This is a genomic window from Falsihalocynthiibacter sp. CO-5D18, from assembly GCF_041205445.1.
GTDB lineage: Bacteria > Pseudomonadota > Alphaproteobacteria > Rhodobacterales > Rhodobacteraceae > Falsihalocynthiibacter > Falsihalocynthiibacter arcticus.
Window position 1 is genome coordinate 57672 of record NZ_JBGFCF010000016.1, and the last position, 56879, is coordinate 114550.

General features: G+C 53.5%; 55 protein-coding genes (1 of these 55 only partly in view). 30 read left to right on the forward strand and 25 right to left on the reverse strand.

The window, feature by feature from the left end; translation table 11 throughout:
- From cobU to AB9F27_RS18195, 4 genes are all read left to right on the forward strand, one after another.
- Nucleotides 1-152, forward strand: the 3' end of a protein-coding gene (cobU, locus tag AB9F27_RS18180) for a bifunctional adenosylcobinamide kinase/adenosylcobinamide-phosphate guanylyltransferase (RefSeq protein WP_335584086.1). It extends 379 nt beyond the left edge of the window; 152 of the gene's 531 nt are visible here — the last part of the coding sequence; its start codon lies off the left edge, out of view; its stop codon occupies nucleotides 150-152.
- On the forward strand, nucleotides 149-721 hold the full coding sequence (locus tag AB9F27_RS18185; protein ID WP_335584087.1) for a histidine phosphatase family protein: 573 nt from the start codon (nucleotides 149-151) through the stop codon (nucleotides 719-721). The genes cobU and AB9F27_RS18185 overlap by 4 nt, the downstream gene beginning before the upstream one ends.
- A gap of 58 nt (nucleotides 722-779) precedes the next feature.
- On the forward strand, nucleotides 780-1652 hold the full coding sequence (locus AB9F27_RS18190) for a glutathione S-transferase (RefSeq protein WP_335584088.1): 873 nt from the start codon (nucleotides 780-782) through the stop codon (nucleotides 1650-1652).
- 88 nt (nucleotides 1653-1740) lie between these two features.
- Nucleotides 1741-3255: a YifB family Mg chelatase-like AAA ATPase gene (locus AB9F27_RS18195; protein ID WP_335584089.1), complete on the forward strand. Its 1515-nt coding sequence runs from the start codon at nucleotides 1741-1743 to the stop codon at nucleotides 3253-3255.
- On the opposite strand, the gene gshB is transcribed toward AB9F27_RS18195, so the two are convergent.
- Genes gshB through rsmI form a run of 3 tightly spaced genes read right to left on the reverse strand, consistent with a single transcriptional unit; the run spans nucleotide 3252 to nucleotide 5471 of the window.
- Entirely contained in the window at nucleotides 3252-4193 is a 942-nt protein-coding gene (gene gshB, locus AB9F27_RS18200) for a glutathione synthase (RefSeq protein WP_335584090.1), read from the reverse strand. The genes AB9F27_RS18195 and gshB overlap by 4 nt on opposite strands.
- Before the next feature lie 58 nt (nucleotides 4194-4251).
- Nucleotides 4252-4608, reverse strand: a complete 357-nt coding sequence (locus tag AB9F27_RS18205; protein WP_335584091.1) for a YraN family protein — start codon at nucleotides 4606-4608, stop codon at nucleotides 4252-4254.
- Entirely contained in the window at nucleotides 4605-5471 is an 867-nt protein-coding gene (gene rsmI, locus AB9F27_RS18210) for a 16S rRNA (cytidine(1402)-2'-O)-methyltransferase (protein WP_335584092.1), read from the reverse strand. The genes AB9F27_RS18205 and rsmI overlap by 4 nt, the downstream gene beginning before the upstream one ends.
- A 107-nt stretch (nucleotides 5472-5578) precedes the next feature.
- On the opposite strand from rsmI, the gene AB9F27_RS18215 reads away from it, so the two are divergent.
- From AB9F27_RS18215 to murJ, 3 genes are read left to right on the forward strand one after another with little or no spacing between them, the layout of a single operon-like run.
- Complete coding sequence (locus tag AB9F27_RS18215) at nucleotides 5579-6754, forward strand: penicillin-binding protein activator (RefSeq protein ID WP_335584093.1); 1176 nt, start codon at nucleotides 5579-5581, stop codon at nucleotides 6752-6754.
- Nucleotides 6714-9536: a [protein-PII] uridylyltransferase gene (locus AB9F27_RS18220; protein WP_369757994.1), complete on the forward strand. Its 2823-nt coding sequence runs from the start codon at nucleotides 6714-6716 to the stop codon at nucleotides 9534-9536. Before AB9F27_RS18215 ends, AB9F27_RS18220 begins: the two co-directional genes overlap by 41 nt.
- Complete coding sequence (murJ, locus tag AB9F27_RS18225) at nucleotides 9533-11071, forward strand: murein biosynthesis integral membrane protein MurJ (RefSeq protein ID WP_335584094.1); 1539 nt, start codon at nucleotides 9533-9535, stop codon at nucleotides 11069-11071. The genes AB9F27_RS18220 and murJ overlap by 4 nt, the downstream gene beginning before the upstream one ends.
- 1 nt (nucleotide 11072) lies before the next feature.
- Here murJ and AB9F27_RS18230 read toward each other — a convergent pair whose 3' ends face one another.
- A complete protein-coding gene (locus tag AB9F27_RS18230) occupies nucleotides 11073-11780 on the reverse strand; it encodes a rhomboid family intramembrane serine protease (protein WP_369756423.1) in 708 nt (235 codons plus the stop codon).
- Nucleotides 11781-11870: 90 nt separating this feature from the next.
- Between AB9F27_RS18230 and trpS the strand changes: the two genes are divergently transcribed.
- The 12 genes from trpS to AB9F27_RS18290 all read left to right on the forward strand — a co-directional run bounded on the left by trpS (nucleotide 11871) and on the right by AB9F27_RS18290 (nucleotide 22598).
- Entirely contained in the window at nucleotides 11871-12914 is a 1044-nt protein-coding gene (gene trpS, locus AB9F27_RS18235; protein ID WP_335584096.1) for a tryptophan--tRNA ligase, read from the forward strand.
- A gap of 165 nt (nucleotides 12915-13079) precedes the next feature.
- The gene (locus AB9F27_RS18240) at nucleotides 13080-13589 is read left to right on the forward strand and encodes a VOC family protein (protein WP_335584097.1); all 510 of its coding nucleotides are present in this window, start codon (nucleotides 13080-13082) and stop codon (nucleotides 13587-13589) included.
- A 219-nt stretch (nucleotides 13590-13808) separates the two neighbouring features.
- Nucleotides 13809-14264, forward strand: a complete 456-nt coding sequence (locus AB9F27_RS18245) for a universal stress protein (RefSeq protein ID WP_335584098.1) — start codon at nucleotides 13809-13811, stop codon at nucleotides 14262-14264.
- Nucleotides 14265-14363: 99 nt separating this feature from the next.
- Nucleotides 14364-14927: a NifU family protein gene (locus AB9F27_RS18250; protein WP_335584099.1), complete on the forward strand. Its 564-nt coding sequence runs from the start codon at nucleotides 14364-14366 to the stop codon at nucleotides 14925-14927.
- The gene (tsaB, locus tag AB9F27_RS18255) at nucleotides 14917-15549 is read left to right on the forward strand and encodes a tRNA (adenosine(37)-N6)-threonylcarbamoyltransferase complex dimerization subunit type 1 TsaB (RefSeq protein ID WP_335584100.1); all 633 of its coding nucleotides are present in this window, start codon (nucleotides 14917-14919) and stop codon (nucleotides 15547-15549) included. Before AB9F27_RS18250 ends, tsaB begins: the two co-directional genes overlap by 11 nt.
- Nucleotides 15542-15970, forward strand: a complete 429-nt coding sequence (locus AB9F27_RS18260; RefSeq protein WP_335584101.1) for a GNAT family N-acetyltransferase — start codon at nucleotides 15542-15544, stop codon at nucleotides 15968-15970. The genes tsaB and AB9F27_RS18260 overlap by 8 nt, the downstream gene beginning before the upstream one ends.
- Before the next feature lie 186 nt (nucleotides 15971-16156).
- A complete protein-coding gene (locus AB9F27_RS18265; protein WP_335584102.1) occupies nucleotides 16157-17146 on the forward strand; it encodes a BMP family ABC transporter substrate-binding protein in 990 nt (329 codons plus the stop codon).
- A 6-nt stretch (nucleotides 17147-17152) separates the two neighbouring features.
- A complete protein-coding gene (locus AB9F27_RS18270) occupies nucleotides 17153-18748 on the forward strand; it encodes an ABC transporter ATP-binding protein (protein WP_335584103.1) in 1596 nt (531 codons plus the stop codon).
- Nucleotides 18745-19845 (forward strand): ABC transporter permease, encoded by a 1101-nt coding sequence (locus tag AB9F27_RS18275; protein WP_335584104.1) that lies wholly within the window; start codon nucleotides 18745-18747, stop codon nucleotides 19843-19845. The genes AB9F27_RS18270 and AB9F27_RS18275 overlap by 4 nt, the downstream gene beginning before the upstream one ends.
- A 3-nt stretch (nucleotides 19846-19848) precedes the next feature.
- Entirely contained in the window at nucleotides 19849-20814 is a 966-nt protein-coding gene (locus tag AB9F27_RS18280) for an ABC transporter permease (RefSeq protein ID WP_335584105.1), read from the forward strand.
- A 99-nt stretch (nucleotides 20815-20913) separates the two neighbouring features.
- On the forward strand, nucleotides 20914-21828 hold the full coding sequence (locus tag AB9F27_RS18285; RefSeq protein WP_335584106.1) for a sulfite exporter TauE/SafE family protein: 915 nt from the start codon (nucleotides 20914-20916) through the stop codon (nucleotides 21826-21828).
- Between the two features lie 2 nt (nucleotides 21829-21830).
- Nucleotides 21831-22598 carry a TIGR02186 family protein gene (locus tag AB9F27_RS18290; RefSeq protein ID WP_335584107.1) on the forward strand — a complete coding sequence of 256 codons (768 nt, stop codon included), beginning with the start codon at nucleotides 21831-21833 and terminating at the stop codon, nucleotides 22596-22598.
- Nucleotides 22599-22606: 8 nt separating this feature from the next.
- Here the strand turns inward: AB9F27_RS18290 and AB9F27_RS18295 are convergent, their stop codons facing one another.
- The 6 genes from AB9F27_RS18295 to AB9F27_RS18320 form a co-directional block, all read right to left on the reverse strand.
- Nucleotides 22607-23332 (reverse strand): SDR family oxidoreductase, encoded by a 726-nt coding sequence (locus tag AB9F27_RS18295; protein ID WP_369756428.1) that lies wholly within the window; start codon nucleotides 23330-23332, stop codon nucleotides 22607-22609.
- A complete protein-coding gene (locus AB9F27_RS18300; RefSeq protein ID WP_335584109.1) occupies nucleotides 23329-24867 on the reverse strand; it encodes an AAA family ATPase in 1539 nt (512 codons plus the stop codon). The genes AB9F27_RS18295 and AB9F27_RS18300 overlap by 4 nt, the downstream gene beginning before the upstream one ends.
- A 42-nt stretch (nucleotides 24868-24909) precedes the next feature.
- Nucleotides 24910-25566 (reverse strand): acyl-homoserine-lactone synthase, encoded by a 657-nt coding sequence (locus AB9F27_RS18305; RefSeq protein ID WP_335584110.1) that lies wholly within the window; start codon nucleotides 25564-25566, stop codon nucleotides 24910-24912.
- A 96-nt stretch (nucleotides 25567-25662) separates the two neighbouring features.
- Complete coding sequence (locus tag AB9F27_RS18310) at nucleotides 25663-26376, reverse strand: LuxR family transcriptional regulator (RefSeq protein ID WP_335584111.1); 714 nt, start codon at nucleotides 26374-26376, stop codon at nucleotides 25663-25665.
- Nucleotides 26377-26729: 353 nt separating this feature from the next.
- A complete protein-coding gene (gene ccrA, locus AB9F27_RS18315) occupies nucleotides 26730-28016 on the reverse strand; it encodes a crotonyl-CoA carboxylase/reductase (RefSeq protein WP_039001407.1) in 1287 nt (428 codons plus the stop codon).
- Nucleotides 28017-28149: 133 nt separating this feature from the next.
- Nucleotides 28150-29544: a 1-acyl-sn-glycerol-3-phosphate acyltransferase gene (locus AB9F27_RS18320; RefSeq protein ID WP_335584112.1), complete on the reverse strand. Its 1395-nt coding sequence runs from the start codon at nucleotides 29542-29544 to the stop codon at nucleotides 28150-28152.
- A gap of 125 nt (nucleotides 29545-29669) precedes the next feature.
- Here AB9F27_RS18320 and AB9F27_RS18325 point away from each other — a divergent pair, with 125 nt between their 5' ends.
- Nucleotides 29670-31637 carry a protein meaA gene (locus AB9F27_RS18325; RefSeq protein ID WP_335584113.1) on the forward strand — a complete coding sequence of 656 codons (1968 nt, stop codon included), beginning with the start codon at nucleotides 29670-29672 and terminating at the stop codon, nucleotides 31635-31637.
- Between the two features lie 68 nt (nucleotides 31638-31705).
- Entirely contained in the window at nucleotides 31706-32410 is a 705-nt protein-coding gene (gene deoD, locus AB9F27_RS18330; RefSeq protein ID WP_039001409.1) for a purine-nucleoside phosphorylase, read from the forward strand.
- A 72-nt stretch (nucleotides 32411-32482) separates the two neighbouring features.
- On the opposite strand, the gene AB9F27_RS18335 is transcribed toward deoD, so the two are convergent.
- From AB9F27_RS18335 to AB9F27_RS18375, 9 genes are all read right to left on the reverse strand, one after another.
- Nucleotides 32483-33262 (reverse strand): succinate dehydrogenase iron-sulfur subunit, encoded by a 780-nt coding sequence (locus AB9F27_RS18335; protein WP_039001410.1) that lies wholly within the window; start codon nucleotides 33260-33262, stop codon nucleotides 32483-32485.
- A gap of 94 nt (nucleotides 33263-33356) precedes the next feature.
- Nucleotides 33357-33896, reverse strand: a complete 540-nt coding sequence (locus AB9F27_RS18340) for a hypothetical protein (RefSeq protein WP_335584114.1) — start codon at nucleotides 33894-33896, stop codon at nucleotides 33357-33359.
- On the reverse strand, nucleotides 33896-35701 hold the full coding sequence (gene sdhA, locus AB9F27_RS18345; protein ID WP_335584115.1) for a succinate dehydrogenase flavoprotein subunit: 1806 nt from the start codon (nucleotides 35699-35701) through the stop codon (nucleotides 33896-33898). The genes AB9F27_RS18340 and sdhA overlap by 1 nt, the downstream gene beginning before the upstream one ends.
- Nucleotides 35702-35713: 12 nt before the next feature.
- Nucleotides 35714-36085, reverse strand: coding sequence for a succinate dehydrogenase, hydrophobic membrane anchor protein (gene sdhD, locus AB9F27_RS18350; RefSeq protein ID WP_335584116.1), 372 nt, complete (start codon nucleotides 36083-36085; stop codon nucleotides 35714-35716).
- Nucleotides 36086-36094: 9 nt separating this feature from the next.
- Entirely contained in the window at nucleotides 36095-36478 is a 384-nt protein-coding gene (sdhC, locus tag AB9F27_RS18355; RefSeq protein ID WP_039001414.1) for a succinate dehydrogenase, cytochrome b556 subunit, read from the reverse strand.
- Nucleotides 36479-36710: 232 nt separating this feature from the next.
- Complete coding sequence (locus AB9F27_RS18360; protein ID WP_335584117.1) at nucleotides 36711-37739, reverse strand: MaoC family dehydratase; 1029 nt, start codon at nucleotides 37737-37739, stop codon at nucleotides 36711-36713.
- Nucleotides 37736-37939, reverse strand: a complete 204-nt coding sequence (locus AB9F27_RS18365; protein ID WP_039001416.1) for a DUF1737 domain-containing protein — start codon at nucleotides 37937-37939, stop codon at nucleotides 37736-37738. Before AB9F27_RS18365 ends, AB9F27_RS18360 begins: the two co-directional genes overlap by 4 nt.
- Nucleotides 37936-38493: an NnrU family protein gene (locus AB9F27_RS18370; protein ID WP_335584118.1), complete on the reverse strand. Its 558-nt coding sequence runs from the start codon at nucleotides 38491-38493 to the stop codon at nucleotides 37936-37938. Before AB9F27_RS18370 ends, AB9F27_RS18365 begins: the two co-directional genes overlap by 4 nt.
- A gap of 54 nt (nucleotides 38494-38547) precedes the next feature.
- Complete coding sequence (locus tag AB9F27_RS18375) at nucleotides 38548-39402, reverse strand: CoA ester lyase (protein WP_335584119.1); 855 nt, start codon at nucleotides 39400-39402, stop codon at nucleotides 38548-38550.
- Between the two features lie 344 nt (nucleotides 39403-39746).
- Here AB9F27_RS18375 and AB9F27_RS18380 point away from each other — a divergent pair, with 344 nt between their 5' ends.
- Nucleotides 39747-40067, forward strand: a complete 321-nt coding sequence (locus AB9F27_RS18380; protein WP_335584120.1) for a hypothetical protein — start codon at nucleotides 39747-39749, stop codon at nucleotides 40065-40067.
- A gap of 4 nt (nucleotides 40068-40071) precedes the next feature.
- On the opposite strand, the gene AB9F27_RS18385 is transcribed toward AB9F27_RS18380, so the two are convergent.
- A complete protein-coding gene (locus AB9F27_RS18385) occupies nucleotides 40072-40824 on the reverse strand; it encodes a sulfite exporter TauE/SafE family protein (protein WP_335584121.1) in 753 nt (250 codons plus the stop codon).
- 171 nt (nucleotides 40825-40995) lie between these two features.
- Between AB9F27_RS18385 and mdh the strand changes: the two genes are divergently transcribed.
- Nucleotides 40996-41958: a malate dehydrogenase gene (mdh, locus tag AB9F27_RS18390; RefSeq protein ID WP_039001421.1), complete on the forward strand. Its 963-nt coding sequence runs from the start codon at nucleotides 40996-40998 to the stop codon at nucleotides 41956-41958.
- A gap of 51 nt (nucleotides 41959-42009) precedes the next feature.
- Here the strand turns inward: mdh and AB9F27_RS18395 are convergent, their stop codons facing one another.
- Nucleotides 42010-43038: a glycosyltransferase family 2 protein gene (locus AB9F27_RS18395; RefSeq protein ID WP_335584122.1), complete on the reverse strand. Its 1029-nt coding sequence runs from the start codon at nucleotides 43036-43038 to the stop codon at nucleotides 42010-42012.
- Between the two features lie 222 nt (nucleotides 43039-43260).
- Between AB9F27_RS18395 and sucC the strand changes: the two genes are divergently transcribed.
- The 7 genes from sucC (at nucleotide 43261) to lpdA (ending at nucleotide 52431) form a co-directional block, all read left to right on the forward strand.
- Nucleotides 43261-44454, forward strand: coding sequence for an ADP-forming succinate--CoA ligase subunit beta (sucC, locus tag AB9F27_RS18400; protein ID WP_335584123.1), 1194 nt, complete (start codon nucleotides 43261-43263; stop codon nucleotides 44452-44454).
- A gap of 4 nt (nucleotides 44455-44458) precedes the next feature.
- On the forward strand, nucleotides 44459-45340 hold the full coding sequence (gene sucD, locus AB9F27_RS18405) for a succinate--CoA ligase subunit alpha (RefSeq protein WP_039001423.1): 882 nt from the start codon (nucleotides 44459-44461) through the stop codon (nucleotides 45338-45340).
- Between the two features lie 4 nt (nucleotides 45341-45344).
- Nucleotides 45345-46037: a hypothetical protein gene (locus tag AB9F27_RS18410; protein WP_335584124.1), complete on the forward strand. Its 693-nt coding sequence runs from the start codon at nucleotides 45345-45347 to the stop codon at nucleotides 46035-46037.
- On the forward strand, nucleotides 46034-48985 hold the full coding sequence (locus tag AB9F27_RS18415) for a 2-oxoglutarate dehydrogenase E1 component (protein WP_369757995.1): 2952 nt from the start codon (nucleotides 46034-46036) through the stop codon (nucleotides 48983-48985). The genes AB9F27_RS18410 and AB9F27_RS18415 overlap by 4 nt, the downstream gene beginning before the upstream one ends.
- A 6-nt stretch (nucleotides 48986-48991) precedes the next feature.
- A complete protein-coding gene (gene odhB / locus AB9F27_RS18420; protein ID WP_335584125.1) occupies nucleotides 48992-50503 on the forward strand; it encodes a 2-oxoglutarate dehydrogenase complex dihydrolipoyllysine-residue succinyltransferase in 1512 nt (503 codons plus the stop codon).
- Nucleotides 50504-50565: 62 nt separating this feature from the next.
- A complete protein-coding gene (locus AB9F27_RS18425) occupies nucleotides 50566-50958 on the forward strand; it encodes an MAPEG family protein (protein ID WP_335584126.1) in 393 nt (130 codons plus the stop codon).
- Between the two features lie 84 nt (nucleotides 50959-51042).
- Complete coding sequence (gene lpdA / locus AB9F27_RS18430; protein ID WP_335584127.1) at nucleotides 51043-52431, forward strand: dihydrolipoyl dehydrogenase; 1389 nt, start codon at nucleotides 51043-51045, stop codon at nucleotides 52429-52431.
- A gap of 555 nt (nucleotides 52432-52986) precedes the next feature.
- Here the strand turns inward: lpdA and AB9F27_RS18435 are convergent.
- The 4 genes from AB9F27_RS18435 to AB9F27_RS18450 all read right to left on the reverse strand — a co-directional run bounded on the left by AB9F27_RS18435 (nucleotide 52987) and on the right by AB9F27_RS18450 (nucleotide 56868).
- Entirely contained in the window at nucleotides 52987-53190 is a 204-nt protein-coding gene (locus tag AB9F27_RS18435; RefSeq protein ID WP_335584128.1) for a hypothetical protein, read from the reverse strand.
- 128 nt (nucleotides 53191-53318) lie between these two features.
- Nucleotides 53319-54065: a glucose 1-dehydrogenase gene (locus tag AB9F27_RS18440; RefSeq protein ID WP_335584129.1), complete on the reverse strand. Its 747-nt coding sequence runs from the start codon at nucleotides 54063-54065 to the stop codon at nucleotides 53319-53321.
- A 38-nt stretch (nucleotides 54066-54103) separates the two neighbouring features.
- The gene (locus AB9F27_RS18445; RefSeq protein ID WP_335584130.1) at nucleotides 54104-56359 is read right to left on the reverse strand and encodes a hypothetical protein; all 2256 of its coding nucleotides are present in this window, start codon (nucleotides 56357-56359) and stop codon (nucleotides 54104-54106) included.
- A gap of 23 nt (nucleotides 56360-56382) precedes the next feature.
- Nucleotides 56383-56868, reverse strand: coding sequence for an ABC transporter permease subunit (locus tag AB9F27_RS18450; protein ID WP_335584131.1), 486 nt, complete (start codon nucleotides 56866-56868; stop codon nucleotides 56383-56385).
- Nucleotides 56869-56879 lie beyond the last annotated feature (11 nt).

Consider the following 56879-nt stretch of genomic DNA (forward strand, 5'->3'; position numbering starts at 1 on the left):
CAGGAATCGTGCCCGCTGAAGCGCTTTCAAGGAGGTTCCGCGAGGCCCAAGGGCGTTTAAATCAACAGCTAGCAGCGCAGTCGGATTACGCTGTTTTGGTCGTCGCGGGCCTGCCACTCACACTTAAAGGCACCATGCCGGAGGCCACATGAAGCGCCTATGGTGGGTGCGTCACGCGCCGACGCACGCGAAATCGATGGTTGGCTGGAGTGACATTCCAGCGGACCTGTCCGATCAAGCAGCCTTCGCACGACTTTCCACGGCCCTTCCCACACAAGCACCAATTATTTCATCCACGTTGCAGCGCGCAATTGGCACGGCCAAGATGCTTTCACAGACGCGGCCGCTCCTTGAGCCCGATCCAGACCTGCGCGAAATTCATTTCGGAGACTGGGAAAACCTCACGTTTGATCAGGCCAACGCGCGAGATCCTGACGCGCTCAAACTCTTTTGGGACCACCCCGGTGAAAGTACCGCCCCTGCGGGAGAAAGCTGGAATGATTTACGCCAACGTGTCGATGCTGCCGCAGACCGGCTTCTGGCGCGTCCAGAACCCGACATCATCATCGTCGCCCATTTTGGAGCCATCCTCTGTCAGGTCCAACGCGCTCTCGGCGTTAGCACGACCGAAGTTTTTGCGCAGAAAATAGACAACCTTTCCCTGAGTTGCCTTTCGTTTGACGAAGGCTGGCGGGCGACCAGCATCAATCAAATTATGTGATACCAATTATTCCATTAATTCGCTTCGTGAACCGCGGAATTCTAGCTACAGTTTTGGCATGACATATTTACTTGCATTGGGCGATCGCGCCTACTCCAGTTGGTCCCTCAGGGGATGGCTGCTCTTTGAAAAATTTAACATTCCTGTGCAAACTCGGTTCGCGCGTCTCTATTCAGACGCCTTCCCAAAGATGCTAAAAGAATTCGCGCCCGCGCGGCTAGTGCCAACGGTGAAAACGCCCGATGGCGTGGTTATTTCCGAGTCCCTCACCATTGCCGAAGAACTCGCTAGCCGCCACCCAGAAGCCAAGATATGGCCGAGCAACCCAACGCATCGCGCCATCGCGCGCAGTTTAGCCGCGGAAATGCACGCCGGATTTGGCGCGCTTCGCGACGCTTGCCCGATGAACATGCGTGTTTCCTATAGTGATTTTGTACCCTCCGAGGCCGTCGAAAAAGACCTTCGCCGACTTGAAGTCATCTGGGATCGCGCCCGCGAGGAAACCTTAAACGAAACACCATGGCTCTGTGGAGAATATAGCGCCGCCGACGCGTTCTATGCGCCAATTGCCGCGCGCATTGCGGGCTATGGCCTCAAAGTTTCGCCCTCGGCACAGGCCTATGTCGATGCACATTTGAGTGACCCTGCCTTTCGCCGCTGGCGAGCAATGGGCATGGTCGATGGCCCTGATCAACCCTTCTATAAGCGCGATTTTGCATTACAGGATTGGCCACATGCCTCATCGCTGGCCGTCGAAACCATTGAGCACGGCCCCTCAGAAAACGCCATGTGCCCCTATTCTGGAAAACCTGTAACCCATTTTGCAAAAATTGAGGGGCGTATCTTTGGGTTCTGCAATGCGTTATGCCGCGATAAAACGGTTATAGACCCCGCAGCATGGCCAGCATTTATGGCACTTTTGGCGGACTAAAAGGTCGCATCCGAACATGCGTTAACTCTTCGTAAACTATGATCATCGTAGTCCTAAAGGAGAGTTAACACTTGTTAAGGCGGATAAAATGGTCGCGCGCACTTACACAGTTGCATTTGAAGGTATCGACGCGCGACTGGTCGAGGTGCAATGCTCCCTTGCGCCTGGCCTGCCTGCTTTCTCAATTGTCGGCCTTCCGGGAAAGTCCGTGTCCGAAGCAGGAGAGCGGATTCGCGCGGCGCTTACGGCGATGTCTGTGGCCCTGCCATCCAAGCGGATCACCATTAATCTTACGCCTGCTGACCTGCCAAAATCAGGGCCGCATTACGATCTCCCGATTGCAATCGCCCTCCTCGCAGCGCTGGATATTATCCCCCAAGACACAGCACAAGACTATGTTTCGATTGGAGAACTTTCACTGGATGGCACCCTTGCCTATGTGAATGGTTCCCTGCCTGCGGCCCTAACAGCAGCGGCCGAAGACAAAGACCTTTTGTGTCCAATTTCATGTGCCTCCGAGGCGGCATGGGTCAGTACAACCCGCGCCCTTGGCGCGACAAACCTTACGGCTTTGGTTCAGCATTTCACGGGAAAAACACTCCTAACGGCCGCAGAACCCGGACAATCCACACATACCCCCGCTCTAAAAGACATGCGGGATGTCAAAGGCCAAGAACGCGCCAAACGCGCGCTGGAAATCGCAGCGGCAGGGCGTCACCACACGTTGCTTCTTGGCACGCCTGGATCGGGAAAATCGATGTTGGCGGCCCGTTTACCCGGAATTTTACCGCCTCTCACTCCGCGCGAAGTCCTCGAAACGTCAATGGTGCATTCCGTCGCGGGCTTGCTTTCGGGAGGTGGCCTTCATCGCGACCGCCCCTTCCGCGACCCGCATCATACAGCGTCAATGGCGGCGATTGTCGGCGGGGGCCGCACCGCTTTGCCCGGCGAAATTTCCCTCGCGCACAACGGGGTCCTGTTCATGGACGAATTCCCTGAGCATAATCGAAATGTTTTGGATTCTTTGCGCCAACCTCTCGAAGCGGGCGAAGTCATGGTGGCGCGGGCGAATGCACACGTGCGCTACCCATGTCGGTTCATGCTGATTGCCGCGGCGAACCCATGTAAATGTGGCTATCTTCCTGACCCCTCTCGAGCCTGCAGCCGCGCACCTATTTGTGGCCAAGACTATCTCGGGAAAATTTCTGGCCCGTTAATGGATCGGTTCGACTTGCAAATCGAAGTCCCGCCGGTTCCGTTTTCGGATTTTGATTTGCCACAAAATGGAGAGAGCAGCGCGGCCATTGCAGAACGTGTAAGTGCCGCACGGGAAATTCAAGCCGACCGGTTCAGCACAATTGACGGGATGTATCAAAATGCCGATGCCCAAGGCGACATCCTTGAGAAGATCGCCGCCCTAGATACCGAAAGCAAAGAGTTGCTATCCAGAGTTGCCGACAAATTTGGGCTTTCGGCGCGAGGGTACCACCGCGTATTACGTGTGGCGCGCACGATCGCAGATTTAGGCGAGCAGGAAAACGTTCAAAAACAACATGTTTCCGAAGCTGTCAGTTATCGTTTCCCTGCCCAACGGCGTCATTAAGAGCACTTAGCTTCAATAGCTTCCCAAACTTGCGCCGCAATATTTCCACCATCGAATTTCTCCAACTCGAGGATGCCCGTTGGGGAGGTCACGTTAATTTCGGTGAGATAGTCGCCGATAATATCGATTCCTACGAAAATCTGGCCTTTTTCACGCAACAACGGTCCGATGGCATCACAGATTTCCAAATCCCGCGCGGTCAGGCCGATTTTCTCGGGCCGCCCGCCAACATGCATATTTGAACGCGTTTCACCTGCAGCGGGAACACGATTAATGGCACCAACAGGTACCCCATCCACCAAAATCACGCGCTTATCGCCATTTGAAACATCCGGAAGGAACTTTTGAACGATCAAGGGTTCGCGGTTTATGCCCGAAAACAGCTCATGCAGAGAGGCTAAGTTTCGATCATTCGCATCCAGTCGAAAAACACCCGCCCCGCCATTTCCATAAAGCGGCTTAAGAATCACATCTTTGTGGCGCTCTTTAAAGGCGCGTATCGTGGCCAAGTCGCGCGCGATTGTGGTTGGCGGAGTCAAATCGGGAAAATCCAAAACCAATAGTTTTTCGGGATAATTCCGCACCCAAAACGGGTCATTTACCACAAGGGTGGTCTCTTTGAGGCGATCCAAAAGATGCGTTGTTGTGATGTAGCCCATGTCAAACGGAGGGTCCTGACGCAACCAGACCACATCGAAATCAGCAAGATCAACTTCTGTTTCTTCACCCAAAGAATAATGATCGCCAACGACACGCTGAACTGTGAGAGGCCAACCCCGCGCTGTGATTTTCCCCTCTTGGTAGGCGAGTTTGTCCGGCGTGTAGTAAAACAACTCATGCCCGCGCGCTTGCGCTTCTTCTGCAAGCCTAAAAGAACTGTCCCCAGAAATATCGAAATGCTCGATTGGGTCCATTTGAAACGCGATTTTAAGTGCCATGTGAAATCTCCTTGTTGGCCAATAGATGGCCTAGCAAGGGTGTATTTTCAATGGGAGATTACATCTGGCCGAATGCGTTTTCCAAGATGCGGATTTCCCCAACGCCATTCACCAAGGCCACGTCAAATCGCACATCCGTGTTTTGCCCGTTGGGTTCGCCTGCGAGAAATTCGGATGCAGTTTGGTAAATTCGCTGCATTTGCCGCCGTGAGAGACGTTCCGCCGCAGCGGAGAAACTCTTGCTCTTTTTCACTTCGATAAAGACGACGCCGTCACCATTTCGAGCAACAAGATCAATTTCGCCCGCGGCCCCTCGCCATCTTGTTTTATCAATCTGCATCCCTCGACGGACATATGACCGCGCGACAGCCTCTTCGGCGGCAAAGCCTGCGTGGTAATTCATTTGTCCATTCATTCAGAGCGACCTTTGTTCATGGCAAGCGCGGTTTGATACACATCCCGACGTGGGATATTCAAAGCTTCGGACACAATAGTTGCAGAATCTTTAACCGAATGAGACTCGAGGGCCTGTTTCAAGGCGTCTTCAATCGACGCCGTGGAAATTTCTTCCTGTGCACCACGATCGACCACGACGACAATCTCGCCCTTTACGCTTCGCTCGGAGAAGCTGGCGGCAAGTTCGTCGAGTGTTCCACGGGACACCTCTTCGAATTTCTTGGTGATTTCGCGACAAACCGCGGCTCTTCGCGCGCCCCCGAGGACTTGGGCAAGATCTGCCAGCGCTGCGGCAATCCGTTTGGGGGATTCATAAAAAACCAGCGTGGCGTCAATTTTCGCCAAAGACTGCATATAGGTTTGGCGCGCTTTTTGCGTATTCGGGGAAAAGCCCGCGAAGTGAAATTGATCGGTGGGAAGGCCCGCAATTGTGAGGGCAGCCACGACGGCACTAGGGCCTGGCGCTGAGGTTACCGTGTATCCCGCCTCAATCGCTGCCACCGACAGACCATATCCAGGGTCCGCAACAAGGGGGGTTCCGGCTTCTGAAGCATAAGCCACAGATTTCCCCTCCTCCAGATACCGCAACAGGCGAGGACGCGCTTGGGCACCGTTATGATCGTGGTAGGCAACAAGCTGCCGTTCGCCCAAGGGCACCCCGTGAATGTCCATCAACTTGCGCGCGGTACGGGTATCTTCTGCGGCGATCACATCCGCGTTCGCCAAGACATCCAACGCCCGCAACGTGATATCACGCGCAGTTCCAATCGGAGTCGCGACAAAATACAGCCCAGCAGCGAGCTTCTTTGTTTCAAAATTCATGATTTGGCGCCTTCCATGACGTTTACTAATGAGGCTCAAGCGCTTAAGTTCGTTCCAAACGTGGAAACTGCTTTGCGCACTTTTGCAATTTGGAGCGAGACCAACTTATGTTTGCTTTTTTAAAGAATGCCCGCAAGGGTTTTAGTCTTATTTTTCCCATATTTATTGTGCTTTTTGTGGCCGCGTGTCAGCCATCGTCGACAAGTTCGGGTCCGACGATCAATACGTCGAAGCCTGTGCGCGTTGCTCTGCTGATTCCCGGAGAATCAGCGAGTGCGGGCGACAACATCATTGCACGCTCCCTTGAAAATGCCGCGCGCCTCGCGATTTCGGACCTTGAAGGGGTTCAAATCGATCTGAGAGTTTATAGTACTTCGGGCAATGCCGAGAAGGCTGCCTCCGTGGCCGTGGCTGCAGTGGATGACGGCGCTCAGATCATTCTGGGGCCTCTATACGGTGAGTCTGCCAATGCTGTTGGCTTGGCTTTGTCCAACAAAAACATAAACATCCTCGCGTTTTCAAATAAACCTTCCATTGCAGGCGGAAACGTTTTTGTTTTGGGCAACACCTTCCAAAATACCGCCGAACGCATCGTTTCATATAGTGTAAATCAGGGCCGCCGGAACGTCATGATCGTTCACGGCGCCGACAATGTTTCAGAAGAAGCGGGCCGCGACGCCTTGGTGCAAGCCGCGAACCGCAATGGCGCAACGATCACCGGCGTGCCCTCCTTTGAGATGAGCCAGCAAGGCGTGATCAATGCGATTCCTAACATTGCCGCACAAGCGCGCAATTCGGGGACCGACGCAATTTTGTTCGCGTCAGGGACGGAAGGGGCACTCCCGCTTCTGACGCAACTTCTTCCTGAAAATGGCATAAACACGGAAACGACCCAATTTATCGGCCTCACGCGGTGGGATATTCCAACCGCGACGTTGTCCCTCCCTGGAGTTCAGGGAGCATGGTTTGCCTTGCCCGATCCAGGTCTTTCAAACCGTTATATCGCACGATATTCAGCCGCCTTTGGCGAGCCTCCCCATCCGATCTCGGGCCTTGCCTATGATGGAATCGCGGCTATTGGGGCGCTGGTTAAGAGCGGAAGTTCCAATGCCCTCACCTCGGCAGCCCTCACACAATCCTCCGGTTTTGTGGGTGTGAACGGTGTCTTCCGCCTTCTCCCCGATGGAACAAATCAACGTGGCCTCGCAATTGCGCAGGTCCAAGAAAATCAGGTAATCGTCATTGACCCCGCTCCAAGAAGCTTCTCCGGCTCTGGTTTCTAGTACCGCCGACAAAAACGCCTCAATCACATATCCTGCCAAAAAGCTGATCTGTGACCCTGCTGACATCTTCAATCTTGAGGAATCACGCAGGGCGCTTTTTAAACAACTTGAAGAGATCAGCGATAACTCTGAGAAACGCACCCTCACGGTTGCGTTTCTTTTGGAGGCTCGCTCCAAAGGAACGGCAGCAATTGAAGCCGCGTTTTTGGCTCGCCCATTTGACGCGAAGCCCGTCACCAGCGCCTATAGTTACCTAACCGATTGCATTGTGATTTTGACCCATGGGGTCGCTACGCAATTGCTTCATCCAAACCCGAACCCCACCGAGGGCGAACGCCTCGCCTTACTGGCGGTGGGCGGGTATGGACGCGCAGAAATGGCACCGCACTCGGACGTCGATCTGTTGTTTTTGACACCCTACAAGATAACACCTTGGGCCGAGAGCGTGATTGAAAGCATGCTCTATATTCTTTGGGATTTGCATTTCAAGGTCGGCCACGCCAGTCGAACGATCAAAGATTGTATCCGTCTGGGCCGCGAGGATTTCACCATTCGCACCGCTCTTTTGGAGCATCGCTTCATTGCAGGCTATGAACCCTTGCTTGGGGAGTTCGACGAAAGTTTAAAAAAGAACCTCTTCAAAGGAACTGCTCCGGAATTCACGGAGGCAAAACTTGATGAACGCGACCGGCGTCACAAAAAACAAGGCGGACAGCGCTATGTTGTTGAGCCGAACGTCAAAGAAGGCAAAGGGGGTCTTCGCGATCTTCAAACGCTATTTTGGGTGGCGAAATACCTACATGGAGTGGATTCCACCGCCGAACTCGTTGAACTGGGCATGTTCAACCAAGATGAATATGACAGCTTTGAACGTGCAGAATCTTTCCTTTGGGCCATTCGTTGCCACCTTCACTTGATCTCGCGGCGCGCGATGGACACGCTGAGTTTTGACATGCAAGTCGAGGTTGCCGCCCGCATGGGGTATGTCGACAAAGCCGGACGTCGGGCCGTTGAAATTTTCATGCAAGACTATTTCCGGCACGCAAACCGCGTGGGTGAATTGACACGTATTTTCCTCACGTCGCTCGAAGCTTCGCAGGTTAAAAAAGAACCTCGGCTCGTAGGCTTTTTCCGCCGCAAACGCAAAGTCCGCGATGGCTTCGAAATTGAGCAAAACCGGCTTACATTTTCCCCCGACATGGAACTCGCTGAAAACAAGCTTAATATCCTGCGGATATTTGAAGAAGCCCTGCGCACAGGGATGCTGCTCCACCCGCAAGCGATGCGGTTGATTGATGCAAACCTTGGTTTAATTGATGACGAGGTGCGCAACGACAAAGAAGCCCGCCGAATTTTCCTCGACCTTATGCTCAAACATGGCAATCCGGAACGCGCCCTGCGACGGATGAATGAAATTGGCGTTTTAGGGGCCTTTATCCCCGAGTTTCAAGTCATTGTCGCGATGATGCAATTCAATATGTATCATCACTACACAGTCGACGAACACACGATCCAATGTATCAAAACACTTGCAAAAATTGAGCGTGGAGAGTTGATCGAAGAATTGCCCGTGGCAAGCGGAATTCTGAAAGGGGGCGTGGATCGTAAAGTTCTTTATGTTGCCCTCCTCATGCATGACATCGGTAAAGGTCGCGACGAAGACCACTCGATTTTGGGGGCCAAGATCGCACGTAAAGTGGCCGAACGGCTTGGTCTCAAACCTGCCGATTGCAAAACCGTTGAATGGCTCGTGCGCAACCATCTGGTGATGTCAGACATCGCCCAAAAACGCGACATTTCCGATCCCCGTACTGTGCGTGGGTTCGCCAAATCGGTCCAAAGCAAGAAACGGCTCGACCTTCTCACCGTTTTGACGGTTTGTGATATTCGCGGTGTTGGGCCGAATACATGGAACAATTGGAAAGCCGTGCTCATTCGCGATCTCTATGCGCAAACCTCCATGGCGCTTGAGAACGGACTCGAAGAGGTGAATCGATCCACGCGAGAAGAGGTCGCCAAAAAAGCGCTCCGCATCGCGCTTTCGGACTGGGACAAAAAAGATATTCGCAAGGAAACCTCGCGCCATTACCAGCCCTATTGGCAAGGGGTGCAGTCTGCGGATCACATCGTATTCGCCAATCTTCTAAAGAACCACAACGATAGCGAAGTCGGTATCGACCTAAGCCTAGATGTAACTCGCGATGCCACGCGCGCGTGCTTCTGTATGGTCGATCATCCCGGAATTTTTTCCCGTCTCGTGGGAGCTTTGGCCCTTGTTGGGGCGAATGTTGTCGATGCGCGCAGTTACACCACCAAGGACGGTTATGTGACCGCGATTTTCTGGATTCAGGACGCCGAGGGGCACCCCTACGCGAGTAATCATATGACGCGGCTACGCAATATGATCCAGAAAACCCTCAAGGGCGAAGTGGTTGCTCGCGATGCACTCGCAGGGCGAGACAAGCTGAAGAAGCGGGAAAAAGCCTTCCGCGTGGCGACCAATATCACCTTCGACAACGAAGGCAGTGAAATTTACACAATTATCGAAGTCGACACCCGCGACCGCCCGGGATTGCTCTATGATTTGTCGCGCACGTTGGTGAATGCGAACGTGTATATTGCCTCGGCGATCATCGCGACCTTTGGGGAGCAGGTGGTCGACACCTTCTATGTAAAAGATATGTTTGGCATTAAATATCACACGGTCGCCAAGCAAAAAGCCCTTGAAGATAAAATTCGCGCCGCGATTTTGAGTGGCGCCGAGAGAGCAAACAAAGAATGAGATCCAGAGGGATGATGTCGGGCTTTATGACGGTCGGTTTTTGGACCCTCATGAGTCGTATTTTAGGCTTTGTACGCGATATACTTATTGCGAGCTATCTGGGAACGGGGCCCGTCGCAGAGGCGTTTCTGGTCGCTTTCTCGCTGCCCAATATGTTTCGTCGGTTCTTTGCCGAAGGGGCTTTCAACATGGCCTTTGTACCGATGTTCTCCAAGAAGCTGGAGGGCGGCGAAGGCGCACATACATTCGCGCGGGACGCGATGTCTGGGCTTGCGGGAATACTCATTGTTTTCACCATTATCGCCCAGTTTTTCATGCCTTGGCTGGTGCTTGCGATGGCCAGCGGTTTTGCCAATGATGCACGGTTTGACTTGGCTGTTTTCTATGGTCGGATCGTTTTCCCCTATATCCTGTTTATCTCCCTCGCGGCGCTGCTGTCCGGCGTTCTAAATTCGTCCGGACGGTTCGCCGCCGCCGCCGCCGCCCCCGTGTTGCTCAACATTCTTTTGGTCACCTCCATGCTGACGGCACATAGGGCGGGATGGGACATGGGGACGACCATTTCCATCACGGTGCCCATAGCAGGTATCGCGCAAATGGCCATCGTTTGGGTGGCCGCTTCGCGCGCGGGATATCGGTTGATCCCCCGCCGTCCACGCATGACGCCTGACCTTAAACGCCTAATGATTATCGCCGCCCCCGCCGCCCTCGCGGGGGGCGTCGTACAGATCAACTTGCTGGTGGGACGCCAAGTCGCGAGCCATTTTGAAGGCGCCGTTGCGTGGCTTTCCTATGCGGATCGCCTGTATCAGCTGCCCCTTGGCGTTGTCGGAATTGCCGTTGGAATTGTGCTTCTGCCGGAGCTTTCGCGCAGGTTACGCGCCGAAGACTTTGCGGGTAGCCGCGACGCGTTGAGCCGCGCGGGCGAGATTTCCCTCGCCCTCACCATTCCTTCCGCCGTGGCGCTAGTTGTGATCCCAATCCCCCTTGTGAGGGTATTGTTTGAACGCGGTGCATTCGGCACGGACGATACCGCAGCGACCGCCGTCGCCGTTGCGATCTACGGCCTTGGCCTGCCTGCGTTTGTCCTGCAAAAGCTGCTGCAACCCGTTTATTTCGCGCGGGAAAACACGAAAACACCGTTCTACTTCGCGCTGTTTGCGATGGTGTTAAATGCCGCCATTGCCATCGGTCTTGCGCCGTTCATTCAGTTTTGGGCCGCCGCCCTTGCGACAACAGTCGCGGGGTGGACCATGGTGCTTATGCTGGCGCTTGGTGCGCGTCGCTATGGCGAGACCGTGCGTTTTGACCGCCGGTTTTGGCGCCGCTTAATCCGCATTGTCATCGCCTCGCTGTTTATGGGCGTATGTCTTTGGGCAGCAAACCTTATGCTCGGGCAGCTTTTTGGCACGGGTGGATTTGAAGTCTTGGCGCTACTCTTGCTCATCACAGCCGGAATAGTCAGCTATTTCGGCTTCGGGCACCTGATTGGGGCCTTCCGCCTTGGCGATTTCAAAGCATCATTGCGCCGCTAGCTTAGCTGCGGCGCAACTTTACTAAAATCGCCTTCGCCCCTCCGGGCACCAAAACGAATGACAGGAAAAACCCCACAAAGAAGCCAATAAGCTCAGCAACCCAATCGTTGGATCCGCCAAAAAGCATGCCGAAAACCAGCCGCAGCCCCATAAACATGCCGATGAGATAGAAGGCTTGATACTGTTTGCTCCCCTTCAACGACAAGCTCACCCAACGCACAAAGGTAAAGGCTCCGATAAGGCCAAATGCCCCTACGTAGCCGCCGATCAACACGGCCTCTTCGCGGAAAATCATCCAATAGAGCACCGCACCAACGATGGCCGAGGCAAAGTAAATGAGCAGAAACGCGAAGTTACCAAAGGCTTCGGCGGTCATTTTCCCCAACGCCAAGATAAATACCGCGACGAAGGCCATGGACGTGAAGTTTTGGTGCACGAAAGAATAGGTTAGAAAACGACCAAGGACTTCTGGCTCATAGCGCCCCGTTTCAAGGTAGGGGGTGATGATTTGGCCAAGGACGCTATAATCCAAAATCGCGTCGCGACGCCATGCAATGGCCTCCGGTCCGCCAATCAAACCGCTACTTGCCAAGCTCAGGATGATTTCGACCGCGACAATCACCATCACAAGCCCCACAACCGCGATGGGCAGGGCATTGAACGGCGATGCATTGTGATCGAAATCGTTGTCGTTTTGGGGTGTGCTCATTTACTGACCTCATGAAACAGGCTTACATTGACGTGCCTTTGTCCTATCGGTAAGCGAAAGGACATTAAAAATCCAGATGGAGTATTCATTATGACCGAGGTGGTCCAAACACCCTCGCAGCCCGGCACTCAGTTTGTACCGCGCGTTTTTTCAGGTATCCAGCCAACAGGCGGACTGACCCTTGGCAACTATCTCGGGGCGATCAAACGCTTTGTGGATATGCAAGCAAGCGGCAGTGAGACGTTTTATTGCATGGTCGATTTGCACGCGATCACGACGCCGCAAAAACCGGATGACCTGCGACGCGCGACGCGCGAGTTGGCCGCAGGCTATCTTGCGGCTGGCCTTGATCCCGCCAAATCGTCGCTGTTCAATCAAAGCCAAGTCCCCGAGCACACTCAACTCGCGTGGGTTTTCAACTGTGTAGCACGCATGGGTTGGCTGAGCCGTATGACCCAGTTCAAGGACAAGGCTGGCAAAAACCGCGAGGCCGCTTCTGTGGGTCTGTTCGCCTATCCGAATTTGATGGCCGCCGATATTTTGGTGTACCACGCCACGCATGTTCCCGTGGGCGAAGACCAAAAACAACATATTGAATTGACCCGCGACATCGCGACCAAGTTCAATCACGACTACGGTGTCGACTTTTTCCCGATCCCCGAACCCGTTACTGAGGGGGCGGCGACACGCGTTATGAGTTTGCGCGATGGGTCCAAAAAGATGTCGAAATCTGATCCCTCTGCCGCCAGCCGGATTAACATGACGGACGATTCAGACATGATCGCCCAGAAAATTCGCAAAGCCAAGACGGATCCTGATGCGCTGCCAAGTGAAGCCTCTGGCCTGAATGAACGTCCAGAAGCGCGCAACCTCGTCAACATTTATGCCGGTCTTGCCGACATGACTGTGGATGATGTGCTTGCGGATGTTGGTGGCAAAGAGTTCTCGGTGTTCAAACCGATGTTGGCTGAACTTGCGGTCTCTAAATTGTCTCCGATTGCAGCCGAAATGGCGCGTTTGATGCAAGACACCGCCGAGATCGACAAAATCCTGCGTCAAGGCGCCCAAAACGCTCGTACTGTTGCGGGACCAATCCTTGAGAAAACCTACGATATCATTGGCATGGTGCGCTAAACCACGCCTTATACAATTTCCACAGATTACGGGGTGCCTTCGGGTGCCCCGTTTTTGTTTTCACATCCTACGCTATGTGCAAAGATGAACTAACCCTGCGCGCCAATCAGCATTTCGTTTCCCTGCGCACATCCCTAAATTGACATGTGAAAACAGGAGCAAGCCATGACATCGAACAAACACATCGAAAATAAGCCTGTCCATCCCCAGACTCGGATAGGCCACGTTCATCTAAAAGTTTCGGACCTTGACCGCGCCATTGCCTTTTACAGCGACATTTTGGGGTTTGGCATTGTGCAACGTTATGGCCCGCAAGCCGCGTTTCTCGCGGCGGGCTCCTACCATCATCATATCGGCCTCAATACATGGGAAAGCCTCGGTGCGACTCCGCCCCCTAAAGGGCATACGGGTCTGTATCATACGGCATTCCTCTATCCCTCCCGCGCAGAACTAGCCGATGCGCTGCACCGTTTGATCGCAGCCGACTGGCCCCTCACGGGGGCCGCAGATCATGGCGTCAGCCAAGCGATCTATCTTGACGATCCCGATGGAAACGGGGTCGAACTTTACTGGGACCGCGCCGAAAACGAGTGGCCACGGGATAAGGACGGCACGCTGACAATGAACAATACACCGTTCGACCTTGACGCATTGCTGGCCGAATTCCCCCGCTGAACTGTCACAAAAAAGATTCAGAAACGGCCTACCTTAAACCTGTGGGTTGGAAAACTTTGCCCAAGTCCCAACCAGCCCCACATCGCCCTACCGCCTCTGGTTCCCCGACCAGAGGCGGCTTTCCTTTCGCCAATGAGACTACGACGCAGTGGTATCTTTCATTGTGCTTGCAGCAGGCCCCCAAAATCGGCCATCATCACGCCGTTAAGGGAGAATTTTATGCGCAAGTTTTTGGTCGTACTCGATGATAGCCGCGAATGTTTAAACGCTATGCGTTTTGCGGCGATGCGGGCAGCCCATACTGGGGCCGGAGTGGAAATCCTATCTGTGATCCCGCCAGACGAGTTCAATCACTGGATTGGCGTGGCCGACATCATGCGTGCCGAGGCCCGCGAGCGGATTCAAGTTCATTTTGACGTTTTCGCAAAATGGATGCGCGACCGCCAAGGCATTGATCCATCGTTGATCATTCGCGAGGGCGAACCTATGCACGAAATATTGGCACAAATCCGCGACGACCCACAGATCGGTGTCTTGGTTCTTGGAGCAAGTACTGGGAAAAGTGGCCCCGGCCCCTTGGTCTCGGCGCTGTCAAAATCGGCGGGCAGTTTGCCCATTCCCGTGACTATTGTTCCTGGTGACTTGACTAAAGAGCAACTTGAAGCCATCACATAAGTACCGTAGTGTTTCTGTCAGAATAGGATGTTTAGAACAGTTCTAAACCTTGACACTTAGGACGCGCAGGCGCATATCTAGGTTCAAACGGAGGCCCCTATGTTTATTCAAACCGAGTCCACACCAAATCCCGCGACCTTAAAGTTCTTGCCCGGCCAGACCGTGCTTGAAGTTGGAACGGCGGATTTCCCAAGTGCTGAAACTGCAAATACCTCTCCTCTTGCCCAACGCATCTTTGCGGTTGGCGGCGTGACGGGTGTGTTTTTCGGCTCTGATTTTGTGACTGTCACAAAAGACGACGCAACTGAGTGGGATCATGTCAAACCTTCGATCCTCGGCGCGATCATGGAACACTACCAATCCGGCCAATCCGCGCTTAGTGGTGATGTGAAACCAGCGTCTGGACATGCCGAACATGAAGGCGAAGATGGCGAAATTGTTGAGCAAATCAAGGAGCTCCTCGACACGCGCGTCCGCCCTGCGGTTGCCCAAGATGGTGGCGATATTACGTTCCACGGGTTTGATCGTGGCATCGTTTATCTTCATATGCAAGGGGCCTGTGCGGGCTGTCCAAGTTCGACGCTGACGTTGAAAATGGGCATCGAAAACCTGCTGCGGCACTATATCCCCGAAGTTCTTGAGGTGCGGCCTGTTGCAGCCTGACCGACTGGTTTTAGCATTTGATACGTCGGCCGCCCATTGTGCGGCCGCGCTGCTGTTTGGCGACCAAGTTTTGGCGCAAGCCTATGTTCCGATGCAAAAAGGACAAGCCGAATACCTCGTGCCCATCCTTGAAGACGTCCTCGCGCAAGCGGGACACAAGTGGGCTGACCTTGCCGCGATTGGTGTGGGAACCGGCCCCGGAAATTTTACCGGCATTCGGATTTCCGTCGCCCTTGCCCGTGGGTTGGCGATGACCCTTGGTATTCCGGCGGTGGGCGTCACGGCGCTCGAAGCACAGGCCGATGGTCTAGAGCGCCCAATCTACTCCTTGATCCCTGCCCCGCGGGATACATATTACATCCAAAGTCTCGGTGCTGATGTGGACGTTATCGAGCAAATTCCCCTCGTTGAGGCTCAGGCGCGTGTCTTGGAAGGGCCGTCGGTCGGCCCCGTTGATACCACCGAATTTACACCCTCAAATGTCCCTCTCGCGGTCGCAATTGCCAAAATCGCGGCACGTCGTTTTGAGTTCCAATCCGAAGGTCAACGACCAACCCCGTTTTATGTACGCTCCGCCGATGCTGCTCCCGCAAAGGACGCGCCGCCGGTGCTCCTTGACTAGCCTCAAAACACCACAGGCCCTCGCGGCGCTGCACGCGCGCTCCTTCACGTCGCCGCGTCCATGGTCGGCGGACGAGTTTGCCTCGCTACTTTCTCAAAAATTGGTATTCCTCGTGACGGTCCCATCGGGCTTTGCTCTAGGGCGCGCCATCGCGGGAGAGGCCGAATTGCTTACGATTGCCGTCGAGCCAAATGCACGTCGAACAGGCGCGGGAAGCACCTTGATGGAACTCTTTGAAAACGAGGCCATCGCACGCGAATCCACAGAATCATTTCTTGAGGTCGCCGAAGATAACCTAGCGGCACTTTCCCTATATCGGGGAGTGGGTTACCGCGAATCTGGGCTTCGACGCGGATACTACCGTTCGCAAAGCGGTACTATTTTAGACGCTCTGGTTTTTCGAAAAACCATAGGAGCCTGAAAACACGGCACTTAACCCAATATTTTCACGGGTATTTCAAGTTTTATTACCAAATGGTAAAATTTTTGTTGACCAACGGTCGCCTCTCTCCCCTAAATACCCGATGATCTTCTTGTGATCTGCTCTTAACAAAGGGTAACGTCATCCATGGTATGACACCCTAAAAAACACAACTGGGAGAGTATAATGACCCTCATGAAATCCATTCTCGGCGCAACCGCGACTTTGGCCCTATCGGCTGGCGCTGTTTTGGCTGATCCCGCGATCATTTTTGATCTTGGCGGAAAATTTGACAAATCCTTCAACGAAGCGGCCTTTAATGGTGCTGAGCGTTGGGTAAAAGAAACAGGCGGCTCTTACGATGAGTTCGAACTTTCTGCTGATGCACAGCGCGAACAGGTTCTTCGTCGCTTCGCTGAAGGCGGCAACAACCCTGTTGTTATGGCCGGCTTCTCGTTTGCTTCTGCGCTTGAAACAGTTGCTCCCGACTTCCCAGATACAAAATTCGTTTTGATCGACATGGTTGTAGACCAGCCAAACGTGCGCAGCATTGTTTTTGACGAGCACACAGGCTCCTACCTTGTGGGTGTTCTGGCGGCCTTGGCGTCCGAAACTGGCACTGTTTCCTTCGTTGGTGGCATGGATATTCCATTGATCTCCAAATTTGCATGTGGCTATGCACAGGGCGTCAAAGCGACGAACCCTGACGCGAAAGTCATCGTCAACATGACAGGCACAACGCCTTCTGCTTGGAATGATCCCGTAAAAGGTGGCGAGCTTACACGCGGCCAAATCAGCCAAGGCTCCGACGTTGTGTTCGCAGCAGCTGGCGGCACCGGTCTTGGTGTGCTTCAAACGGCAGCTGACGAAGGCATCCTTTCGGTTGGTGTCGACAGCAACCAAAACTACCTTCAGCCAGGGTCGGTTTTGACCTCCATGATGAAACGCGTCGATAACGCTGTATACGAAAGCTTCCTCGCCGGCGAAGCCGTTGAGCCAGGTTTCAACGCAATGGGCCTTGCGAACGATGGCGTGAGCTATGCGATGGACGAGCACAATGCGGCACTCATCACAGAAGACATGATCGCGCAAGTTGAAGCGGCAAAAGCTGGCATCATTGCTGGCGACATCACGGTACATGACTACATGTCCGACGAAACTTGCCCAGCGTACTAAGCTAGAATGGCTTTGGCACCAGAAAAGGGGCGGCAGGAAACTGCCGCTCCAACATCCCCCGCTCCCGCTATCGAGCTGCGCGGCATTTCCAAGGCTTTCGGCCCTGTTCAAGCCAACAAAGACATCTCGATCACCGTCCAAAAGGGCACCGTCCACGGAATTATTGGCGAAAACGGCGCTGGTAAGTCAACGCTGATGTCGATCCTCTATGGGTTCTACAAGGCCGATGCGGGCGAGATTATTATTAGCGGAAAACGAACGGTCATTCCTGACAGTCAGGCCGCCATCAAGGCTGGCATTGGCATGGTGTTCCAGCACTTTAAACTGGTTGATAATTTCACGGTTCTTGAGAACGTGGTCCTTGGGGCCGAAGATGGTTGGCGCCTGACGCCGTCGTTGCGCAAGGCGCGCAAACTACTCACCGAATTGGCAGAAGAATACGAGTTGAATGTTGATCCGGACGCGTTGATTGAAGACCTCTCGGTGGGGCATCGTCAGCGGGTTGAGATCCTGAAAGCTCTGTATCGCAAGGCGGATATCCTTATTCTCGACGAGCCCACGGGGGTTTTGACACCCGATGAGGCTGACCACCTGTTCCGCATTCTCGAAGGCCTTCGCGCCTCTGGCAAAACCATTATTCTCATTACGCATAAGCTGCGCGAGATCATGGATATCACCGACACCGTGAGCGTCATGCGCCGTGGGGAAATGACTGCGACGGTGAAAACATCGGAAACGAGCCCTGAGCAGTTGGCCGAACTGATGGTCGGCCGCAAAGTGCTTCTGCATGTCGACAAAGCCCCCGTGCAACCGGGTGAGGAAATCCTCTCGGTCGAGAACCTTGTGGTCGTTGACGAAGATAAGGTCACCCGCGTCAAAGGCATTTCCTTCAATATTCGCGCAGGCGAGATTTTGGGAATTGCGGGAGTCTCGGGGAACGGCCAATCTGAACTTCTTGAAGTTCTTGGCGGCTACGCCAAGGCCACCGGAAGCATCCGCTTGCACGGCAAAGAACTCGACCTAACAGGCTCCAAAAGCGACGGCCAATCTCGCCGCGCCAATGGCATTGCGCACGTCCCCGAAGATCGCCACGAAGAGGGTCTTATCCTTGACTTTGAAGCGTGGGAAAACATGGCCTTTGGCTACCACAACGACGCAAAATACAACAAAAACAAGTTCTTGATGGACAACAAAGCCATCCTTGAAGACACTCAAGGCAAGATGGACCGCTTTGATGTTCGCCCCCCGAACCCGCATCTTCACGCGGCGAACTTCTCGGGTGGGAACCAACAGAAAATTGTTCTGGCACGCGAAATTGAGCGCAACCCTGATTTACTCCTCATTGGCCAACCGACCCGTGGTGTGGATATTGGAGCGATCGAATTCATCCACCAGCAAATCGTTGCGCTTCGGGATCAAGGCAAGGCGATTTTGCTGGTCTCGGTTGAACTTGAAGAAGTGCTCTCGCTTGCGGACCGGATTGTCGTCATGTTTGACGGGAAAATCATGGGCGAACGCCTTGCGAGCGAAACGAACGAGCGCGAATTGGGGATGATGATGGCGGGTATGACACCAGACAAGAGTGACGGAGCGGGCGCATGAACAAGATGCCAAGATGGGCGGATGTTGCCCTTATCCCCTTCATAAATTTGCTCATTGCATTTGTAATTTCTGGCATTGTTCTCGCTGCGATCGGAACTAACCCGTTTGACGCGCTCGCCACGATGATCGAAGGATCGTTCGGCAGTTCGCGCGGTGTGGGCTACACGCTTTATTACGCGACGAACTTCATATTTACAGGCCTCGCAATGGCCATCGCGTCACACGCTCGGATGTTCAACATCGGCGGCGAGGGCCAAGCGGCGGTTGGCGGCCTTGGAGTCGCCGTTATTTTATTAGCGGTTCCGTGGCCACATTGGACGCTCGCCCTTCCCGCAGCTATTGTTTTTGGTGGCCTGTTCGGCGCAGCATGGGCCTTTATTCCCGCTTATCTTCAGGCAAAACGGGGCAGCCATATCGTTATCACGACGATCATGTTCAACTTTATGGCGGCGGCCCTAACGGGATATCTGTTGACCGGCCCAATGAAAGTGAAAGGCAAAATGGCTGCCGAAACAGCCGCGTTCCCACCAGGCACGCATTTGCCAACCTTCCACGAGATGCTCGCTCCCTTTGGCATTGAGTTTTCAAAACACGCCCCCGCGAATATCAGCTTCCTCGTGGCGCTTTTGTGCTGTTTGTTTTTTTGGGTTTTGATGTGGCACACGCGCTTGGGTTATCAAATCCGCGCCCTCGGACACTCGGAGACTGCCTCCAAATATGCAGGAATTTCACCCGCCAAAATCATGATCATCACCATGTTGATCTCCGGCGCGTTTGCCGGACTTATGGCTGTAAATAACGTCATGGGCGAAGCCGAGCGCATGATCCACAACGCGGTCGAAGGGGCTGGTTTCATCGGCATCGCCGTGGCCTTGATGGGGCGCAATCATCCCATCGGTGTCATTCTTGCGGCGATTTTGTTTGGCTTCTTGTGGCAAGGCGGCGCGGAATTACAGTTTGTCTATGGCATCCCGCGCGAAATGGTCACCGTGATTCAAGCCATCGTCATTCTGCTAACCGGCGCCCTCGACTATATGGTCCGTGGCCCCGTCGAGCGGATTTTTCTCATGCGCGCAAATTCGAAGAAGAGGGCTTAGGACATGGAATTCTTTCACATCTTAATCCCGATTCTCGACTCAACTTTGCGCTATGCAACGCCACTCCTTTTGGCGTGCCTCGCGGGCCTCTACTCTGAGCGCGCGGGGATCGTGGACATTGGCCTTGAGGGTAAAATGCTCGGCGCAGCCTTCCTCACAGGGGGTGTTGCGTTTGTAACAGGCTCGATCTGGCTGGGCCTTTTGGCGGGAGTTGCGGGTTCCGTGGCGCTTTCGATGTTGCACGGAGTTGCATCGATTACCTTCCGTGGCGACCAGCTCATCTCAGGTGTTGCGATCAACTTCCTTGCGGCGGGCCTTTCGATTGTGATTGGCTCTGCGTGGTTTGGTCTTGGTGGGCGCACGCCCTCTCTGCCAAGCAGCGCCCGATTCCACGACATCACACTGCCCTTTGCGGATTCCGTTGCGAACGTGCCGATACTGGGGCCAATTTATTCGGATTTGCTCTCTGGGCACACCATATTGGTCTATGTAGCGTTAATCGCCGTGCCTGTTACATGGTTCGTTTTATTTCGCACACGCTTTGGGTTGCGCCTGCGCGCAGCGGGTGAAAATCCGGCGGCCGTGGATACAGCAGGGGTTTCTGTGGTTAAACTCCGGTATAGCGCGATCATTATTGCTGGCGTTTTGTGCGGGCTAGCAGGTGTATATCTGGCGAGTTTTGCCGCTAATTTCGTGAAGGATATGACGGCAGGTCGGGGGTATATTGCCCTTGCTGCGCTTATTTTTGCGAAATGGCGCCCTTGGCAGGCGATGGGAACGTGCATTTTGTTTGGCTTCCTCGCAGCCGCGGCGCCCTATCTAGAAAACAAATCGTTTATGGGGTTCGAAGTACCGTCCCAATTCATCGACGCTCTGCCCTATTTGCTCACAGTTATCATCCTCGCAGGGTTTGTTGGCAAAGCCATTCCGCCACGCGCTGGGGGGCAGCCCTACGTAAAAGAAAAATAAGTGCGGCTTTGAACAGAAGTGATCCGATTTGTCGCATGCGGGGGTCTACAACCGGCGTGGGACATCTTATACTGACTGTGCGACTAGCAGGGTAACCAAATGCAGATTTATCTCCCAATCGCCGAAGTATCGGTCAGCGTCTTCCTATTGTTAGGCCTTGGGGGATTGGTGGGAATCCTGTCGGGAATGTTTGGTGTGGGCGGTGGCTTCCTTCTCACGCCGCTGCTGTTTTTCATTGGTATCCCGCCCGCCGTGGCTGTGGCGACAGGGGCCAACCAAATCGTAGCGTCTTCGATTTCCGGCGTCCTTGCGCATTTTAAGCGCAAAACCGTCGACCTTCAGATGGGGACAGTTTTGCTCATCGGCGGCCTGCTCGGCGCGGCTTTTGGTATTTATCTTTTCAACCTGCTGAAATCTTTGGGGCAAGTAGATTTGCTTGTCACCCTCTGTTACGTGGTTTTCCTTGGCATCATCGGTGCGCTCATGTTTATCGAGAGCGTTCGTGCGATCCTTCGGTCCAGAAGACCCGGAGCAGTACCAATACGACGCAGACACAACTGGGTACACAACCTCCCGTTCAAAATGAAATTCCGCACGTCTGGCCTGTATATCAGTGTAATCCCCCCGATCCTTGTGGGTGTACTTGTTGGAATATTGGCGGCCATCATGGGCGTCGGCGGCGGCTTTATTATGGTGCCTGCCATGATCTATCTTCTGGGGATGCCCACCAAAGTTGTGATCGGAACCTCGCTGTTTCAGATCATTTTCGTAACCGGATTCACCACACTGTTGCACGCAACAACAAACCAAACCGTCGACATGCCCCTTGCGGTTCTCCTGCTTATTGGTGGGGTTGTTGGCGCCCAATTTGGCACTCACATTGGCCTCAAACTTAAGGCCGAACAATTGCGTGTGCTCCTGGCACTTCTGGTGTTGGTCGTTTGCGGAAAACTTGCGCTTGATTTGCTTCTCCAACCCAGCGAACTTTACTCTTTGGGCAAGGTGGGAAGCTAATAATGCGGTCACTTCTACTCGCTACCATCCTACTTTTGACAAGTGTTGTAACCGCTCCGGCGCGTGAAGAAGTCATCGCCGCTCTAAGCCATAATAACGTCGCCATCACAGCTAATTTTGACGGCTCTGAAATCCTCATTTTTGGCGCTATTAAACGCGACTCGCCGATTCCCGAGGGCGAGGAACTGGATATTATCATCACGGTATCAGGCCCGTCTTTGCCCGTCCTTGTCCGCCGTAAGTCGCGTGTTTTGGGAATTTGGGTGAATACTGATGCGGTCGAAGTTGATGCCGCACCCAGTTTCTATGCCGTAGCAACGACGTCTCCCCTACAGGATATTCTTTCTCAAACCTCTGACTTGCGCCACGATATAACGATCAACAACGCTGTGCGCTCGGTTGGCGCGCCGAGCAACATCACTGATTCCGAAACTTTCACGGAAGCTCTGATACGCATTCGCGACAAAGAAAAACTGTATCAACTCCTTGAAGGCGCGGTCGAACTTTCCTCGGACACCCTATTTCGCACCTCAATTGCCCTGCCCGCGAACCTTACAGAAGGCACATACAAAACGCGTTTTTTACTGGTGCGCAACGGAAGAGTTGTCAATCAAACGGAGGCCTCCATTGAGGTGCGTAAAGTGGGTGTCGAACGCTGGCTGTACAACCTCGCGCATCAACACTCTCTGATTTACGGGATTATGTCGCTCTTTATCGCAATTTTTGCGGGCTGGGGTGCCAGCGCAATCTTCCGCTATTTCCGCGCTTAAGGCCCACGCTAACCGCGACCAACAAACGGCATATCGGTCGCCATAACCGTTACGTTTAGAATGTTCGCATTGAGCGGTAGACTCGCCATGTGAAAAACCGTTTCCGCAACATTGCTCGCGTCCATTACAGGTTCCGGCCGAATTGAGCCATCAGCTTGTGGCACGCCACCCGACATTTTTTGCGTCATTGCACTGGCCGCATTGCCAATATCGATTTGGCCACAGGCAATGCCAAAAGGACGGCCATCGAGCGCCAGTGTTTTGGTGATCCCAGAAACCGCATGTTTGGACGCCGTATAGGAAATCGCCCCCGGACGCGGTGTTGTTGCAGAAATCGAACCGTTATTGATAATGCGCCCACCTTGTGGCGACTGCTTGCGCATCCGACCGAAAGCAGCACGTGCGCAGAGGAACATCCCTGTCACATTGACCTCCATAACCTGTTGCCAATCGGCAAGGCTAATCTCATCAATAAGACCCGTAGCGCCAAAGCTTCCGGCATTATTAAAGAGCGCATCAAGGGGGCCATCAAAGCTGTCGAAAGCCTGCGCCACTTGCACCTCGTTGGTTACATCACAGGGTAAAAGAACAGCGTTTTCAAAGCCATTGGCAACCTCGGCAAGTTTATCTGCGTTGCGCGCCATCAACCCAACGCGCCAACCACGTGACAGGAAAATACCCGCTGTCATTGCGCCCAAACCACCGCTGGCACCAGTAATAATTATCGACTTCATGCCTCTGTCCCTTCGTTTTCAATCGCCAATTTCAGCACCGATGGCTTTACCGTCAAGTCTGACGTTATCAGCGGACCACTTGGGCGGGCCAAACGATTACGCACTACCCAAAAAAGGCGTTTTTCCGCCCGTGTAATAGCGACATAAGCCAACCGTTTCCACAAAGGTTGCCCCGCCTCGACCCGTCCCATGCGCGCAGCGGCATAAATATCTGGTCCAAAAACCTGCACATCTTCCCATTGCGACCCTTGCGCCTTGTGCACGGTTACCGCGGCCCCGTGCAAAAACGCGGCCCCCATACGGGCAGCAAAGGGAATGAAGGGCTCTTCCTCGTCTGGGAATTCAATTTTGATGATCGAAGCCGCACTGACCTGCGGGTCTTCGGCACCCATTACGTGAATGCGCGAAAAACCCGGATTGCGACCTGGTCCCAGATAGACCACCTGCGCCCCTTTAATTAGGCCACGCGCCTCGAGATCAATGCGTTTTTTTCGGTGTTTCGCGGGCAGTTCAATCCCGTCACAAATTAGCGGCTCCCCCGGCAAAAGCGCATCCCCCGGAGCGCCAAAAGCACCGCGAAAGGCCTGAATAAGCCGCACGCGAGTCGCGTTTCGCCACACAAGGACAGGAGAGCGCGCCATCAAGTCGCTTTCGACACGCTGTGCCCAAACCACGCGCTCGTCCTTTTTTGACGCCTCTTCTATCATCCGCTCAAACCCCTCAAACGTGAGGTTTTCATCGGCAAGAGCATGCGCGAGATCCAGGATAGGATTATCTTGGGTTTGACGGTGAACGCGTGAAAGAACCATCTTCTGACGGCCTTTAAAACGGTCAAAAATCATCTCGCCCGACTGCCCTACGGGTGCGAGCTGGGCTGGATCTCCAAAAAGAACCAGCGTGGGGAAAATTTCACGCAGATCATTGTATTGTTTTTCATCCAGCATCGAACTTTCGTCGATGAACCCAATATCGAGCGGGTCATCGCGGCGCTTCCAGCCGGTAATAAAGTCCGATCCACGAAGCCCTGCGGCGGCTAATGCCCCCGGAACCGATTTATTATTCTGGAAAAAAGCGAAGGCGCGATCGAGGGCCGCATCGGTCAGCCCCTCGACTTGCGGCCTCTCCCCCTCGCCCGCCAACCATTCGGCGATTTTCTCGTATTCGGGATCATAAACGGGGGTATAAAGGATGCGGTGAATTGTTGTCGCTGGCACCCCACGATTGCGCAAAACGCTCGCGGCTTTGTTCGTGGGGGCAAGGATTGCAAGCGTGCGCCGCGATTTGCGTTTCTTGCCTTCGTAATCGCCTGAGACAACATCAACGCCTGCGGCCTCAAGCGCCTTATACAGTTCCGCCAATAAAAGGGTTTTGCCGGATCCGGCCTTCCCAATCACGGCCAAAGCCTTTTGTTTTCTATCACTTAACGGTGTCATTACTGAATTTTCAAGATCAACGCCTGCCTCCCGCAACACTTCGGTTACGCGGTCAAACGCTTCGGCCTGATCTTCGGAATAGGTAATGGTTGGCAGGGTCATGGGGCGACATTACAGGGCCGCCCCAGAGGTTGCCAGTCTATATCACATAGCGAAGGTTAGAGATTTTTCCGCATCGCCACCTTGTGCCGATGGGGTACCAAAGGCACGATTAAACCATTGCGCCGACTGTGCCGCTGATATGCCCGATTTCTCGTACATTTTTTCGCGAATTTCTTTGGAATATTCCCAAAAACCGAGACTAATAGCATCACGCCCCTCTCCTTGAGTTCCCATAATGACGGGGCCCCAGCCAAGGCGTGAATAGATGCGCACCATTCGTTCATCAAAAACCCCCACAGCGTGGCTGAGATGGAAATTCACCCCCACTTCGGAGCCCCCCAACATCAAAGCCGTAGCCGTACCAGCGGGCGCATTTGGGGCAAGGCAGAACCGCGTGCATTCCCAAATAAGCGGGCTTTCGATATGCACCCCATCAGACAGCTCGTTAAAATGATCGTTGACCATAGTCGGGCCTGTCGTTGGTAGAAACCGCATGGAGCCACCGTGGGTTCCGTCGGTATTTTCCCAAATCACATAAAGGGGGTTGAGGGCATCATAGTCATCACATTCTTTGCCATTTGCATCGACTTCGACCTCCCAACCAAGGCGGTTTTTAAACTGAAGAGCGCGATCGCGGAACATTCCGTCGCGCAGTTTTGGGTAGGTTGAGAGTTGGTCTGCATAAAGATAATGGATCATGGTGCCCTCCGTCGTTATTGGCACCTTGATGTCTATTTCGTAGGGCTAAAGATTCTCAAACATAGGCGAGCGCCCTGCCCGCGAATTGCGCAACACTCACACGACGAGCAACCCCTGCGCCATCGCGCGCGCCACGGCATGGGTTGTATTGGCGGCTCCGAGTTTGAACTGGGCGGCTTCGATGTAAACGCGCAAAGTATGGGGGGAAATGGAAAGGCTTTCGGCGGCCTGAGCACGACTATACCCGAGCGCAAGCATAGTTAGAGCATCTTTTTCGCGAGGAGACAGCGCGCGGGTCGCCATTTCATCTGTTCCACGTTCAATGCGCAGGGCAGTTTGGTTAAGGTAATGTGCAACCAGAATTAAATCTTGAATGCTGCGGTCTGTAAACTTCTCCCATTCCTCGTCGCCGCATTTCTGATTCACCGAAAAGAGAGCAAACTGCCCGTTTGGACCGCGTATTGGAACGGAAAACCCTTGGTTGCCGACGCCTTCAGCAACAGCTTCCCCCAAAAAGTCACGGGATTTTTTGGACGACCAATCCAATCGCTTCCAGTCGACGGGATGAAACCGCTGGAAACACCCTTTGACCACGGGATCAACCCGCGCCAAATCGGTCTCGATGTAGTGATCGACCCAGGCGTCCTCATAGGTGAGCGCAGCGTATTGCTGACCCGTAGAATTGACTGAATGATAAACCAAATGCTCGACCTCATAGAGGTCCCTGATCTGGAATACCTGATCCTGCAGAGCCTCAAGCGATTGCGCTTGGCCCAACTGATCGATAATACTCTCCAACTTCCGCTTCATACCCGTTAAACGCCCTTGTTGGGTTTTCCGGATTCTGAGAGAGCTCGGCGGCTGCCAATATTTTCGTCTCTATAAGCTGTAAGGCGAGCTGAGGCATATCGTTTGCATCAGCAAAAACTTGTAGGTCGGTGAGAACGCTCAGTATCCAGTCGTTTGTCATGACGAGTCTCTTTCACAGTGGTTAACAGAGTATTAACACAACCGTAGCACGAGTTAAATAATTGGGGTATTCGCATATTATTCCTCCCCTAAAATAGCGAGGCGGCGTCTTTTAACGTTTTGAAAGCTATGGGGGCCTGTTCGTCTTCTAGGTTTGTGCCCGCAACACAGGTGAGTCGCGGGCACAATCAGGATTAGAGATTCGCGTCTAAAGTGTCTTCGAGTGTACGCAACCCAGTACGAGGTGCCTGAACCAACACAGCCATATTCCCAGGCTGGTGCTGGTTTCGCAGCATCTTGAGATGCGCTTGTGGAATGTCGTTCCAACCAAAGACTTCACTCATGCATGGATCAATACGCCGCTCACACATCAATTTGTTCGCCGCGGCTGCTTGTTTTAAATGCGCGAAATGGCTGCCTTGAATGCGTTTTTGGTTCATCCATACATAACGCGCGTCCATCGTCAGATTAAAGCCGCTCGTTCCTGCGCAAATAACGATCATACCGCCCTTCTTGCAAACAAAGGTTGAAACTGGGAACGTCGCTTCGCCCGGATGCTCGAAAACCATGTCAACATTCACGCCTTTACCCGTGATATCCCAAATGGCCTTGCCGAATTTGCGCGCCTCATTGAACCAGTCTTTGTATTCGGGGCTATTTACCGTCGGGAGTTGCCCCCAACAGTTGAAGTCTTTGCGATTAATGACCCCTTTTGCCCCCAGCCCGAGCACAAATGCGCGTTTTTCTTCATCGGAAATGACCCCAATTGCATTCGCCCCAGCGGTATTAATGAGCTGAATAGCAAAGCTGCCCAACCCACCAGAGGCCCCCCAAACCAAAACATTTTGGCCCGGTTTCAACTCATGTGGATGATGCCCAAACAGCATCCGGTAGGCGGTGGCGAGGGTGAGTGTGTAGCACGCACTTTCTTCCCACGTCAGGTGCTTGGGGCGTGGCATCAATTGCTGCGCTTGCACGCGTGTGAACTGCGCGAAACTCCCATCGGGTGTCTCGTATCCCCAAATCCGCTGGCTCGATGAGAACATAGGATCGCCACCATTGCATTCCTCGTCGTCGCCGTCGTCTTGGTTGCAATGGATCACTACTTCGTCGCCAACTTTCCAGCGCGTAACTTTATCCCCAACCGCCCAAACAACGCCTGAAGCGTCGGAACCGGCAATGTGGAAGTCCTGTTTGTGAATATCAAACGGGCTGATCGGAACGCCAAGCCCCGCCCAGATACCATTGTAATTAACACCTGCGGCCATCACCAAAACCAAAACTTCATAGCTGTCAATTTCGGGAACAGCCACAGTTTCAAGTTGGAAAGATTTATCCGGTTCACCGTGCCGCTCGCGCCGGATCGCCCAAGCATACATCTGTTTTGGGACATGCCCTAGAGGCGGCATTTGACCGACCTCATATAGGTCAAGCTTAGCACCGTCGTTGCTAGGAAATTTGCTTTCTGTATCTAGAGCCATGGCGGCCTCCATCGGTTTCTGCGGCGCAGAATCACGCGCCTTAAAGAAAGGATTACCGACCTCAAAGCAATATTACAACCATTCAGGCATCATTTTTGAAACTTTATAACCGAGCAGATGCGGCACATTCCCATCAAATAACAAGCTCGCCGTCCACCAAATGCTCAATTGAGGCCGCATAATACGCCGTAAACTCTTTGGAATCCTCTGTAATTGTATAGGTTCCAGATGCCTCACGGATAAATTGCCTTAGCAACAGGATGCGCAAACCAACGTCGGTAGCATAGGAAATATTTTCCCGTGGGATATGCACATGCGCACCAATCTCTTTAAGGCCCTGAATGATCTCCCCCATTTGCGCTTCTATTTGTTCGCGACTCAACGGCTTGGTTGATCTGGTTAAAATCAGAGCAACCAAGGGAACAGGAAGAACCGGCACAACCTCGCGCACACGTTTCATCATTTCCCGCCCCACAGTTTTCGTAAGCTCATCATGGGTTGCCTTTGGTACTTCGGCTGCAAACTCCCGCAAAGACAATGGCTGCCCAAAACTCACTGCGGCATAGCCAAAGCGGTGGAACCGACCCGTCAGGAAAAAGCGGAATTGGCGAAGAACAAACCCGAGCATCTTAAAAAAGCTGAACCCAAATTTGCGCGACCCCGTGGTCGCAGCTTCAATTAAAACACGATCTTCCAAAACACGATCATAGTTCAAAGCGATGGGAACAAACACAACATCGCGGCCATCATCACCGTGAAAACCAGAGATCACATAACTGAGGATTCCGAGCTTTGGTGGCCCCACTTTTCCCGAGAGAGAAAGCCCCCCTTCGGGGAACACGGCCTGTGCAACACCAGCTTCAGTCGCCATCTGAACATACCGTCCAAGAACGCGACGATAGAGTAAGTTATGCGACTTTCGCCTAATAAAATAGGCTCCCATAAAGCGGAGAAACCCCTGTAGAGGCCATACGCACGCCCACTCTCCAACGGCATATGACAAGGCGCTTCGCTCGGCCGCGAGATATGTCACGAGGAAATAGTCCATGTTCGAGCGGTGGTTCATAACGAAAACCACCGTTGCCGTAGGCGCAATCTGAGCGATACTTTCCTCATCAGAATATCCAAGACGGACACGATAAAAGCTACGGGAAAGCCAACGTGTGATTTTTATCGCGAAGCCAAAATAGGCTGTCGCCGAGAATGACGGTACGATCTCGCGCGCATATCTATGCGCCGCTTCAAAGGCGACATTTTCGGGTATACCTTCGGCCTCCGCATGCTCTTGAATTGCCTCTGCGACCTTAGGGTCATAAATCAACCTTTGGATCATATCGTGACGTCTCGCGAGCTTGAATGGCTCAATTGGACGCTGGAGCCTGAGATTTATCCGCGCGACGACCCGCTCCATACGACGGCGAAAAAACCAGCGCACGGAGGGTACTAGAATGCGATCAAGCGTCGATATCGCAGCCAAGAGGGCAACGAGAACAACTAGCCAAATTGGAAATTCAACGGTTTGAAACATTGTGCCAATGTTTCAGTCGCGGCCCCCTAGGTAAAGCCCAAGATGCCGCAACGCAGCGATTGACAGTGAAACTATATATCAATTATAAGTAAGTTTACGCATCAAAATTACGCTAAGGTTTAACCATGCAAATTTCCGAGAAATCCAAGCCATGGCTTTTCCGCACCTACGCAGGACATTCCACGGCTCAGGCCTCCAACGCGCTCTACCACTCGAACCTTTCCAAAGGGCAAACTGGATTGTCTGTGGCTTTTGATCTGCCGACGCAAACTGGCTACGACAGCGACCACGAACTTGCCCGTGGCGAAGTGGGAAAAGTTGGCGTTCCAATCAACCACCTCGGTGACATGCGCGCCCTCTTTGATGCAATCCCGCTTGAGAAAATGAACACGTCCATGACGATCAACGCCACGGCCCCATGGCTTTTGGCGTTGTATATCGCCGCAGCGGAGGAGCAAGGGGCGGATGTGTCGGCCTTACAAGGGACCGTCCAAAACGACATTATCAAGGAATACCTCAGTCGCGGCACATATATCTGCCCGCCCGAGCCATCCCTTCGTATGCTCACGGATGTCGCGGCCTATACGCGCGAATTCCTACCGAAATGGAACCCAACGAACGTGTGCTCCTATCACCTTCAGGAAGCCGGAGCGACGCCCGAAGAAGAACTGGCTTTTGCCCTTGCAACGGCGGTCGCGGTTTTGGATGATTTACGCACAAAAGTCCCAGCCGAGCATTTCCCCGCAATGGTTGGGCGCATCAGCTTCTTTGTTAACGCCGGTATCCGGTTTGTGACCGAACTTTGCAAAATGCGCGCCTTTGTGGACCTATGGGACGAGATCACCCGCGAGAGATATGGCATTGAGGAGCCAAAATTTCGACGTTTCCGCTATGGCGTGCAAGTCAACAGCCTCGGGTTGACCGAGCAGCAGCCGGAAAACAATGTCTATCGCGTTCTTATCGAAATGCTCGCGGTGACCCTTTCCAAGAACGCGCGCGCCCGTGCGGTGCAACTCCCTGCGTGGAACGAAGCGCTCGGTCTGCCGCGCCCCTTCGATCAACAATGGTCCCTCCGGATGCAGCAAATTTTGGCTTATGAAACCGATCTTTTGGAATTCGACGACTTGTTTGACGAAAACCCAGCCGTCACACGCAAAGTGGAGTCCCTAAAAGAAGGCACTCGCGCCGAATTGGCCCAGATCGACAAAATGGGCGGGGCAATCGCGGCGATTGAATACATGAAATCCCGCCTTGTGACGAGCAACGCGAACCGTTTGAGAAAAATAGAAACGGGGGAAACCACGGTCGTCGGGGTAAACCGATGGACCGAAACGGAAGAAAGCCCCCTTACCGCGGGGGAACGCGCGATTATGGCTGCCGATCCCGCCGCAGAAGCGGACCAAATCGCCCGTCTTGTGGCCTTCAAGGAAGCGCGCGATGACACCGCAGTACAAGCCGCAATCGCGGCTCTTCGCGCGGCAGCAAAATCCGGTGCCAATATCATGCCACCCTCCATCGCCTGCGCAAAAGCCGGCGTTACGACGGGCGAGTGGGGCGACGTTGTGCGCACTGCCTTCGGGCAATATCGCGCCCCCACAGGTGTGCGCAAAACCGTCTCGAACCAAACGGAAGGCCTTGAAGAAATTCGCGCTGCCGTTGAAGGCGTAAGCGCGTCCCTTGGTCGTCGCCTCAAGTTCCTCGTCGGCAAACCGGGGCTTGATGGCCACTCAAACGGGGCCGAACAAATCGCAACCCGCGCACGTGATTGTGGCATGGAAATATGCTACGAAGGCATCCGCCTCACGCCAGAGGAAATCGTTGCAGCAGCCCTGCGCGAGGAGCCGCATATTGTCGGATTGTCGATTCTATCCGGCAGCCACATTCCCCTATTGGGGGAACTCGTTGAGCGCATGCGGAATGCTGGTCTTGGGCATATCCCCATCGTCGCTGGCGGCATTATTCCCGAAGACGATGCAAAAACTCTGCTCGCAATGGGACTTACCCGAATTTATACGCCGAAAGACTTCGAAATGAACAAAATCATGTTTGATATTGTCGCCCTTGTTACGCCTGTAACGATCGCGGCACAGTAAGACACTACTTGCGCTCGCTCCAAGCTTTGTGCAGAGATTGACCATCCAGTCAAACTTAAGAGGTCCGAATGACAGTCCATATTGGCGCAGCCCCCGGTGACATTGCAGAAACCGTTTTATTACCGGGCGATCCCTATCGTGCAAAATGGGCCGCTGAAACCTTTCTGACCGACGTTAAACTGGTCAATGAAGTGCGTGGCATGCTTGGATATACTGGCATGTGGAATGGTAACCGCGTGACCATCCATGGCACCGGAATGGGCATGCCCAGCCTTTCAATTTACGTTAACGAGTTGATCACAACTTATGGCGCAAAAACCCTCATCCGTATTGGATCCTGTGGTGGCATGCAAGAATCCATCAAGGTCCGTGACGTTATCATCGGCATGACGGCAACGACCCTCTCGACCCCGTCACGCGGGATTTTCAAAGAGATGAATTTTGCGCCCTGCGCCGATTACGGCCTGTTGCGCGCGGCCGCCGATGCGGCGCAATCCCGCGGCACGCCCACCCATGTTGGCGGCATATATTCCAGCGACGTTTTCTATGACGAGCGCCCCGATTTGAATGAACAGATGATCCGTCACGGCATTCTGGGCGTGGAAATGGAAGCGGCCGAACTTTATAATCTGGCTGCGCGCCACAGTTGCCGTGCCTTGGCGATCCTGACGGTCTCTGACCATCTTTTGACAGGGGAAGCCCTTCCGAGCGATCAACGTGAAAAAAGCTTCGGTGACATGGTAGAAATCGCCCTTGAAGCCGCATTTGCATAAATCGGCTTAGAAGCCAGAACACAAAAGGGGCCGACAGATTGTCCGGCCCCTTTTTTAAACATTTTGTATTTTTTAAACTGCGCGTTCGACCATCATCTGTTTGATGTGGCTAATTGATTTTGCGGGGTTAAGGCCCTTGGGACAAGTTTTCGCGCAATTCATAATCGTGTGGCAACGGTACAGTTTGAACGGATCTTCAAGATCATCCAAACGCTCACCTGTGGCTTCGTCGCGGCTATCTACAATCCAGCGATAGGCATGCAGCAACGCCGCCGGTCCAAGATATTCATCACTGTTCCACCAATAGCTTGGGCAGGATGTTGAGCAACAAGCACACATCACACATTCGTATAAGCCATCTAGCTTTTTGCGGTCGTCAATCGACTGTTTCCACTCTTTGGCGGGGCGGTTAGATTTGGTTTCCAACCACGGCATAATGCTCGCGTGCTGTGCGTAGAAGTGTGTCAGGTCTGGAATAAGGTCTTTGACCACTTCCATATGTGGCAACGGATAAATCTTCACGTCGCCCTTCACTTCGTCCATGCCATAGATACAGGCGAGCGTATTGATCCCGCCGACGTTCATCGCACATGATCCACAGATGCCCTCGCGACAGGAGCGACGGAACGTGAGACTTGGATCGATCTCATTCTTGATTTGAATAAGCCCGTCCAAAATCATCGGACCACAAGTATCCAAATTGACAAAATAGGTGTCAACTTGGGGGTTTTTGCCATCGTCTGGATTCCAGCGGTAAATCTGAAATTTCCGCAAATTCGTCGCACCAGCAGGTTTGGGCCAAGTTTTGCCCACTTTGATTTTGGAGTTCTTTGGAAGTGTAAACTCTACCATTATAGCACCCGTTTCTTTGTGGCTCGCTCGACCATATCAACACCAAGCTTGCTGTAATTCGGAGCGATTTTTGCGCTCATATGACTGTTCCGCATTATAGGCCTCCTTGAAGGGAAGGCATAAATGCGCCCCCCGAAGACAAGTAAGACTGCACGCGTTTTTGTTGTGATTGTGACAAGGTGGACCAAAGGTCCGCTCCACCAGAAATTCCGGCATACTCAAGCGGGAGCGGCTCTGTTCCCGTGGCCGAAGCGCTCGCGATCATGCCAGGGCCCTCAGATCGAAAGGAGACGATCTTGTAGCCAGCTCCGCCCGACATCACGTCACTGCGGTTTCCAGTGCGCTCGCCAATAGGAATAGACCCCGATTGGCCCACAGAGTTCACTCCTTCTGGAAGCGCGCCAATTTGGTCCAAGCAGCCAAGGTATGTGGAGCGTACCGTTTTGTTGTCGCCATGTGTATCGGTCACAACTTTACTAAAATACGCCTGTTTTGCCCCAACCGATGAAAAACTCAGCCCAGCGCGGCTTGCAGCATAGGACTGGCATTCATCCGTGTTTTTCGGTGTCTTCAATGGAGTGGGACCGCAAGCGGCAACCCCCAAAAGTCCCAAGACGGCCCAAGACAAACGCATTAGAACGTCCTCTCTTTGGGAGCGATTCTCGCGAGGTTAATCCCGCCCTCGGCTTCCGTGGAGAGTGGAGTCGTAACAACGGGGCGATATGTCAGGTCAACTTTGTTGCCGTCAACCCGACTGATGGTGTGAACCCGCCATTTTTCGTCGTCCCGCTTGGGGTAATCTTCGTGTGCGTGCGCGCCACGGCTCTCTTTGCGAGCTTCGGCGCCGACAATTGTGGCCATCGCATTGGGAAGGAGGTTGGTCAATTCCAACGTCTCCATCAAGTCGCTGTTCCAAACAAGGCTACGGTCGGTGACTTTGAGGTCATCCACTTTACCTGCGATGGCGGTCATTTTCTCAACACCCTCGGCCAAGGTTTTGTCCGTACGGAATACGGCGGCATCGGCCTGCATTGTTTTCTGCATTTCGAGGCGCAACTCGGCGGTGGAAACGTTGCCTTTTGCGTAGCGCAAGCCGTCAAAACGATCCAAGGCCGCATCGACGGACGCTTGGTTCAGGACAGGATTGGAAGCTTCTGGATCAACAATTTTGCCAGCTTTGATTGCCGCCGCGCGGCCAAAGACGACAAGGTCAATCAGGGAGTTCGACCCCAAACGGTTGGCCCCATGCACAGACGCACAGCCAGCTTCACCAACGGCCATCAGGCCCGGCAAAATAGCGTTAGGATCTTTGGCAGTTGGGTTCAGCACTTCGCCGAAATAATTCGTTGGAATTCCGCCCATGTTGTAATGCACCGTTGGCAAAACGGGGATCGGTTCCTTGGTCACGTCAACACCCGCAAAAATTCGCGCACTTTCCGAAATACCAGGGAGGCGTTCGGCCAGCGCTTCTTTGGGCAGGTGGCTTAGATTAAGGTGGATGTGATCTCCATCTTTGCCAACACCGCGCCCTTCCCGAATTTCCATCGTCATCGAGCGCGAAACATAATCGCGCGGCGCGAGGTCTTTGTAGGTGGGCGCATAGCGCTCCATGAAGCGTTCGCCTTCGGAGTTGGTCAAATAACCGCCCTCTCCGCGTGCGCCCTCAGTGATCAAACAACCAGAGCCGTAAATGCCAGTTGGGTGGAACTGAACGAATTCCATATCCTGCAAAGCAAGCCCAGCGCGGGCAACCATGCCGCCACCATCGCCCGTACAAGTGTGCGCGGAGGTCGCACTAAAGAAGGCACGTCCATAGCCGCCCGTCGCAAGAACAGTCATTTTGGCGTTGAAGACGTGGATTGTACCATCGTCTAGCTTCCAACAGACAACGCCTTGGCATTGACCATCTTCGGACATGATCAAATCAATCGCGAAGTATTCAATAAAGAATTCCGCGTTATGCTTGAGCGATTGCCCGTAAAGTGTGTGGAGAATAGCGTGGCCGGTCCGGTCAGCGGCGGCACAGGTCCGTTGCACGGGAGGGCCTTCGCCGAATTCTGTGGTGTGGCCACCAAAGGGACGCTGATAAATCTTGCCCTCTTCGGTGCGCGAAAACGGCACGCCGTAATGCTCAAGCTCGTACACGGCCTTGGGAGCTTCGCGGGCGAGGTATTCCATCGCGTCGGTGTCACCAAGCCAGTCGGAGCCTTTAACGGTGTCAAACATGTGCCACTGCCAGTTATCCGGCCCCATATTTGAAAGCGACGCGGCAATGCCGCCCTGCGCCGCAACAGTATGGCTTCGTGTTGGGAAAACTTTGGTTACGCAAGCGGTACGGAGGCCCTGTTCGGCCATCCCAAGGGTTGCGCGCAAACCTGCGCCACCGGCACCAATAACAACCACATCATAGTCGTGGGTTTCATATTCATATGCAGACATGGAGCCAGCTCCTTAAAGCGCGATTTTAGCGAGGGCGAAAAGGCCAGTGGCCATCAACCCGTAGGAAAAGAGGATCACCGCGATAATCGCGATTTTGCGGCTTGAACCGCGCATGTAATCTTCGATCATCATCTGCGCACCTTTGCGGAAATGCAGAAGACCAAAAACCAACACAAGGGCGGAAAGGATCGCAGGGACGGGGCGCGCGAAGGTGGCGAGCACCTCTTCATAGCTGCCACCGAAAGCGCGACCAAAAATGAACAAGAACGTGGGCACCAACACGGCGAGGCCAACGGCGCTGACTTGCATGAACCAATGGTCTAGGGTGCCTGTGCCCGAAGCGCCTTTGCCTTCTGCACGTTTACGATCAGTAATAAAACTCATAGCGGCCTCCTAAACGATGACACAGGTTAACAGGGTAAGAACGACGGAGCCAATGATACAGCCCCAGCCCAATTTATCCGCAGTCACAGGATCAAGCCCGCGCCCAGAGTCAAAATACAAATGACGCAAGCCTGCAAGATAGTGATACCAAATGCCCCAAAGCGAAATCACCATTACGAATTGTCCCAGCCAAGACGTCAGAACGCCGTTAGCTACCGCAAAATATTCTTCGCCTGTTGATGCCGCAAAGAGCCACCACACAACGAGGACAAAACTCACAAGGAGCGCGTTGCCCGTGATCCGCGAAAGGATCGACGTAATCGAGTTAAGTTGGGGGCGGTAGATTTGGAGATGCGGAGAGAGCGGGCGCTTGCTCTGCTTCATGTCAGCCATGGGTTCACCCTTTCAGGATAAGATGCCTTTGGATCGGTTTCACAACTAATACCGCATTTTTCACACATGTCACTCTTTCAGAGTCGTAAATATGCTTGAAACATAAACAAACGGTATAAATTTGAGTTTTGTGATCACGCATCCAATTGCCGTGATCACAAATCGAGTAACAATTGCCGCGCAGATTTATGATCTGCCCCGACTCCCACAATGATCCTACGGCATGCCAAAATCAGCGTGGCACAAGCACCCAATAGTCAAGATCCAGCAGAATATCAGAAAGATATTTGCCGTCTGCGCCGCGCAATTCCCCGGCGACCCCTTTTGTTGCGACCAATCGCAACCGTAGGGCACCGACGTTGGGCGCGGTGGTTTCTGCTTTGTCCAAAACCTCGCTCCACGCACGGATCGTATCGCCTGCATAACACGGATTTACATGTGCGCCGCCGTTGATGGCCCCGATGAGTTGTGCATTGGCAAGGCCGTTGAAAGACAGCGCCCGCGCCATTGAAATCACGTGTCCGCCATAAATCAACCGCCGCCCCTCGGGGCGCGCCGTGGTATCAAAATGAACTTTGGCGGTATTTTGCCACAGCCGCGTTGCCAGCATGTGTTCAGCTTCTTCGATGGTTACGCCGTCGACGTGATCGATGACTTCACCGACGGCATAATCCGCCCAGCGATGCGGCTCCCCTGCCAGCGCGAAGTCGTATCCTGTAAAATCCAACCCTTCTGGAATGGGTAAATCAACCGGCGCGACATGATCCACAAGGTCGGGGATCACCGTTTGTGGAGGGGCCGATGCAAGGTCGCGTTTACGCACCATAACCCAGCGCACATAGCTCAACACGGTCTCACCGCGCTGATTTTCGCCGCGAGTACGCACATAAACGACGCCGGATTTCCCGTTGCTATTCTGCTTTACGCCAATGACTTCTGAGGTCGCCGTTAAAGTGTCGCCAGCAAATACTGGCCGCAAGAAACGCCCCTCCGCATAGCCCAAATTGGCGACAGCATTGAGTGAGATGTCAGGCACTGTTTTGCCGAAAACCGAGTGGAACGCGATCAAATCGTCCATCGGCGCTTCACTATACCCAACGCTGCGCGCAAATTCATCCGAGGATTGCACCGCATGGCGGGCGGGATAAAGCGCGTGATAAAGCGCGCGCTCCCCTCCCGAAAGCGTGCGTGGCACCGCGTGGACAATCTCTTGGCCCACGGCATAATCCTCAAAAAAGCGCCCAGCGTTGGTTTTGCTCATTGCTGGCCGAGTTTCATGTCGGGAGTATAGGGCGTATCGACCTCTTTTGTGACCCCTTGACCACAACGCATAACACCGTTTGCCGCATCAAATGCATAGGTTGGGCTGCCGTAAAGCTCCCATCCTTTGCTCAGCGCCAGCGAGACTTTGTGACAAAAGGCCGAAGTGTCTTCTTCGGTTAGGAGGCGATAAATTTTCATCCGTAGGTTCCTAGAAACGGGCTGTATCCAAGCCAAATGTGAATGCCAGAAATGATGCCATAGAGGATCAGTGTGATAAAGACGGTGCGGATATCTTTGTTAATTGGGCCAGCCATTGGCCGTGCCCAGACACCCTCGGCGCGGTTGATGAGAATCATTTGCACCAACGCCCAAATCCCCATTCCGCCGAATAAAACAACTGATGCATAGTCGCCGTTGACCAATAGATGGGCAAAACTCCAGACAACAACGCCCCACAACATTGGGTGACGGATTTTACTAGCGGTAACGCCCTTGGCGCTCCCAGCCCCAAATAGGAAAATGGAAACAAGCATCAGAAGGTTATTCGCGTGCCCCATACCCGCCATCGGCGTGTAAACTGGGATAATTGACGCGCTGCGATAGCCAATAACCATGGCAACAATGCCAAGCAATGCGGCCACCGCAACGCCGCCTTTGGCCTTGTCGCCCAATTTGGCGCGCAGAGCGGGATGTAAGCGTTTAAAAAAGTGGGCAATGATCCAGAGCGCGAGGCCAAGGTAAAGTAAAGTCATGAAAATCTCCAAAAGCTGCGCCGACACGCAATGTAAATCCGCTTCACATTGCCTTTATTCTTGGGCCTCTGCAATGGCCTTCGCTTGAGAAATAATTTGGCGTGCAGTAACCACATGGAGGTTCTCCACAATTTTCCCATCTACGACCGCAACGCCCTGCCCCACTGCCTCGGCGGTCTCATAGGCCTCAATTTGGCGATTTGCCAAGTCGACCTCCGCAGCGCTAGGCGAGAAAACCCTGTTCGCGGTGGCGAGTTGTGCAGGATGTATGAGAGTCTTTCCGTCAAATCCAAGATCGCGCCCCTGCTCACACTCAAGTGCAAGACCGGCGTCATCCTTGAAAGCGTTATAGACGCCATCAATGGCGATCACCCCATGCGCGCGCGCCGCCAGAAGGGCCGATTGAAGGGCCCCCATGAGTGGCAATCGGTCCGCCCGAAAACGACATCGAAGTTCCTTGGCGAGATCGTTTGTGCCCATGACAAACCCTTCAAGGGCGGGGTGCGCCGCAATTTCTTCGGCGTTCAAAATGCCCTTCGGCGTCTCGATCATGGCCCACACTGGGATGTCTGGCAACGCGAAATTCACGTTCGAAATATCCGCCGCATTTTCGACTTTTGGCAATAAAACCGCATCGAAATCCATTGTTTTAAGAGCTTCAATATCAGCTTTACCCCACTCCGTTTCCGCTCCGTTAATGCGCACGATGCGCAATCGGCTCCCATACCCGCCTTGTGTCAAAGCTTTGCGTAGGACGGCCCTTGCCGTTTCTTTCTCGTCAGGAGCCACGGCATCTTCAAGGTCAAAGATAATGGCATCGGTCTCCAGTCCTCGCGCTTTTTCCAAGGCGCGTTCCTTGGAAGCTGGGATATATAAAACGGAGCGGGTAAGAGAGGTTTCTACTGGCATGCTATAATTGTCCTCGCAATATTGTTGCGCAATCAATCCCCATACCGCATCAAATGACAAGGGAAAAATTGCCGCGGTGCAGAATTTTACCCATCGAGACTTCACAGCAGACGAAATTAACCTTTTAAAAAGGATCACAGTACGGCGGCTTAACCACTTATTTGCTAAGCTAATGCAAGCTGTTTCCAACGTTGGGCATTAGGAGGTCCGTCAGGCATGGCCGCCAAAACGACGGAACGAAACGACCCGACCCCTGCAACCACACGGGCAAAGCCCCTGCCGCCAGAACCTCTCTGGATTGGCCCGGCATAGGGTTTAGCACCTTTTGAAAAAGGAAGAGAAACATGAAGAATCAGTTTTTAACACTTACTCTTGCCGTTGGTGCGATGTTGATCGTTGCACAAGGCGCACAGGCACAACAACGCGTAAATTGCGGCGACCGGATAGCAATTGTTGACCGGCTTGCAAATAAGTACGGCGAGACCCGCCAAAGCATAGGATTGGGCGCAAATAACGCAGTTGTCGAAGTTTTCGCCAGCCAGACGTCCGGCACTTGGACCATTACGGTGACGATGGCCAACGGAAAGACATGCCTTGTCGCGTCCGGCCAAGCCTTCGAAACCATGAACGAAGATCTCGCGTCCCTCACTGGTGACGAAGTTTGATAATCTAAACCAAACTGTCCCAAATGAGTTTGCCGCCAGTAATGAGCAAAAAGACATAAGTCACGCGGAAGAATAGTGTTTCGGGCATCTTGCGGTGGCCGATGACACCCAAATACACGCCCAAAAATGCAACGGGTGCCAGATAGGCAACCGCAACCGCCGTTTCCTTGGTAAACATCCCAAGCATGTAGTACGGCGGAAATTTCATCAAGTTTATAGCCCAAAATACAATGACGGTCGTCGCTTGAAATTCTGTTTTGTTCATATTTTTGGACAACAGATAAACAGCTGCGGGAGGTCCGCCTGCATGACTGATGAAACTTGTAAAACCCGAGACAGCGCCAGCGAGATACCCCTTCCATTTAGGCATCTCTTTCGTGGAAATTCGCAACAACCCGGTCGAGCGCGACACTTGATAAACGACGAATCCGACGGCAACCATTCCAATCAAAAACTTAAACACATTTGGGTTCGCCACACCAAACAAGGCCCCACCAATCGCGATTCCAGGGAGTGATCCGAGGATCATAATCTTGGCCGTGGCCCAATTCCATTTCCCCCAAAATGCTTTCAAAGCTCCCAAGTCCATCAACATCAAAAGAGGCAACATAAGCCCGACCGCTTGCCCAGGCGTGAGAATCAGCGCCAGTAATGGAGTCGCAGCAAAGGCCGCCCCACTGCCGAATCCCCCCTTGGAAATCCCCGCAAACAACACCGCAGGTACCGCAAATGCGAAAAATGTTGGGTCCAGTTCCATGTTGTCTCCGAATGAAATGCGCATGTTTTAGCACGGTTACCTGCACCTTTATATGGTTGTTAGCGCTATCTAAACCCTCAAAGTTCCCCCCTGCCGCAGTGCTGCACCCTTGCGTGATGCTCCGCAAATGGATAGGCAAATGGCGGATTAAACAGACCAAGGATCAATTTCATGGCTAGACCCAAAATCGCACTTATCGGCTCAGGGCAAATCGGCGGCACGCTCGCTCACCTTGCTGCAATGAAAGAACTGGGCGACGTCGTCCTTTTCGACATCGCAGACGGAACGCCCCAAGGCAAAGCTCTCGACATCGCAGAATCCGGCCCCTCCGAGGGTTTTGATGCGGCCATGTCTGGCACCACAGATTACGCAGATATCGCAGGCGCGGACGTTTGCATCGTCACCGCTGGTGTCGCACGCAAACCCGGCATGAGCCGTGACGACCTTTTGGGCATCAACCTCAAGGTTATGAAATCCGTCGGCGAAGGCATTGCAAAACACGCGCCAAACGCATTCGTCATCTGTATCACAAACCCGCTTGATGCGATGGTTTGGGCACTGCGCGAATTCTCTGGTCTTCCGCACCACAAAGTTTGCGGCATGGCGGGCGTTCTTGACTCCGCACGTTTCCGCCACTTCCTTTCAGCGGAGTTCAACGTCTCCATGCGCGACGTGACAGCTTTTGTTTTGGGTGGACACGGCGATACAATGGTTCCGCTCATTCGGTATTCAACCGTTGCTGGCATCCCTTTGCCCGACCTCATCAAAATGGGTTGGACAACACAAGAAAAGCTCGACGCGATCGTCCAACGCACCCGTGATGGTGGCGCCGAAATCGTCGGTCTTTTGAAAACTGGCTCCGCGTTCTACGCGCCAGCAACTTCCGCAATTGAAATGGCTGAAGCCTACCTCAAGGACCAAAAACGTCTACTGCCTTGCGCGGCCTACGTTGATGGCGCGTTTGGCCTCAATGGTTTCTATGTTGGGGTTCCGACCGTGATCGGCGCGGGCGGCATTGAACGCATTGCCGACATTCAGTTGACCAAAGAAGAGCAAGAAATGTTCGACAGCTCAGTCAATGCGGTCAAAGGTTTGGTTGCAGCATGTAAAGAGATCGACCCTTCCCTCGCTTAAGACTTTAAGGGAAATGAATGCGAAAAGGGCTGGGGAGACTCAGCCCTTTTTCTATTTTCTCACTCCCCATACATCTCCGCGCGCCGCGACACGCGCACGCAATTGATCTAGAAGTGGTGCGATTTTTTTGTCGAAATGCTGGGTGGTAAGATCAACAACCTCATTCGAAAACTGCGTATTTAGCGCCTGCGGAATCTGCAGATCTAACATGCGCAGCATTCCCTCGCCCGTTAAAACCTCTGCGCGTTCGGGCGAAATATACGTCACTTCGTTTTGAAGCTTAGCAAGGTTTGCTGGATCGCCGCATGTTTGCGCCGCCAAGTAAATCTGCCGCAACCTTTTCCCACGATAGTTATTCCGCACGTATTCTGGGCCTTTTTCTGCACGCCGAAGCAGTTTGCTCGCCCAATGCAACGGCGTCAAACCATCAAAATGAAGCAGGTAGGCGTTGTCGTCCTCGAAGGATTTTGGAATACTTCTTTCCTTGACGGGGCCGATCCTTGGGTTGTGAAGCGTTAGGGCATACCCTCGGCCGGTTCTCACACAAGCTTTACCGACCAAATGCCCCGTGAAACCACCCTCGGTGAGTGGCCTTTCGGACGGAAGCACATGTAGTCCCAGAAATCGCCCGTCAAAAAGCCCTTCAGCACGACCAGCAAAACGCCGCCTTTCCCATGGCCGGAGTTTTATCCAGCCCGCAGACTCGGGGACTGTGGTCAAAATGTCCGCGAATCGACCCTCACACCACAAAAACTCATCGGCATCGATATTTAGCAACCATGCGGCGCGAGTCGTCTTGGCTGCCAGATCGGCATTCAGGGTTTGGCGGCGCGTATGTCGCGCAGGAGGTTTTTTCATCCCGTGTTGGACTTGCCAATAGGCGGCGTCACACAAGGCGACATGACAAGCCGGATGCGCAGCCAAAACCGCTTCAAGCTCCGCGTCCGGCGTATCCAAATAGACGAAAATCTCACTTGCCCCATGCGTGAGATGATGGGCGACATTCGCCAAAACCAATTCACTCGGCTCGCTCACGGTTATTACAACGGCCCATTTAGACGCGAAATCTTCTGTTTTCATTCATCAATCCTTCTGGCGACCCTTAAATTACACATTTACCACCTCTCGAATCCACCACAAGCATTCTCGGCTTCCGCATTTTGTGATCACACCAATTATTGGTGTGATCACAAAATGGCGAAAATTCCCTATATTGCATCCAAATGTAATGAAAACCGTTTATTTACACCTTACATGCGTGTTTAGGTACTTAGGAACGTAGCATTAAGATTGGATTCTTTCATGAATATTCATGAGTATCAGGCCAAAGCCCTTCTTCGCAGCTTTGGCGCACCTGTGTCAGATGGGCGTGTCGTCCTCAAAGCTGAAGATGCGAAAACCGCCGCAGGCGAACTCGACGGCCCTCTTTGGGTAGTAAAAGCGCAAATCCACGCAGGTGGACGCGGCAAAGGTAAATTCAAAGAAGAGTCCGCAGGCCCCGCTGGCGGTGTACGTCTCACCAAATCTGTGGCCGAGGCCGCTGCAGAAGCCGCAAAAATGCTTGGACGCACTTTGGTCACGCACCAAACTGGCCCAGCCGGCAAACAAGTCAACCGTATCTACATCGAAGATGGCTCTGGCATTGAAACTGAGCTGTACCTTGCGTTGCTCGTTGATCGCCAAACATCGCGTATCTCCTTCGTTTGCTCCACCGAAGGCGGCATGGACATCGAAGAAGTCGCTGCAGCGACCCCTGAAAAAATCCTCTCCTTCTCGGTTGATCCGGCAACGGGTTACCAAAGCTTCCACGGCCGCCGTGTTGCTTTCACCCTCGGCCTTAAGGGCGCGCAGGTTAAGCAATGTGTCGGTCTGATGGGGCTGCTCTATAAAGCTTTCGTTGAGAAAGACATGGAGATGCTGGAAATCAACCCGCTGATCGTTACCGACAGCGGCGACCTTAAAGTGCTCGATGCGAAAGTCTCGTTTGACGGCAATGCTTTGTATCGCCACGCCGATATCATCGCATTGCGCGACGAAAGCGAAGAAGACGCCAAAGAGCTTGAAGCCTCGAAATACGATCTCAACTACATCGCCCTCGACGGCGAAATCGGCTGTATGGTCAACGGCGCGGGTCTGGCGATGGCGACAATGGACATCATCAAACTCTACGGTGCTGAGCCTGCAAACTTCCTTGATGTTGGCGGCGGCGCGACCAAAGAGAAAGTCACCGAAGCCTTCAAAATCATCACGTCCGATCCCAACGTCAAAGGCATCCTTGTGAACATCTTTGGCGGTATCATGCGCTGTGATGTGATCGCTGAGGGCGTGATTGCTGCCGTGAAAGAAGTGGGCCTCAAGGTTCCATTGGTTGTTCGCCTCGAAGGCACAAACGTGGCCGAAGGCAAAGCAATCATCAACAACTCCGACGTGGACGTAATAGCCGCCGACGACCTCAAAGATGGCGCACAGAAAATCGTCAAAGCGGTGAAGGGCTAAAATCATGGCAGTACTCGTAAACGAAAATACCAAAGTCATCTGTCAGGGTCTTACTGGCTCGCAGGGCACTTTTCACACCGAACAAGCCATCGCATATGGCACGAAAATGGTTGGCGGCGTCACTCCGGGCAAGGGTGGGCAATCCCACTTGAACCTGCCTGTGTTCAACTCCGTCCACGAAGCGCGTCACATCACTGGGGCCAACGCCTCCGTGATCTATGTGCCGCCCCCCTTCGCGGCAGATTCGATCCTAGAGGCGATCGACGCCGAGATGGAACTCATCATTTGTATCACTGAGGGCATCCCTGTTCTCGATATGATGCGTGTGAAACGGGCGCTTGAAGGTTCCAAATCGCGTCTCATCGGCCCTAACTGCCCGGGCGTGATTACACCAGATGCGTGTAAAATCGGCATTATGCCCGGTTCGATCCACAAACGTGGTTCCGTCGGTGTTGTTTCCCGCTCAGGCACACTTACATATGAAGCCGTGAAACAAACTTCTGACATCGGCCTCGGCCAATCCACAGCTGTTGGCATCGGTGGTGACCCCATCAAAGGCACAGAGCACATTGACGTGCTGGAAATGTTCCTTGCCGATCCCGAAACGCATTCGATCATCATGATCGGTGAAATCGGTGGTTCCGCAGAAGAAGAAGCGGCGCAATTCCTTGCGGATGAGCGCAAAAAAGGCCGTTGGAAACCAACAGCTGGCTTCATCGCGGGTCGCACAGCCCCTCCCGGCCGCCGTATGGGCCACGCAGGCGCGATTGTTGCCGGTGGTAAAGGCGACGCAGAGAGTAAAATCGAAGCGATGAAAGCCGCTGGAATCATCGTCGCAGATAGCCCCGCCACACTCGGCGAAGCTGTTCTCAAGGCGATCGGCTAACAAAATGGGCCTGCGCGCACCCCTTGCACATTGGGTTGTTCCCGTAGCATTTGCTGCGGGACTTTCCCTAGTTGCGGGTAGCGCGCCGGCCGCCCCCCTCACCGCCCAAGAGGCCGCCGCCACCGCAATTTCGCGCTGCGCAGCCCTCCCAGAAGTGAAGCTCCTCTATTCCACTACCTTGTTGGACGAAGGCTGGCAGCGTGTCGAAAACACAAAAACACTGCCGGATATACTTACTGCAAGCAATCTTATCGCCACGCTTGACCCCGCCGCGACAAAGGCTTCGGTGCAAACAGCGCAATTCCTCACAATGTCGGTGCTCGGTGGGTCCAACTTAGCCCCAAACCAGCCCGTCTATCAGCACGGCGATGTCTTCTTTGCCCCTCTAGGTCTGGAAACAAAAAAACCGTGGTGCGTCCTCGCAGGTCCAAGCTGGCTTGCCATCCTCGCCGAAGAAACCCTTACCCAAACGCTCGTCCCATGGACTGGCTTGCCCGATGTTCCTAGCCGCCACCTTCTGCGCGAAGCCACGGAACGCAGCCGTATCCTGCTGAGCGAAATTGACGTACAAACTGTCACCGATCTTTTAACGCCCATCGAGGAAACCGATGGCGCACCCGCCAAAACTCCCGCGCTCTATGCGGTAAATATCACGATTACAACAACCCCCATGTCACTCGGAAAGCTATCAGAATGACCGACCAAAGCTCTAACGACCAGTTCCACGCGTCCTCCTTCCTTCAAGGCCATAACGCGGAATACATTGAGCAACTTTACGCGCAATTTGCCAAAGACCCGACGGCTGTTGATACGGCTTGGCAGGCGTTTTTTGCGGGTTTAGGCGACAACGGCGATGATGTCGTTGCAGAAGCTTCTGGCCCGAGCTGGGCACGTGCCGATTGGCCTCCGATCCCACATGATGACCTCACGCAAGCACTCGACGGTCAATGGGCCGCTGAACCCGAAGCTGCGGGTGCGAAAATCAAAAGTAAGGCCGCCGAAAAGGGTGTGGAAGTCTCCGACGATCAACTAAAACAAGCCGTTCTCGATAGTATCCGCGCGTTGATGGTTATCCGCGCTTATCGCATCCGTGGCCACCTTGCGGCGGACCTAGACCCCCTTGGCATGACCGACACCACGACCCATCCTGAACTCGATCCAAAAACCTATGGCTTCCTTGAGGCCGACATGGACCGCCCGATCTTTATCGACAATGTTCTCGGACTTGAGATCGCGTCGATGCGCCAGATCATCGATATCGTCAAACGGACATATTGCGGCACGTTTGCGCTGCAATACATGCACATTTCCAACCCCGAAGAAGCAGGCTGGCTCAAGGAACGGATCGAAGGCTACGGCAAAGAAATCCAGTTCACCCGCGAAGGGCGCAAAGCCATTCTCAACAAGCTGGTTGAGGCCGAGGGTTTTGAAAAATTCCTGCACGTAAAATACATGGGCACCAAACGGTTTGGTCTGGATGGTGGCGAAAGCTTGATCCCCGCGATGGAGCAGATCATCAAACGCGGCGGCTCGCTGGGCGTCAAAGACATCGTGATCGGCATGCCCCACCGTGGTCGTCTATCCGTTCTGTGTAATGTGATGAGCAAACCATACCGCGCGATTTTCAATGAGTTTCAGGGCGGCAGCTATAAACCAGAAGACGTCGACGGTTCTGGCGATGTGAAATACCACCTTGGCGCATCTTCGGACCGCGAGTTTGATGGCAACACGGTTCACCTCTCGTTGACCGCAAATCCAAGCCACCTTGAGGCCGTGAACCCCGTCGTCTTGGGCAAAGTGCGCGCCAAGCAGGCGCAAATGAAGGATGTCAATCGTACCGAATCCTTGCCGATCCTTCTGCACGGCGACGCGGCCTTTGCGGGCCAAGGTGTTGTGGCGGAATGTTTCGGTCTGTCTGGTCTTGTGGGCCACAAAACTGGCGGCACAATCCACATCGTTGTGAACAACCAAATTGGCTTTACAACCGCGCCGCATTTTAGCCGGTCAAGCCCCTACCCCACGGATATTGCCTTGATGGTTGAGGCGCCGATTTTCCACGTGAACGGCGACGATCCCGAGGCGGTTGTTCATGCAGCCAAAGTTGCCACTGAATTCCGCCAAAAGTTCCACAAAGACGTGGTCCTCGATATATTCTGCTATCGTCGTTTTGGGCACAACGAGGGCGACGAGCCCATGTTCACCAACCCGATCATGTACAAGCGGATCAAAAAACAAAAGACCACTTTGCAGCTCTATACAGAGCGCTTGGTCAAAGACGGCTTGATCCCCGAAGGCGAAATTGAGGATATGAAAGCGAGTTTCCAAGCCTATCTGAATGCCGAATTTGAAGCTGGCAATGATTACAAACCGAACAAAGCCGACTGGCTTGACGGGCGCTGGAAGCACCTCAACGCGCAAAAAGAAACCTATCAGCGTGGGAAAACGGCAGTGTCTCCCAAAGTCTTTGCCGAAGTTGGCAAGGCGATCTCAACCGTTCCAGATGGGTTTCCAGTCCATAAAACAGTGGCACGCTTGATGGAAGCCAAGGCCAAAATGGTTGAAACTGGCAAAGGGATCGACTGGGCCACAGGCGAAGCGTTCGCATTTGGCTCGCTTGAGGTCGAAGGATACCCCGTGCGCCTTTCAGGCCAAGACGTGATGCGTGGCACCTTCAGCCAACGTCACTCGGGTATCGTAAACCAAGATACCGAAGAGCGCTATTTCCCGCTCAATCACATCCGCGAAGGCCAAGCACATTTTGATGTCATCGACTCGATGCTGTCCGAATACGCCGTGCTGGGGTTTGAATATGGCTACTCACTGGCCGAACCCAATGCACTTGTGGCTTGGGAAGCGCAATTTGGCGATTTTGCCAATGGTGCGCAAATCATGATCGACCAGTTCATCTCGTCTGGTGAGAGCAAGTGGTTGCGCATGTCGGGCCTCGTGATGTTGTTGCCGCACGGATACGAAGGCCAAGGCCCCGAGCACAGCTCAGCCCGCCTTGAGCGTTTCTTGCAAATGTGCGGACAGGACAACTGGATCGTCGCCAACTGTACGACCCCAGCCAACTATTTCCACATACTGCGCCGCCAAATGCACCGCAGCTTCCGCAAGCCGCTGGTATTGATGACACCGAAATCACTGCTGCGCCACAAACTCGCGGTATCAACCGTCGAAGATTTCACGACAGGAAGCTCCTTCCACCGTGTTCTTTGGGATGACGCGCAAAAAGGCAATAGCGATACAACCTTGGCAGCAGACGATAAAATCAAACGCGTTGTCATGTGCTCAGGCAAGGTCTACTTCGACCTCCTCGAAGAGCGTGATGCCCGTGGAATCGACGACATTTACCTGATGCGTGTCGAACAATTCTACCCCTTCCCCGCCAAATCTTTGGTGAATGAGTTGAAACGGTTCGAAAACGCGGACGTTATCTGGTGCCAAGAAGAGCCAAAAAACCAAGGCGCTTGGACCTTCATGGAACCCAATATCGAATGGGTCCTCGGACGCATCAAAGCAAAACATCGCCGTCCCGTATATGCAGGACGCGCCACCGCGGCCAGCCCTGCGACGGGCCTCGCCTCTCAACATAAAGCTCAACAAGCGGCGCTCATCAACGAAGCGCTCACACTGCAAGGATAAGCTATCATGTCCACAGAAGTCCGTGTCCCCACTCTGGGCGAAAGCGTCACCGAAGCCACCGTCGCCACATGGTTCAAAAAGCCAGGCGACGCGGTTGCCGTCGATGAAATGCTCTGCGAACTGGAAACCGACAAGGTAACCGTCGAAGTCGCCGCGAGCGCTGCCGGTACTATGGAATCCATCATTGCCGCCGAAGGGGAAACCGTTGGCGTTGATGCACTCCTCGCAACAATCGATACAGGAGCTGGCGCGGCAAGTGCCCCCGCAGCAAAATCCGCAGCACCCGAAGCCGCGCCAACGGCGTCAAAACCCGCGTCAGAACCGACAACAAGCGTTGATGTCATGGTCCCTACCCTTGGCGAATCCGTAACCGAAGCAACCGTATCCACATGGTTCAAAAAGGTCGGAGACACTGTTGCTCAAGATGAAATGCTTTGTGAACTCGAAACCGACAAAGTTTCCGTCGAAGTTTCTGCGCCTGCATCAGGTGTCTTGAGCGAAATCCTTGCACCTGAAGGCACCACTGTCGACGCGAAGGCCAAGCTCGCCGTTATCGGCGGAAACGGCGCATCTTCTGCTGCTCCCGCCGCCGCGGCAACTGCACCGGCCGCAACCGCCGGCAAAAGCATCGAGGACGCCCCGAGTGCAAAAAAACTTATGGCCGAGAACAACCTTTCTGAAGGCTCCGTGCAAGGCACTGGCCGCGATGGCCGCGTCATGAAAGATGACGTGCAAAAGGCACTGGCATCAGATTCGGCCGTTACCGCTCCATCTGCTGCCGCAGCGGCACCGCGCGCGCCAAGTGTCCCTGACGACGCCTCTCGCGAAGAGCGCGTGAAAATGACTCGCCTGCGCCAGACAATCGCGCGTCGCCTAAAAGAGAGCCAGAACACAGCGGCCATGCTGACCACTTATAACGAAGTGGACATGACCGAAGTGATGGCGCTTCGTAACGAATACAAAGACCTGTTCCTGAAAAAGCATGGCGTCAAGCTGGGCTTCATGTCCTTCTTCACCAAGGCATGCTGTCACGCCCTGAAGGAAATCCCAGAGGTCAACGCAGAGATCGATGGCACAGATGTCGTCTACAAAAACTTTGTGCACATGGGTATTGCAGCGGGCACCCCAACAGGTCTTGTTGTTCCAGTAATCCGTGACGCAGATGCCATGTCATTTGCTGAAATCGAAAAGGCCATCGCCGAAAAAGGCGCCCGCGCACGGGATGGAAAACTCTCCATGGCCGAAATGCAGGGTGGCACGTTCACGATCTCAAACGGCGGCGTCTATGGCTCGCTTATGTCCTCGCCCATCCTCAACCCGCCCCAAGCTGGCATCCTCGGCATGCACAAAATCCAAGACCGCCCCATGGCGATCAACGGACAAGTTGTCATTCGCCCGATGATGTATCTCGCGCTGTCTTACGACCACCGCATTGTGGACGGAAAAGGCGCAGTGACTTTCCTTGTGCGTGTTAAAGAAGCCCTCGAAGATCCCCGTCGCTTGTTGATGGATCTGTAAATTCAGACCGCCCCCGCTTCTCAAAGAGCGGGGGCGTCCGAACCACAAAGTAGGCCGCAAAGATGACCCCAGAACTTACCGCTCTTGCCCTCGCTGGCCTCGTGCAAAGCGCACAATACTTTTCCTATATGATCGCAGGGCAGCGCCAACTTGGTCGCAACGTCGCAATGGGGACGCGCGATAACGCGCCCGACTTGTCTGGAAATGCGGCCCGTATCAAACGCGCGCTGGACAACCATTTTGAGGGGCTGGTTATGTTCACCCTCGCTGTGGTTGTTGTCACGCTCGGCAATCAATCCTCCGTTCTCACGGCAACTTGCGCGTATATCTACGTCGTCGCGCGCATCTTATATGTGTTTTGCTATGTTTACGGGCTGACGCCTTGGCGAAGCTATGTTTGGTTCGCGGGCCTCGTTGCGACCATTATGATGATTATCGCAGCACTCATTCCCTAAACCCCTACATTCCAAACTTAAACCGCTTAAGCTTGGCCAGAAACACACTTTAGATTATTGAAATTCCTACCCAAGGAGAGACCCATGGCACATTATGATGCGATCGTTATCGGCAGCGGCCCCGGCGGCTATGTCTGCGCTATCCGCCTTGCCCAACTCGGCTTGAAAACTGCTTGCGTCGAGGGCCGCGACACACTCGGAGGCACCTGCCTCAATGTGGGCTGTATCCCCTCCAAGGCCCTATTGCATTCCAGCCACATGCTGCACGAAGCCGAACACAACTTCACAAAAATGGGCCTCATGGGAAAATCCCCTTCGGTCGATTGGCCCAAAATGAAGGCCTATAAAGAAGACGTTGTCAGCCAAAACACTAAAGGCATCGAGTTTCTATTTAAGAAGAACAAAATCGACTGGATCAAAGGTTGGGGCAGCATCCCCGCCGCAGGCCAAGTCAAAGTTGGCGACGAGGTTCACACAGCGACATCTATCGTCATCGCAACGGGATCCGAAGCCAGCAGCCTACGCGGCGTTGAAGTCGACGAGAAACGGATTGTCACATCAACTGGCGCGCTCGATTTAGCCAAAATCCCGCGCTCCATGGTTGTGATTGGCGCTGGCGTCATCGGGCTTGAGTTGGGGTCGGTTTACGCCCGCCTTGGCACCGAAGTGACCGTGATCGAGTTCCTCGACGAAATCACACCCGGCATGGATAAAGACGTACAGAAAACGTTGAAACGGATTCTCAGCAAACAAGGGCTGAACTTCATTATGGGCGCCGCAGTTCAAAACGTTGAAGCGACCAAAACCAAGGCAAAAGTCACCTACAAACTGCGCAAAGACGACAGTGAAGTGAGCCTTGATGCAGACGTCGTTTTGGTTGCAACGGGCCGTCGTCCTTATGTCGACAATCTTGGCTTTGAAGCCCTCGGTGGCAAAATGACGGAACGCGGACAAATCGCGACAGGCACCCATTGGGATACAAATATTGATGGTATTTATGCCATTGGCGATGTCATCGAAGGACCCATGCTGGCCCATAAAGCCGAAGACGAAGGTATGGCCGTCGCTGAGCAAATCGCAGGAAAATCAGGCCACGTGAATTACAACGTGATCCCCGGCGTGATCTACACGAGCCCCGAAGTGGCCAGCGTTGGCGCGACGGAACAGGTCCTGAAAGAACAAGGCGTAAACTACAAAGTCGGGAAGTTCTCGTTCATGGGGAATGCCCGCGCCAAGGCCGTTTTCCAAGGCGAAGGTTTCGTAAAAATCCTTGCCGACAAAGACACCGACCGCGTTTTGGGCGCCCATATCATCGGCCCCGCCGCTGGCGACATGATCCACGAGATTTGTATTGCTATGGAGTTTGGTGCCAGTGCTCAAGACATCGCGCTCACGTGCCATGCGCACCCAACCTACTCCGAAGCTGTGCGCGAAGCCGCACTGGCCTGTGGTGATGGCCCTATCCACGCCTAATCCGATGTACCCCGTCAATCAAAAAGGCAGCCCAGTGGCTGCCTTTTTGCGTTCTAAAGGGGACTAAACGTGCGTCTTGACGATATGAAGAGGAATGCTGAAGGACAGGACAAGCCCTTAGGCGCGCAGCCATCTCAGACCGAAGATGGGCAGAATTCGGAAGCCGTCGACCAGACAAGAAAACCGTGATCATCGCCGTCAAAAGGTTAGGACAGAAACCCCCTGCCCCTCCCGAAGATACGCGGTGAAATAAAGGGTGTTTGCCAAGTTTTGCCCCGCAAACAGTACCCCCATAAAAGAAGCATCCGTACTTACGAAAATATTCCGAACAAATACAGAGGGCTGCCGTTTGGGACTTGAACGAATTCGGGTACAATCATAAGGATCGGAAAGGGGCCGAGCGAGCAAGGCTCACCAAAAACCGTTCAGGTCAGCGTTTCGGTCCCAAATGTTCCGCGAGAGAATTGCGCCGGTTGTTTTCAAAATGATAAACAGGCTCTTGGTCATCGAGATAGCGAGGGGGCGGCGCATGAGCGGTTACGTTGTTAGAACAATTTAGAAAGCACGATTTTTGCGCGACGGATACTTGCGTTCAGGCGTGTCACGCAGGGGAGCCAACATGACGCGAAACCGAGGAAGGCGATTCACAACTTCCAGAAACGGGTAACGCACGAGGAGAACAAGCGGCGCAACAGTGGTGAGGAAGGAGGCTTGTCCGGACGTATACCCAAGAAGGTGACTGGCAAACATAATCATCATGCCACCGACCATCTTATCTTTGAGGGCATCTCGGTATATGACGCCTTAGTAAGGCGGGGGTGGCCATCAATATACCTCCGCTTGAAATATGGGTTGGCCACAGCCCAGAAAGGCTGTGGCCGCGCTGCTTAAGAGAAGAGCAAGCCGCCATTTATGTCGACGTTTGCACCCGTGATAAAGGAAGCTTCGTCGGACGCGAGGAATACGGCCAAGTTTGCAACCTCGTCTGGCGTGCCTTCGCGTTTCAAGGGGGTGATGCCAGCGACATGCGTACGCACTTCTGGCTTGGAGAAGATGTTGTGAAAATCAGTGTCGATCATGCCCGGACACAATGCATTCACGCGAACTTTCGGCCCAAGTTCTTTGGCCAAGCCACGGGTCAAGGTTGTCATCGCACCTTTGGACGCCGCATAAACTGCAGCCCCCGGTCCACCACCGTCGCGGCCTGCTTGCGACGCAATCGACACAATGGAAGACCCTTCATTGAGGAACGGAATGACTGCATTTACAGCGAGGAAGAACGACGTTGTGTTCAACTCCATAACCTTGTTCCAGTGCTCCAAAGTCATGTCCGCGATAGAAACACGCTTAACGATCCCGCCAGACACATGCAAAAGTGTATCAACGCTTCCGTAAGCTTCAACGGTCGCCGCAACGAGCGCTTTTACTTCGTTTTGTTTGGTCATGTCGCCTTGCATTGCGAAGGCATTGCCACCCGCTGCTTTGATTTCAGCAACGGCTGAATCTGCACCTTCGGAAGATTGGAAATAGTTGATCGCAACGTTTGCGCCTTCTTTAGCCAAACGCATAACGCAAGCACGACCAATATCGCGTCCGCCGCCAGTTACAATCGCGGTTTTTCCTTTGAGATTCATAGTAAGCTCCTGTTATTCACCCAACATCGGGTGATTCCTTAGGCTTTCGCCAGTTTTTGGATGGTGATTTTAAACGCGTTTTCATCCGCGTCGGTGAAGTAAAAATCGCGATCATACCCTTGATCATCAAGGAAATGGAAAACCCGTTTTGGGGCCTCCATTGAATATGAAACAAGCAAAATTGCTATGCGATGACGTTTTTCCTTGGGGAATTTAACGTGAAGGGCCGTCGAAACAGCAAGCCCGTCATACTCGCTTGGGCCAACATCGGGAAAACCCGTTTTTTCAACATTGCAGCGGAAGCTGGGCCTTCCGAGGTCATATTCGCCATTTGCTTGGCACAGCCAATTTATGTCAACGAACACATAATAGCTGTCACGCACGAAATGGACTTCGCGTTGAACCTTCGTCTCGGAGAGGTTGAAATGCTTATAGGCTTCGGTCGTGTCCCCCTTGATATAAATGTGGTTTTCCCGCTCTTCGGCGAAACCTGCTAGGCAGAACGCATTTTGGTCGCCGTGACTGTGGGAAGCGGAGCCGTAAGGTGAGGACTTAAACACAAATTGAATGTGCTCCTTTGGGTCGCCCAAACGGTGCTGAATGGCGGCGCGGCGCGTATCCGGGCTGTTGGTATAGGCGGGGAAGTCACCCGTTTGTTGAATAAACGGACGCTGGTACAGGTCGATCCCGAAATTGGGTCTCACGAGATTTGCCGCTTCTGTCAAATGGGCCGTGCTCGACATCCAATAATGCGGTCCTTCGGCCCCCCTCCCCGCGTTATCGCCCCAAGGGGTATAGCTGGTCGAAAGGAAATTGATGGAAGGATCGAGCCATTCTTTTGCTTCCGCCCCCTCGCCCCTCATCGTGATACAGGCAGGAATAGGTACGGCGGAAACCCCACACACAGCATGACTGTTGCAGAGAAAAGGCTGAATATTGGCGTGTTTTATAAGGTGGTCCACCGTCTGACGGGTGCGCTCAAGAAGGTGGTGGCGGGCGAAGACACGTTCCTCCTCCGGCGGTAAATCATGCAGCCAGTAAAAGCCCCGAACCAAGGCAACGCTAACGCGAAACGCCCACTCATCGGTATAAGGCCGCGACGTTGTGCTATCAATTTCCCACGGACAGGCCGGTAATTGCCACTCTTTTACCCGCCGCAAGTAGGCGGGGTTTTCAAGAACCTTCCCCGCGATGGCCAAGTGGCGAATGGCATAGACCAATTCTTGGTAATCAATATTGGGTTGGCGCCAAGCAGGCGGCGTGCGTTGATCGTTTTCATAGCGTGAAGGCTCGGCCATGATGTCGTGGTCCATCCCCCCCTTGGCGGACTTTTTAACGAACACATGCCATGAACAATAGCTAAGGTCCTTGGCAACATCCTTCTTGAAGGTCGCTAGAGTTCGCGAATTTGTCCACAACCGAGGGTGGCTCGCTTCCACCCATCCATACCGCACCGTACGGTCAGAAGGCGGCACATTGGTTTGGGCATCAATCACTGTAAACGCACGGATTTTGGACCAGTTCGCCTCAGTCTTACCCGCGGCTTCATCCCAGACATCGAAGCCCCAAAAACAATATCCTGTCTCCAATCCGGTGCCGCGGGTGAAAAACTTCCACGGAAGATTTTCGAAAAACTGTGTCTTATGCGCGATTTCCTCGCCAACCGGCAACCATTTGAATCGGGGCTGATTTTCAGCGAGTTCACCTCCTTGGGTAAAAGTTTCGGGGTCAATCAAACCTTCGGCGTTCCATTTAGAGAAGTTCTTGATGTCTTCTTTGACGCTGTTTTCCATGTAGTCATGACAGATTTGATCATCATTGAGATAAAAATCGTTGTGGGAATCCGCCCCAGATGTGTGGCCGTCCCACATTGTCACAAGGCGCTGCATTTCCTCCCACTCCCGGTTAAAAACGGGGATTTCATCCTTTAGGCCGTTGCTATTGAGAACTTGAGCGCGAAACTCTGTCAAAATCGCATAAATTTCATCGACGTTCCGAGGAGCTTCTAGGCCCAGTTGGTTGAAGCTTTCCTTGAGCGCTTGGCCACCAACAATGTCAGGAGTATCATCCGATGCGAGCATGATATTGAACGCATCTAGGGTCACGTTTGATGCGGCAGCGGTGGCCAATTCAATCGGCCAATTGTCATCATAGACGAATAGTTTTTTGTGGGAAAAAATGTCCAATGTGATCGGTTCTTCCGACGCAAGGTACTCCCCCCCCGCTAAAACAGGACGTGCTGGTCCGATTGCCGTTGACAGCAACGCGGCCCCAACCAAAGTAGTTTTCCGCATATAATTTCCATAATGCTTTGACTTCATTGTTCTTTTACGCCGCCTTTAAAAATACCTTTGTTGAAGGATTTCTGGATGAACGGGTAAACAATCAAAACCATAAGGATCGAGCAGACCATGACCGCGGCATTGACGGCTTCGAACGAAAAGGCGGATGTAAGCAATACAGCCCCGAAGTCATTGTCGGCCTGAAGCTCTACAATAATTTTGCGCATATTGACTTGAAACGACGACTTATCTTCGTCGCGCACCAAGATCATCGCACAGAAAAACCCGTTCCACCGCGCCACAATACAGAACAGACTGATCGTCGCGATTGCCGGTTTTGAAAGCGGGATGAACACTTTCCAAAGCCCTTGGAACTCCTTGGTGCTATCCAAACGTGCCGCTTCCCCAGAGGGAGCAAGGAGTGCCTCAAAAAATTTGCGCAAAAGGGTAATGTTGAAAGCGTTCACCAGCGCCATGTTCAAATAGGCAAATGCTTTGTCGCCGCGAGAGTAAAGGTTCATGTTTTTCTGCA

Excerpts from the sequence above, each read along its gene's own strand:
- AB9F27_RS18185 (WP_335584087.1), top strand. The coding sequence starts at position 149 with ATGAAGCGCCTATGGTGGGTGCGTCACGCGCCGACGCACGCGAAATCG.
- AB9F27_RS18190 (WP_335584088.1), top strand. The coding sequence starts at position 780 with ATGACATATTTACTTGCATTGGGCGATCGCGCCTACTCCAGTTGGTCC.
- AB9F27_RS18195 (WP_335584089.1), top strand. The coding sequence starts at position 1,741 with ATGGTCGCGCGCACTTACACAGTTGCATTTGAAGGTATCGACGCGCGA.
- gshB (WP_335584090.1), bottom strand. The coding sequence starts at position 4,193 with ATGGCACTTAAAATCGCGTTTCAAATGGACCCAATCGAGCATTTCGAT.
- AB9F27_RS18205 (WP_335584091.1), bottom strand. The coding sequence starts at position 4,608 with ATGAATGGACAAATGAATTACCACGCAGGCTTTGCCGCCGAAGAGGCT.
- rsmI (WP_335584092.1), bottom strand. The coding sequence starts at position 5,471 with ATGAATTTTGAAACAAAGAAGCTCGCTGCTGGGCTGTATTTTGTCGCG.
- AB9F27_RS18215 (WP_335584093.1), top strand. The coding sequence starts at position 5,579 with ATGTTTGCTTTTTTAAAGAATGCCCGCAAGGGTTTTAGTCTTATTTTT.
- murJ (WP_335584094.1), top strand. The coding sequence starts at position 9,533 with ATGAGATCCAGAGGGATGATGTCGGGCTTTATGACGGTCGGTTTTTGG.
- AB9F27_RS18230 (WP_369756423.1), bottom strand. The coding sequence starts at position 11,780 with ATGAGCACACCCCAAAACGACAACGATTTCGATCACAATGCATCGCCG.
- trpS (WP_335584096.1), top strand. The coding sequence starts at position 11,871 with ATGACCGAGGTGGTCCAAACACCCTCGCAGCCCGGCACTCAGTTTGTA.
- AB9F27_RS18240 (WP_335584097.1), top strand. The coding sequence starts at position 13,080 with ATGACATCGAACAAACACATCGAAAATAAGCCTGTCCATCCCCAGACT.
- AB9F27_RS18245 (WP_335584098.1), top strand. The coding sequence starts at position 13,809 with ATGCGCAAGTTTTTGGTCGTACTCGATGATAGCCGCGAATGTTTAAAC.
- AB9F27_RS18250 (WP_335584099.1), top strand. The coding sequence starts at position 14,364 with ATGTTTATTCAAACCGAGTCCACACCAAATCCCGCGACCTTAAAGTTC.
- AB9F27_RS18265 (WP_335584102.1), top strand. The coding sequence starts at position 16,157 with ATGACCCTCATGAAATCCATTCTCGGCGCAACCGCGACTTTGGCCCTA.
- AB9F27_RS18270 (WP_335584103.1), top strand. The coding sequence starts at position 17,153 with ATGGCTTTGGCACCAGAAAAGGGGCGGCAGGAAACTGCCGCTCCAACA.
- AB9F27_RS18275 (WP_335584104.1), top strand. The coding sequence starts at position 18,745 with ATGAACAAGATGCCAAGATGGGCGGATGTTGCCCTTATCCCCTTCATA.
- AB9F27_RS18280 (WP_335584105.1), top strand. The coding sequence starts at position 19,849 with ATGGAATTCTTTCACATCTTAATCCCGATTCTCGACTCAACTTTGCGC.
- AB9F27_RS18285 (WP_335584106.1), top strand. The coding sequence starts at position 20,914 with ATGCAGATTTATCTCCCAATCGCCGAAGTATCGGTCAGCGTCTTCCTA.
- AB9F27_RS18290 (WP_335584107.1), top strand. The coding sequence starts at position 21,831 with ATGCGGTCACTTCTACTCGCTACCATCCTACTTTTGACAAGTGTTGTA.
- AB9F27_RS18295 (WP_369756428.1), bottom strand. The coding sequence starts at position 23,332 with ATGAAGTCGATAATTATTACTGGTGCCAGCGGTGGTTTGGGCGCAATG.
- AB9F27_RS18300 (WP_335584109.1), bottom strand. The coding sequence starts at position 24,867 with ATGACCCTGCCAACCATTACCTATTCCGAAGATCAGGCCGAAGCGTTT.
- AB9F27_RS18305 (WP_335584110.1), bottom strand. The coding sequence starts at position 25,566 with ATGATCCATTATCTTTATGCAGACCAACTCTCAACCTACCCAAAACTG.
- AB9F27_RS18310 (WP_335584111.1), bottom strand. The coding sequence starts at position 26,376 with ATGAAGCGGAAGTTGGAGAGTATTATCGATCAGTTGGGCCAAGCGCAA.
- ccrA (WP_039001407.1), bottom strand. The coding sequence starts at position 28,016 with ATGGCTCTAGATACAGAAAGCAAATTTCCTAGCAACGACGGTGCTAAG.
- AB9F27_RS18320 (WP_335584112.1), bottom strand. The coding sequence starts at position 29,544 with ATGTTTCAAACCGTTGAATTTCCAATTTGGCTAGTTGTTCTCGTTGCC.
- AB9F27_RS18325 (WP_335584113.1), top strand. The coding sequence starts at position 29,670 with ATGCAAATTTCCGAGAAATCCAAGCCATGGCTTTTCCGCACCTACGCA.
- deoD (WP_039001409.1), top strand. The coding sequence starts at position 31,706 with ATGACAGTCCATATTGGCGCAGCCCCCGGTGACATTGCAGAAACCGTT.
- AB9F27_RS18335 (WP_039001410.1), bottom strand. The coding sequence starts at position 33,262 with ATGGTAGAGTTTACACTTCCAAAGAACTCCAAAATCAAAGTGGGCAAA.
- AB9F27_RS18340 (WP_335584114.1), bottom strand. The coding sequence starts at position 33,896 with ATGCGTTTGTCTTGGGCCGTCTTGGGACTTTTGGGGGTTGCCGCTTGC.
- sdhA (WP_335584115.1), bottom strand. The coding sequence starts at position 35,701 with ATGTCTGCATATGAATATGAAACCCACGACTATGATGTGGTTGTTATT.
- sdhD (WP_335584116.1), bottom strand. The coding sequence starts at position 36,085 with ATGAGTTTTATTACTGATCGTAAACGTGCAGAAGGCAAAGGCGCTTCG.
- sdhC (WP_039001414.1), bottom strand. The coding sequence starts at position 36,478 with ATGGCTGACATGAAGCAGAGCAAGCGCCCGCTCTCTCCGCATCTCCAA.
- AB9F27_RS18360 (WP_335584117.1), bottom strand. The coding sequence starts at position 37,739 with ATGAGCAAAACCAACGCTGGGCGCTTTTTTGAGGATTATGCCGTGGGC.
- AB9F27_RS18365 (WP_039001416.1), bottom strand. The coding sequence starts at position 37,939 with ATGAAAATTTATCGCCTCCTAACCGAAGAAGACACTTCGGCCTTTTGT.
- AB9F27_RS18370 (WP_335584118.1), bottom strand. The coding sequence starts at position 38,493 with ATGACTTTACTTTACCTTGGCCTCGCGCTCTGGATCATTGCCCACTTT.
- AB9F27_RS18375 (WP_335584119.1), bottom strand. The coding sequence starts at position 39,402 with ATGCCAGTAGAAACCTCTCTTACCCGCTCCGTTTTATATATCCCAGCT.
- AB9F27_RS18380 (WP_335584120.1), top strand. The coding sequence starts at position 39,747 with ATGAAGAATCAGTTTTTAACACTTACTCTTGCCGTTGGTGCGATGTTG.
- AB9F27_RS18385 (WP_335584121.1), bottom strand. The coding sequence starts at position 40,824 with ATGGAACTGGACCCAACATTTTTCGCATTTGCGGTACCTGCGGTGTTG.
- mdh (WP_039001421.1), top strand. The coding sequence starts at position 40,996 with ATGGCTAGACCCAAAATCGCACTTATCGGCTCAGGGCAAATCGGCGGC.
- AB9F27_RS18395 (WP_335584122.1), bottom strand. The coding sequence starts at position 43,038 with ATGAAAACAGAAGATTTCGCGTCTAAATGGGCCGTTGTAATAACCGTG.
- sucC (WP_335584123.1), top strand. The coding sequence starts at position 43,261 with ATGAATATTCATGAGTATCAGGCCAAAGCCCTTCTTCGCAGCTTTGGC.
- sucD (WP_039001423.1), top strand. The coding sequence starts at position 44,459 with ATGGCAGTACTCGTAAACGAAAATACCAAAGTCATCTGTCAGGGTCTT.
- AB9F27_RS18410 (WP_335584124.1), top strand. The coding sequence starts at position 45,345 with ATGGGCCTGCGCGCACCCCTTGCACATTGGGTTGTTCCCGTAGCATTT.
- AB9F27_RS18415 (WP_369757995.1), top strand. The coding sequence starts at position 46,034 with ATGACCGACCAAAGCTCTAACGACCAGTTCCACGCGTCCTCCTTCCTT.
- odhB (WP_335584125.1), top strand. The coding sequence starts at position 48,992 with ATGTCCACAGAAGTCCGTGTCCCCACTCTGGGCGAAAGCGTCACCGAA.
- AB9F27_RS18425 (WP_335584126.1), top strand. The coding sequence starts at position 50,566 with ATGACCCCAGAACTTACCGCTCTTGCCCTCGCTGGCCTCGTGCAAAGC.
- lpdA (WP_335584127.1), top strand. The coding sequence starts at position 51,043 with ATGGCACATTATGATGCGATCGTTATCGGCAGCGGCCCCGGCGGCTAT.
- AB9F27_RS18435 (WP_335584128.1), bottom strand. The coding sequence starts at position 53,190 with ATGATGATTATGTTTGCCAGTCACCTTCTTGGGTATACGTCCGGACAA.
- AB9F27_RS18440 (WP_335584129.1), bottom strand. The coding sequence starts at position 54,065 with ATGAATCTCAAAGGAAAAACCGCGATTGTAACTGGCGGCGGACGCGAT.
- AB9F27_RS18445 (WP_335584130.1), bottom strand. The coding sequence starts at position 56,359 with ATGCGGAAAACTACTTTGGTTGGGGCCGCGTTGCTGTCAACGGCAATC.
- AB9F27_RS18450 (WP_335584131.1), bottom strand. The coding sequence starts at position 56,868 with ATGAACCTTTACTCTCGCGGCGACAAAGCATTTGCCTATTTGAACATG.